Raw genomic sequence first — 57,671 nt, 5'->3', positions numbered from 1 at the left:
CCGAGGCGGCGGCTGCCTTGCGGAGCTTCATGGTGAACATCCTTTGAGTAAGGGCGGAGTACGGGCCTTCGACGGGCGGGTGACGTGTGTGGTCCCCCGCGCGCGGGGAGGTCAGGATCCCCGCGCGCGGGGACGTCAGTCGCGCGGGGACGTCAGTGGTGCAGGATCTTCGAGAGGAAGTCCTTGGCACGGTCGCTGCGCGGATTGCTGAAGAACTGGTCCGGCACAGCCTCTTCCACGATGCGGCCGTCGGCCATGAAGACGACCCGGTTGGCAGCCGAACGGGCGAAGCCCATCTCATGGGTGACGACGATCATCGTCATGCCGTCCCGGGCGAGTTGCTGCATGACTTCGAGGACCTCGTTGATCATCTCGGGGTCCAGTGCGGAGGTCGGCTCGTCGAAGAGCATGACCTTGGGGTCCATCGCCAGCGCCCGCGCGATGGCGACGCGCTGCTGCTGGCCGCCCGACAACTGTGCCGGGTACTTGTCCGCCTGTGAGCCGACGCCGACGCGGTCGAGCAGGCCGCGGGCCTTCTCCTCCGCCGCCTGCTTGCCGGTCCTACGGACCTTGATCTGCCCCAGCATCACGTTCTCGAGCACGGTCTTGTGCGCGAAGAGGTTGAAGGACTGGAAGACCATGCCCACATCGGCCCGGAGCCGGGCGAGCCCCTTGCCCTCCTGGGGCAGCGGCTTGCCGTCGATCGAGATGTCACCCGAATCGATGGTCTCCAGGCGGTTGATGGTGCGGCACAGGGTGGACTTCCCGGACCCGGAGGGCCCGATGACCACGACGACCTCGCCACGGGTGATCGTCAGGTCGATGTCCTGGAGCACGTGCAACGCGCCGAAGTGCTTGTTGACGCTCTTCAGGACGACCAGTTCGTCGGTCGTGGCCATGGCGTCCTTGGCCACCGGTACGTCGGTCATCGCTTTTGGGCTCCGTCCTCCTCGGTTTCGGTGGACAGTAGTAACCCCGCACGACCAGCGTCATTACATCTGAGGGGAACTTGAGCATCACGATCCGGTAGCAATCGGACACGTGTCGTAGCAGTCCGTACAGACGCGCGTACCGGCTGGGTAACGGAAGCCCCGAGCAACCCGAAGCCCCTTGACGCCGTCCTTGTCCATCGGCGTGACTTCCTTGGTGCATGCGTGTGTGCACCGCACTCCACAAAAGAGATCGTACGACCGATGAACCGGAGGGGGTCGGAATGAGACTGCTCCTCGTCGAGGACGACAATCACGTCGCCGCCGCCCTGTCCGCGGTGCTGGCACGGCACGGCTTCGACGTCACACACGCCCGCAGCGGCGAGGAGGCCCTGCAGGCGCTCGTCCCGGAGAGCGACGGCTTCGGTGTCGTCCTGCTCGACCTGGGACTGCCCGACCAGGACGGCTACGAGGTGTGCGGCAAGATCCGCAAGCGGACCGCCACACCGGTGATCATGGTCACCGCGCGCGCGGACGTACGCTCCCGCATCCACGGCCTCAACCTCGGCGCCGACGACTATGTGGTGAAGCCCTACGACACCGGGGAACTGCTGGCCCGGATCCACGCCGTCGCCCGGCGCACCGCCCACGACGACGCCTCGGCCCCCGGCGAGACCATGCTGCACCTCGGCCCGGTACGCATCGAACTCCCCAACCGCCAGGTCACCGTGGAGGGTTCGACGGTCCAGCTGACCCGCAAGGAGTTCGACCTGCTGGCGCTGCTCGCCCAGCGCCCCGGCGTGGTGTTCCGCCGGGAGCAGATCATCAGCGAGGTGTGGCGCACCAGTTGGGAAGGCACCGGGCGCACCCTGGAGGTGCATGTCGCCTCGCTGCGCTCCAAGCTGCGCATGCCGGCGCTGATCGAGACCGTACGCGGCGTCGGGTACCGGCTCGTCGCCCCGGCTGCGTAGCGGGCACGGGTGCGTACACGTCTTCTCCCGCTGCTCATCGTCCTGATGGCGGCCGTGCTGCTCGCGCTCGGCGTCCCGCTCGCGGTGAGCGTCGCGGCGGCGCAGCAGCAGCGCGTGGTCGTCGATCGCATCGACGACACCGCACGCTTCGCGGCCCTCGCCCAGTACGTGACCGAGCCCCCGAGCCGCTCCCAGGGGGGCTTCCCGGACGAACGCGGCGAGACCCTGCGCACCGAACTCGCCCGATACTACGAGGTGTACGGCATCCGGGCCGGCGTCTTCTACCGCAACGACAAGCCCATGGCCAACGCGCCGGAGACCTGGCTCCTGCCCAGGACCGGCGAGGCCCGCGACGCCTTCAGCGAGGCGCTCGTCAGCCGCCGCAGCCATGACCCCGAACAGGTCTGGCCCTGGCAGCAGCACCGACTCGTGGTCGCCTCCCCGGTGATCAGGGACGGCGACGTCATCGGCGTCGTCGTCACCGACTCGCCCACCGGGCAGATGCGTTCCAAGACCCTGCACGGCTGGCTGATCATCGGCGCCGGCGAGATCGCCGCGATGCTCCTCGCGCTCGGCGCCGCGCTGCGCCTCACCGGCTGGGTGCTCAAGCCCGTCCGTGTCCTCGACGCCACCACTCACGACATCGCGACCGGCCGTCTGAAGTCCCGGGTCGCGCCCTCCGGCGGACCGCCCGAACTCCAGCGCCTGGCGAGGTCGTTCAACGAGATGGCGGACAACGTCGAGGACGTGCTGGAACAACAGCGTGCCTTCGTCGCCGACGCCTCGCACCAACTGCGCAACCCGCTCTCGGCGTTGCTGCTGCGCATCGAGCTGCTCGCCCTCGAACTCCCCGAGGGCAACGAGGAGATCGCCTCGGTCCGCACCGAGGGCAAGCGCCTCACCCAGGTGCTCGACGACCTGCTCGACCTGGCGCTCGCCGAGCACGCCGAGGCCGATGTGCGTCTCACGGACATCGGTGCCCTGACCGCCGAGCGCGTGGCGTCCTGGCAGCCGGTCGCCGAGAGCAAGGGCGTACGGCTGGCGGGGAACTGTCCGCCCACCACCGCGTGGGCCGACCCCGTCACGCTCTCCAGCGCCCTGGACGCGGTGATCGACAACGCGGTCAAGTTCACGCCCGAGGGGGAGAGCGTCGAGGTGACGGTCGCTTCGAACGGCGAGTCCTCGACCGTCGTGGTCACCGACGGCGGCCCCGGCCTCGGCGACGAGGACCTGGCCCGCATCGGCGACCGCTTCTGGCGCAGCGCGGTCCACCAGAACGTCAAGGGCTCCGGCCTCGGCCTGTCCATCTCCCGGGCCCTGCTCGCCGCGGGCGGCGGCTCCATCGCGTACGACCACCACGAGCCGCACGGCCTGCGGGTGACGGTGACGGTACCCAGGTCGGGGCCGGCGACCTGAGGGATCGCGCGAGGGGCGCGCCGCACCGCGGGGCGGCCCGTGCGGGAACCGGGTGGGCCGCCGAGGTCTCGGCGGCCGGTGGAGCGGTGGCTTCGGCGGTCGGTGGCACCGAGGATTCAGCAGCGGGTGGCATCGAGGCCTCAGCAGCCGGTGGCAAGGCTTCGGCGGATGGTGGCGCCTTGGCCTCGGCGCCGCGGCGTACGGCTACGGCTTGATCGACCGGTAGTAGCGGCGCGCGCCCTCGTGCAGGGGCAGCGGGTCCGTATAGATGGCCGTACGCAGGTCCACCAGCTGGGCCGCGTGCACCACGGCGCCGATGTGGTCGCGGCTGGCGATCACCGTGCGGGTGAGCTCCTCGGTGAGCTTCGCGTCCGCGTCCTCCCGGGTGATCAGGAAGTTGGCCACGGCCAGCGTCTGCACGGAGGAGCCGCGCTGCGCCTCGGGATAGGCGTCGGCGGGCATCACGGCGGACCGGTAGTAGCGGGAGGCGCCGCCCTGCTCGTGCAGCTTCTCGACGAGGTCGCTGCCGATCGGCACCAGCCGGATGTCGTCGTCCTTGGAGAGCTCCTGAACGGCGTTCGTCGGCAGGCCGCCCGACCAGAAGAAGGCGTCGATCTTGTGGTGCTCGAGCAGGCTGGGCATGTCCGCGATGCCGTCGGCGAGGGGCTTGATGTCCGTGTCGGGATCGAGACCCGCTGCCTGGAGCACATGGTCCGCGATCAGCCGTACCCCGGAACCGCCCGGTCCGACGGCGACCCTTTTGCCCTTCAGGTCCGCCACGGACCGCACCGGCGAGGAGCGCAGGACCACCAGGTGCACATAGTCGTCGTAGAGCCGCGAGCAGCCGCGCAGCCGGCCCGCTCCCGGCTTGTTCTGCAGGATGTACGTCTCCACGGCGTCGGCCGCCGCGATGGTGAAGTCGGCCTCGCCCGTGGCCACGCGCCGGACGTTCTGCTGAGATCCGTCGCTGCTCACCAGCTTCACGTTCAGGTGGGGCATGTCCTTGGCGATGGCGCCCTGGAGGAGCTTGCCGTACATCTGGTAGACCCCGGTCCGGGTGCCCGTGCTGAAGGTGATCGTCCCGCTCGGGGACTCCTCGCCCAGCGGCAGCAGCCACCACAGCAGCAGACCGACGACCGCGAAGACGGCCGCCGAGCCGAACAGCGCGCGGCGCCGGCCGATACGGGGGAGTGCCTGGAACATGCGCGCGATCCTGCCAGCCCTGGGCGGTCCTGGCCAGGGCCGGTCCCACAAGGGGGTTCCGGCGGATCGGTAGGCTCGCCGAATGCCGTCGTCCTCCCCTTCACAGGTCCCGCCGCCCGCCTCTCCCGTATTTCCCGGCTCCCCGGTACCTTCCCCGGCACCGCTGGTCCGTGAGTTCCATCTCGCTTTCGGTCTCGATGTCCGTGGCACCCCGGCCGAGGTCTCCCCGGAGCTCGCCGCACACCGCGGTGAGCTGCTGGCCGAGGAGGCGGCCGAGGTCGCCGAGGTCTCGGTCGACGGCCCGCTCGACCGGCTGGCGCACGAGCTCGCCGACGTCGTGTACGTGGCGTACGGCACGGCCCTCGTCCACGGGATCGACCTCGACGCGGTGATCGCCGAGATCCACCGGGCCAACATGACGAAGCTGAGCCCCGACGGGCACGTGACCCGCAGGGCCGACGGGAAGGTACTCAAGGGCGAGCACTACCGGGCACCGGATGTGTCGGAGGTGCTGCGGCGGCAGGGGTGGAGCGCACCCGACGCGTAACACCGGACGCGTATCACCGGGGGCGCCCCGACGCGGGAGGCCGCACGGCCGCCGCCACCGCCGGGGAGCCCACCAGCGACGACCAGGAGAGCGCATGAACGAGCCGGCCGAACTCGATCTGCCCGTCGAGGGCGGAACCCTCCGTGTCCTGCGGTTCGGCAGGGGGCCGCGGGTCGCTCTCGCGGCGCACGGCATCACCGGGTCCGGGATGTCCTTTCGTGCCCTGGCCCGTCAACTACCCGAAGAGTGGAGCCTGTTCGCGCCCGACCTGAGAGGCCGCGGCGGCAGCGCGGGCACCCCGGGCCCGTACGGCCTCGACCGGCACGCCCTGGATCTCTGCCGCCTGGCGGAGGCCCTGGGCACGGGCGGGCCGGTCGCCCTGACCGGGCACTCGATGGGCGCGTACGTCGCGCTGCGTGCGGCCACGCGCCGGCCCGGGCTGTTCGACCGACTGCTGCTCGTCGACGGCGGACTGCCGCTGCCCGTGGCGCCCGGCGCCGACCTCGACGCCATCCTCGACGACACCCTCGGGCCCGCGCTGGCCCGCCTCAGCCGGACGTACGAGACCGACCGGGCCTACGTCGACTTCTTCCGCGCGCATCCGGCGCTCGGCCCCCACTGGAACGCGGACATCGAGACGTACGTGCGCTACGACGTCACAGGGGCCCGGGGTGCCCGGCGTTCGAAGGCGCGCGAGGAGGCCGTACGGCACGACGGGCGCGATCTGCTGACGTCCGCCGACCTGTTCGCCGCCGACCTCACAGGGCTCCGCGTCCCGGCGCTGCTGCTGCACGCGCCGCTCGGACTGCTCGGCCAGGAGCCGCCCATGCTGCCGGCAACCGTCGTCGAACGCTGGACCGGCCGGTCCGGGAGCCTCCCCGCCGAGCTGATCGACGGCTCCAACCACTACACGATCCTGCTCGGAACGGCGGCTGGGACGGTCGCGGAGCGGTTCGTCGGACTGGGCGAGTGATCAGCCACGGATCGCACGCCGGGTGCCGGAGGCCGCACGTCGTGTGACGGGCGGCGGGCCGCGTTCGGCGGCGGCGACGGGTGCACGGGCTCCGGCGTCCGGACGTACTCCAGGTACCGCCTACCCTTGTCACATGAGCAGCGGCGACCGGAGTCAGGCAGTGGACGTTCAGGAATCCAAGACGTACGAAGTGCGCACCTACGGGTGTCAGATGAACGTCCATGACTCCGAACGGCTCTCCGGGCTGCTCGAAGAGGCCGGTTACGTGCGGGCGTCCGAGGGCTCGGACGGCGACGCGGACGTCGTCGTCTTCAACACCTGCGCGGTGCGCGAGAACGCCGACAACAAGCTCTACGGCAACCTCGGCCGCCTCGCCCCGATGAAGACGAAGCGCCCCGGCATGCAGATCGCCGTCGGCGGCTGCCTCGCCCAGAAGGACCGCGACACGATCGTGAAGCGGGCGCCCTGGGTGGACGTCGTCTTCGGCACGCACAACATCGGCAAGCTGCCCGTCCTCCTGGAGCGCGCCCGTGTCCAGGAGGAGGCGCAGATCGAGATCGCCGAGTCCCTGGAGGCCTTCCCCTCCACGCTGCCGACCCGCCGCGAGAGCGCGTACGCCGCCTGGGTGTCGATCTCCGTCGGCTGCAACAACACCTGCACTTTCTGCATCGTCCCGGCGCTGCGCGGCAAGGAGAAGGACCGCAGGACCGGTGACATCCTGGCCGAGATCGAGGCCCTGGTCGGCGAGGGCGTCTCCGAGATCACCCTCCTCGGCCAGAACGTCAACGCGTACGGCAGCGACATCGGTGACCGTGAGGCCTTCAGCAAGCTGCTGCGGGCCTGCGGGCGGATCGAGGGCCTGGAGCGCGTCCGCTTCACCTCGCCGCACCCGCGCGACTTCACCGACGACGTGATCGCCGCCATGGCGGAGACACCGAACGTGATGCCGCAGCTGCACATGCCGATGCAGTCCGGATCGGACACCGTCCTGAAGGCGATGCGCCGCTCGTACCGTCAGGAGCGCTTCCTCGGGATCATCGAGAACGTCCGGGCCGCCATCCCGGACGCGGCGATCACCACCGACATCATCGTGGGCTTCCCCGGTGAGACGGAGGAGGACTTCGAGCAGACCCTGCACGCGGTCCGCGAGGCCCGCTTCTCGGCGGCCTTCACGTTCCAGTACTCCAAGCGCCCCGGCACGCCCGCGGCCACCATGGAGGGGCAGATCCCCAAGGAGGTCGTCCAGGCGCGCTACGAGCGTCTCGTCGCCCTCCAGGAGGAGATCTCCTGGGACGAGAACAAGAAGCAGGTCGGCCGCGTCCTGGAGCTGATGGTCGCCGAGGGCGAGGGCCGCAAGGACGGCGCCACCCACCGCCTCTCCGGCCGCGCCCCCGACAACCGGCTGGTCCACTTCACGAAGCCCGACGCGGAGGTCCGCCCCGGCGACGTGGTCACCGTCGAGATCACGTACGCCGCCCCGCACCACCTGCTCGCCGAGGGCGCCGTCCTGGACGTGCGCCGCACGCGCGCGGGGGACGCCTGGGAGAAGCGCAACGCCGCCGAGACCGCCAAGCCGGCGGGCGTCATGCTGGGCCTGCCGAAGATCGGCGCCCCGGAGCCGCTGCCGGTCGCCACGGGCAGCGGCTGCGGCTGCGACTGACGGGTCCGGGACGGCAGCGGGACGCCGGACGCCCGCAGAGCGGGCAGTGGCCTGTTCACGCCCGCGCGTCCACGGAGACGGAGTGGGACCAGGGCAGATCGTCGGTGTGCGGCGTTACGCTGCGGCTCATGCTTGTAGCCGCCGCAGTCTGCCCCTGCCCTCCGCTGCTCGTCCCCGACGTCGCCGTCGGCGCGGCACCCGAATTGGACGCCGCGCGGGCGGCCTGTACGGACGCGCTGGGCGTGCTCGCCGCCTCCCGTCCCGACCTGCTGGTGGTCGTCGGACCCGCAGAGGAGAGCGGTCGCGGACCGCATCCGGAGGGCACACGCGGCTCCTTCAGCGGCTTCGGGGTCGACCTCGACGTCTGCCTCGGTCGCCCGCACGCGGCGCGTGCGAACCCCGACGGGGTGGCGCGCGCCAACTCCGACGCTGCGAGCGTGGACCCCGACGCGGCCAGGTCCAGTCCCGATGCCTCGGAACGCGAACTGCCGCCCTCCCTCGCCGTCGCCGCGTGGCTGCTGGAGCGCACCGGCTGGTCCGACGCCCCGGTGGAGGGGCTCGGGGTCGGGGAGCCCCTGGAGACCGAGCGGTGCATCCGAGCCGGGGAGCACATCGGCGGGCGGGCCGGGCGGGTGGCCGTGCTGGTGATGGGTGACGCCAGCGCGTGCAGGACGCTCAAGGCGCCGGGCTATCTCGACGAGCGCGCGGCGGACTTCGACGCGGAGGTCGCGCGGGCGCTCGGGACGGCGGACGTCGCTGCCCTCAAGGCGCTGGACACCTCCCTGGCGTACGAGCTGAAGGCAGCGGGGCGGGCCCCCTGGCAGGTCCTCGCGGGCGCGGCCGAGGGCGCGGGGCTCGGCGGCGCCCTGCTCTACGACGACGCTCCGTACGGGGTGGGATACCTGGTGGCGGCCTGGTCGTAGGAGACGGAGACGGAGCCGGAGCCGGAGCCCGGGTCGGGTCGGGTCGGGGTCGCGACGAGAACGTCCCGACGCCTTGGGCCGTACGGGCGTGACGTGCGCCGACGCGCCCCACGGACTCTCCGCCGACTCCCGGGCACGGACGCGTCAACGCGCCGTCAGCCGTACCGGCCCCGGACACCGCGTCAGCCGTTGCGGCCCGGACGAGCCGTCAGCCCGTGTACATGCCCGGACGGAGCGGTCTGCGACGGGGGCCCGGACGAGCGGTCAGCCACGGGGGCCCGGACGCGGCGGACGGCCGGAAGCAGCCTGAGCGCTTCGCGGCCGTCCTCCGATGTGCGGGTTGTTCAGGACGGCTGAGGCGGGGTCGGCACGTCCGGCGGGCTCCCGGCTCCGCCTCCGTCCTTGTGCGCGAGGCGGTCCATGGCGTCCTTCGCCTTGCCCGTGCCCGTCCGGATCTTGTCGCTGTACTTGTGCTTGGTCTTCTCGTCGACCACCTTCGCGGCCTTGTCGAGGCCGTGAGTGACCTTGTGCCCGTGCTGCTGCGCGAGCCCGGAGACCTTGTCCTTGGCGGGTTCCAGCTTGGCTTTCAGATTGTCCATCAGACCCATGGTTCGCCTTCCCTCGCGGGACAGTTACGTGCGGGAGCCCTTGCCGGCCTCGTTGTCGGCGGCCTGTTCGGCGGTCTGCTGCTTGGGGATGTCCACGTCCTCCGCGGCGGCGGCCCCGGCGGTCCCCGCCGTCGCCTCGCCCTCGTTCTCGGACGAATCCTTCGCCTCGGAAGAACCCTTCGCCTCCACCGCCACCGCCGCCGCGGCGGCGGCCGGCTGCTCGGCGGCCCGCCCCTCGGCCGGCGCCTCCTCCGTAGCCTTTGACCTCCGGAGAAGCCGTTCAAAAACGCCCATATCCGCTCCATACGTTACTCGTGAGGGCGAAATTCCGCGTTGCCCGGTGAGTCTCATTGCGTCACCCGGGTCACCGGTTCTCGAAACCGGCGGCTGGAACCTCGCAAGGGGGAACGAACCCGGACCCCTGGCGTCACGTAGCTCGTTGGAGGAGAGGTCCCCGGGTTTGCGAGACTGGGACCGTGAGTAGCGCACCCCCCGCCCCCCGGGTCATCGCCGTCGTCGGACCGACCGCGGCAGGAAAGTCCGATCTGGGCGTCTTCCTCGCCAGACACCTCGGAGGCGAGGTGGTCAACGCCGACTCGATGCAGTTGTACCGAGGGATGGACCTCGGCACCGCCAAGCTGACGCCCGAGGAGCGCGGCGGCATCCCGCACCATCTCCTGGACGTCTGGGACGTGACGGTCACGGCCAGCGTCGCCGAGTACCAGCGGCTCGCCCGCGCCCGCATCGACGCACTGCTCGCCGAGGGGCGCTGGCCGGTCCTGGTGGGCGGCTCCGGACTTTACGTCCGCGGGGCCGTCGACAAGATGGAGTTCCCCGGCACCGACCCCGCGGTGCGCGCCCGCCTGGAGGAGGAACTGACCCTGCGCGGCTCCGGAGCGCTGCACGCGCGGCTCGCCATGGCCGACCCCGGCGCCGCCCAGGCGATCCTGCCCAGCAACGGCCGCCGTATCGTCCGCGCCCTCGAAGTCATCGAGATCACCGGCAAGCCCTTCACCGCCAATCTGCCCGGCCACGACTCCGTGTACGACACCCTCCAGATCGGTGTCGACGTGGCGCGCCCCGAGCTCGACGAGCGCATCGCGCGCCGGGTGGACCGGATGTGGGAGGCCGGGCTCGTGGACGAAGTACGCACTCTGGAGGCGCACGGCCTGCGCGCCGGGCGCACGGCGTCACGCGCGCTCGGGTATCAGCAGGTCCTCGCGGCGCTCGCCGGGGAGTGCACCGAGGAAGAGGCCCGCGCCGAGACCGTTCGCGCCACCAAGCGCTTCGCGCGCCGTCAGGATTCATGGTTCCGGCGCGACCCCAGGGTGCATTGGCTCAGTGGGGCTGCGGCGGACCTGATGGAACTCCCGGAACTCGCACTGGCGTTGGTCGAACGACCGGTCACAGCCTGATCACGTCATGGCATCGGGACGCTCCGGCCGTCATCCGGGCCTCCGGCGCCGTGCCATCATCAAGCTTCGATCGACCAGTGAAGTCCGAGTTGGGAGGGCGCGTGGCGATGGAGGCCGGCCCTCGCGACACTGCACGAGGCACCGAGTACGGTGCTGATCCGGACGGAGTTCGTCCGAGCATCGATCCGGACGCCGATCCCGGCGTCGAGCCGGAGCTGGGCGGAGAGCGACTGAGCTCCGACGGCCCCGAGGACACCCCCGGCGGGGTGATCGCCGACGGCCCCGAGCCCGGCGCGATGTCCCCGGAGCCGGAGGTCGAGGTCGAGCTGCGCCCGCAGCGTCTGCTGCGCATCTGGCAGCTCGCTCCCATCGTGGCGCTGGCCGCGACGGGCTCCCTGATGTTCGCCTTCCCGCTCGCCTTCGAGTTCGGTGACGGCGGTGCCGTGGTCGCCATGCTCGGGCTGCTGATCTGCCTGTGCGCCGCCGGCTGGGGCATGATGGCCGCCCGCCGGGTCGGCTACACCCTGCCCGGCTTCCCGCCGCGCGGCTCCGGCCGACGCGCCGACTGGCGGGTGGTGATCGCGTACATCGTGGTCGTCGCCGCGGTGGCCGTGCTCGCCGTGGGGCGAGTGGCCCGACTGCGCTGACCCCACGGGCCCGGTCCGACAGGACACGGGCCCGATCCGGGCCGGTCGTGTCGTTTCGTCGAGACCTCGTCCCGGCGCGGACGGAAGCGCCGTTCCGACACCGCCCCGCGCCGGCCGGACTGTCGTACGGACCCCGTACGATCGAGGAATGAGCACGCGGATCGCCTTCCTCAAGGGGCACGGGACCGAGAACGACTTCGTGATCATCCCGGACCCGGAGAACGTCATCGACCTGCCTCCCGCCGCTGTGGCCGCTCTGTGCGACCGCCGCGCGGGCATCGGCGGCGACGGTCTGCTGCACGTCGTGCGGTCCGCCGCGCATCCCGAGGCCAAGCGGATGGCGGCCGAGGCGGAGTGGTTCATGGACTACCGCAACGGCGACGGCTCGGTCGCCGAGATGTGCGGCAACGGAGTGCGTGTGTTCGCCCACTACCTCCACCGCGCCGGATATGTGGCCGAAGGCGACATCGCGGTCGCCACGCGCGGGGGAGTGAAGCCCGTGCACATCGCCAAGGACGGAGACATCACCGTCGGCATGGGCAAGGCGCTCCTCCCCGAAGGAGGGGTCACGGTGAGCGTCGGCGAGCGCAGCTGGCCCGCGCGCAACGTGAACATGGGCAACCCGCACGCCGTCGCCTTCGTGGACGACCTCGCGCATGCCGGCGATCTGTTCACGCCGCCGCCGTTCACCCCGGCGTCGGCCTACCCGGACGGGGTCAATGTCGAGTTCGTGGTCGACCGGGGGCCGCGCCATGTCGCCCTGCGGGTCCACGAGCGCGGCTCCGGCGAGACCCGCTCCTGCGGCACCGGCGCGTGTGCCGTGGCCGTCGCCGCGGCCCGTCGCGACAACGCCGACCCCGCCGTGACCGGCACCCCGGCGACGTACACCGTCGACGTGCCCGGCGGACGCCTGGTGATCACCGAGCGGGCGGACGGCCAGATCGAGATGACGGGCCCCGCGGTGATCGTCGCCGAGGGCGAGATCGACGCGGAGTGGCTGGACGGTGCCCTGCGCTGAGCCGCGCAGCGGGGGACCGGTGCGCTCGGCCTCCCACCGGCGGGCTCCCACCCCCGACACGCACACCGGGGCGACGCCGTACGCCAGCGCCGGTCCGGCGGTACGCGCATACGCGGCTGCACGGACGCGGGGCCGGCCGCACCGGTTCGATGTCGGCCGCACCGGTTCCATTCCGTCCCGCGCCACTGGTCGGACGTCGTACGTCCATGCCGTCCCTTCCAGGAGTTCGAAACCGTAAACCCCAAAACCTTCGCTCGAATGGGTGATCCGTTTCACGCTCGGCGAGAGGCGGTCAGCCGGGCGTGGTGGGGTCGGTAGCATCAAGCACCGGCCCGGACGGGGGAAAGACACCATCCCCTGAGCCGAGTACGCCATGGGGCACCCGTCCGCCGGTCTTACGCAGCCGGAGGTGCCCATGAGTGCGGAGGCGACGAATCCCGCGACGCCAGGCCCTGCAACGCCCGCCCCCCAGCGCTCGGCCTCGCTGGAGCCGGGGGTGCCCCCGGCGCACCGCAAGAAGGCGCGGCCCCGGATCGACCTGCGTCGGCTGGGGCGGGCCGCACTGCTCGGGCCCGCGACCCGCGACCGGCTGCCGGACGCGATCGGGCATGTGGCCGAGGCGCACCGCGCCCACCATCCCGACGCCAAGCTGGAGCCCCTGCGCCGGGCGTACGTGCTCGCGGAGTCCTCGCACCGCGGCCAGATGCGCAAGAGCGGCGAGCCGTACATCACGCACCCGCTCGCCGTGACCCTGATCCTCGCCGAACTCGGCGCCGAGACGACGACATTGACCGCCTCCCTGCTCCACGACACCGTCGAGGACACGGAAGTGACGCTGGATCAGGTGCGTGCGGAGTTCGGCGACGAGGTCTGCTATCTGGTGGACGGCGTCACCAAGCTGGAGAAGGTCGACTACGGCGCGGCCGCCGAACCGGAGACCTTCCGGAAGATGCTCGTCGCGACGGGCAACGACGTCCGGGTGATGTCGATCAAACTCGCGGACCGGCTGCACAACATGCGGACCCTCGGCGTCATGCGCCCCGAGAAACAGGCGCGGATCGCCAAAGTGACCCGGGACGTGCTGATCCCGCTCGCCGAGCGCCTCGGCGTGCAGGCACTCAAGACCGAACTGGAAGACCTCGTCTTCGCGATCCTGCATCCCGAGGAGTACGCGCACACCCAGGAGCTCATCTCCGAGAACGCGAGCCGCGACGGCAACCCGCTCGCGGAGATCGCGGAGGAGGTACGCGTGGTCCTGCGCGACGCCGGGATCCAGGCCGAAGTCCTCATAAGGCCACGGCACTTCGTCTCCGTTCACCGGGTGTCGCGCAAGCGCGGCCCCATGCGGGGCGCCGACTTCGGACGCCTCCTGGTGCTCGTGAACGAGGACGCCGACTGCTACGGCGTCCTCGGCGAACTCCACACCTGTCTCACCCCGGTGGTGTCGGAGTTCAAGGACTTCATCGCCGTCCCCAAGTTCAACCTGTACCAGTCGCTGCACACGGCCGTCACCCGTGGCGACGGCCAGGTCGCCGAAGTCCTCATCCGCACGCACCAGATGCACAAGGTCGCCGAGGCCGGAGTCATCGCGCTCGGGAATCCCTACGCTCCGCCGTCGGAGGACCAGCCGGACGGCGGCGGCGAACGCCCCTTCGACGGCGAGCGTGCCGACCCCACCCGCCCCGGCTGGCTCTCCCGGCTGCTCGACTGGCAGCAGGGCGCCCCGGACCCGGACACGTTCTGGTCGACGCTCCGCGAAGACCTCGCCCAGGACCGTGAGATCACCGTCTTCCGCGCCGACGGAGGCTCGTTGGGCCTTCCGGAGGGCGCCAGTTGCGTCGACGCGGCGTACGCCCAGTACGGCGAGGACGCGCACGCCTGCATCGGCGCCCGCGTCAACGGCCGCCTGGCGACGCTGAGTACGGTCCTGAAGGACGGCGACACCGTTCAGCTCCTCATGGGCCAGGACCCCGCCTCCGAGCCGTCCAGGGAGTGGCTGGAGCACGCGCACACGGCCGCCGCGCGGATCGCCATCCAGCGCTGGATGGCCACGCACCCCGCACCCGGCGCCGAGGAGGCGTCCAGAACCTCCGCCACGGGCCCCAGGCCGTCCGCCGAGGCCCCGGCCCGCCCCACCGAGGCGCAGGTCGCCCGCCCCGCGAGTGCCGTCGCCGACCCGCCCGGCGCGTCCGTACGCATGGCCGGCTGCTGTACGCCCGTACCGCCCGACGAGGTGACCGGCTTCGCCGTCCGCGGGGGAGTGGTCACCGTGCACCGCGTGGAGTGCGCCGGGGCGGCGCGCATGAAGAGCGCGGGGCGCCCGGAGGTCGGTGTGCGCTGGGGCGACACCACCGAGTGCCGTGTGACCCTGGTCGCCGAGTCCTTCGGACGCCCGCATCTGCTCGCCGACCTCACCGAAGCCATCGCGGCGGAGGGCGTCGCCATCGTCTCCGCGACCGTCGAACCCCCGAGCCAGCAGCGCGTGCGCCACACCTACACGCTCCAACTCCCGGACGCGGCCCGCCTCCAGGGCCTGATGCGCGCGATGCGCAATGTGCCCGGCGTGTACGACGTGAGCCGGGCCCAGCATCCGGCGACGGCAGCTCAGTAGACACCGGGCGACGGCCGGCCAGTGGGACCCGGTGTCGGCAGTCCCGTAGGCACTGGACGTCGGAGGCCCCGCACGCACCCGGCGACGGCCGTCCAGTGGGCACCGGGCGACTGCAATCCCGCAGGCACCGGATGACGTCCGCCCCGTGGGCACCGGATGACGTTCGCCCAGTGGCACCGGATGACGGAGGCCCTGTGGGCACCGGGCGACGGTCGGCCCGTAGGCACCGGACGACGGCCACCCCCGTAGACGCCGGACCACGGCCACCCCGTAGGCGCCGGATGACGGCAGTCCGCCAGTACCGAATGTCGGAGGCCCCATACGCACCCGGCGACGGCCGGACCAGTGGGCGTCGGGCGATCGTGGCCCAGTCGGACACCGGGCGTCGGGCGCCCGACGGCGGCTGGTGCGCGCCGGCCCCGTCGGATGCCGCGCGACGCTGGCCCCAACGAGTCTCCGGACCGACCCGTTCGGGTGGGCCGGACGCGAGTCGTCGGCGCGGAACCGGCCCGCGCTGGTAGCGGTGGTCCATGCCGCTCAACCCCACCCCCACGCCCGCACGCCCGAGGAGCCGCCGCGTCACGGCGGCCCTGCTCGCCTCGGCCGTCTCCGTCTGTCTGATCGCCGCGAGCGCCCCGGACCCGGCCGTGCCCCTGGGGGTCGGTGACCGCCTCTTCCCCACCCTCGGCAACCCCGGGTACGACGTCGAGTCGTACGACCTCGACTTCACCTACCCCGGCAGCAACGACAAGCCGCTCACGGCCGTCACCACGATCGATGCCCTGACCACCGCCCCGCTCGACCGCGTCAACCTCGACTTCGCGCACGGAACGGTGCGATCGGTCGAGGTCAACGGGGCCTCGGCCGATTTCGCGGAGACCGGCGACGACCTGGTGGTGACACCGTCCGAACCGCTGTCCGCCGGAAGCCCGCTGCGCATCACCGTGCGGCACACCAGCGACCCGGTCAGCGCGAAGGGCCAGGACGGCGGCTGGGTACGGACCAAGGACGGGCTCGCGATGGCCGACCAGGCCGACGCCGCGCACCTGGTCTTCCCCTGCAACGACCACCCCTCCGACAAGGCGATGTTCACCATCCACGTCACGGCCCCCGACGTGTACACGGTCGTCGCGAACGGTCTGCGCGAGGGCACCCGCCGGGCCCGCGGGGCCACGACCTGGACGTACCGGACCGCGCACCCCATGGCCACCGAGCTGACCCAGGTGTCCATCGGCCGCTCCGCCGTGCTGCGCCGGCAGGGGCCGCACGGGCTGCCCGTGCGGGACGTGATCCCCAGCGCCGACCGCGCGGCGCTCGAACCGTGGCTCCGCAAGACCCCCGGCCAGATCGCCTGGATGGAGAGCAAGGTCGGGCGGTACCCCTTCGAGACCTACGGGCTGCTGATGGCCCAGGCGCAGACGGGCTTCGAGCTGGAGACGCAGACGCTCTCCCTCTTCGAGAAGGAGCTCTTCACCGAACCCGCCTACCCGAAGTGGTACGTCGATTCGATCATGGTGCATGAGCTGTCGCACCAGTGGTTCGGCGACAGCGTCACCCCCCGCACCTGGTCCGACGTGTGGCTCAACGAAGGGCACGCCACCTGGTACGAAGCCCTGTACGCCGAGGAGAAGGCGAACAAGCCCATGGAGAAGCGGATGAAGGCGGCCTACCGGCTGTCCGACTCCTGGCGCGCCTCCGGCGGACCGCCCGCCAGGCCCAAGGGGCCCCAGCCCGGCCACAAGATCAGCATCTTCCGCCCGAACGTCTACGACGGTGCTGCCCTGGCCCTGTACGCGCTGCGCCAGAAGATCGGCCGCCCGGCCTTCGAGCGACTGGAGCGGACGTGGGTCGGCGTCAACCGCGACGGCGTGGCCTCGACGGCCGACTTCGTGGACCTCGCCGGCGCCGTCGCCGCACGCGATCTGACCGGGTTCTTCAAGGCGTGGCTGTACGACAAGAAGACACCGCCGATGCCGGGGCATCCGGACTGGAAGAGCGACGCCCCGAAGGCACACAAGAACGCGTGAGGAAGCGGCGCCCGCGGGTGCGTGCATCGACGGGACCGGGCGCACGGTGGGACCCCGCGGGATTGATGCCCGCGTGTGTCCGGCGGGTCCCGATAAGTCGCGTGACGACACGGGCCGTACCGTGCGACCATCTTCGAGCCGGCGACCCGGCCCCCTTCGGAGGGTTGGCCCGGCCGGAACCGGGAATCTCCTGGTGGCCTCGGGCGTTCTTCTTTGTGACGGACGGCATTCGTCGGCCCGCGGCTTTCCCCAGCTACGTAAGGATCCAATGACCTCCTCTTCTTCCCCTTCCCAGGACGCGCAGAGTTCCGCGCAGAACTACCCCGAAGGTCTTCGGGCCGATGCCCTGATGGAAGAGGACGTCGCCTGGAGCCACGAGATCGACGGAGACCGGGACGGCGAGCAGTTCGAACGCTCCGAGCGCGCGGCCCTGCGCCGTGTGGCGGGCCTCTCCACCGAGCTCGAGGACGTCACCGAGGTCGAGTACCGACAGCTCCGCCTGGAGCGCGTCGTCCTCGTCGGCGTCTGGACCACAGGGACCATCCGGGACGCGGACAACTCCCTGGCCGAGCTGGCCGCGCTCGCGGAGACCGCGGGAGCGCTCGTGCTGGACGGCGTCGTCCAGCGCCGTGACAAGCCCGACGCGGCCACGTACATCGGTTCCGGCAAGGCCAACGAGCTCCGGGACATCGTGATCGAGACCGGCGCCGACACCGTGATCTGTGACGGTGAGCTGAGCCCCGGCCAGCTGATCCACCTCGAGGACGTCGTCAAGGTCAAGGTCATCGACCGTACGGCCCTGATCCTCGACATCTTCGCCCAGCACGCCAAGTCCCGAGAGGGCAAGGCGCAGGTCGCGCTCGCGCAGATGCAGTACATGCTGCCGAGGCTGCGCGGCTGGGGTCAGTCGCTGTCCCGTCAGATGGGCGGCGGCAAGGGCGGCGGCCTCGCCACCCGTGGTCCCGGTGAGACCAAGATCGAGACGGACCGGCGCCGTATCCGCGAGAAGATGGCGAAGATGCGCCGGGAGATCGGGGAGATGAAGACCGGCCGCGAGATCAAGCGCCAGGAGCGCCGCCGCAACAAGGTGCCCTCGGTCGCCATCGCCGGTTACACCAACGCCGGCAAGTCGTCCCTGCTCAACCGCCTCACGGGCGCCGGCGTGCTCGTCGAGAACGCGCTGTTCGCGACCCTCGACCCGACCGTGCGCCGGGCCGAGACCCCGAGCGGGCGGCTGTACACGCTGGTCGACACGGTCGGGTTCGTGCGCCACCTGCCGCACCACCTGGTCGAGGCGTTCCGCTCCACCATGGAGGAGGTCGGCGACTCCGACCTGATCCTGCACGTCGTGGACGGTTCGCACCCCGCTCCGGAGGAGCAGCTGGCCGCGGTGCGCGAGGTCATCCGTGACGTCGGCGCGACCAAGGTGCCCGAGATCGTGGTGATCAACAAGGCGGACGCGGCGGACCCGCTGGTGCTCCAGCGGCTGATGCGGATCGAGACGCGTTCCATCGCGGTCTCGGCGCGTACGGGCCAGGGCATGGACGAGCTGCTCGCGCTGATCGACAACGAGCTGCCGCGTCCCTCGGTCGAGATCGAGGCGCTCGTGCCCTACACGCACGGCAAGCTGGTCGCCCGCGCCCACACGGAGGGCGAGGTGCTCTCCGAGGAGCACACCGGGGAGGGCACGCTGCTCAAGCTCCGGGTCCACGAGGAACTGGCGGCGGACCTGGCACCGTACGTCCCGGCGCCCGCGCTCCGGTAAGCACCCAGGCAAGCACTTCGGCAAGCAGTCGCTCCGGATGCACGAAGGCCCGCCCCCTGCCGAGGGGGCGGGCCTTCGCCATGGACGCGCGTCCGTCCGCGGGGCCGCGGCCGGCCGGCCGTACGGGCGCGGGCTGCCTACCGGCCGCCGTACTCCTTGCTCATCCGCTCGTAGAGCGCCTGGGCGCCCTTGCCCAGCTGCGGTCCCGCCAGCCAGGTGTGGCCGGCCGGGCCGATCGAGGTGTTCGAGACGAGCTCGGTCCTGCCGTCGACGACCCGGAACCAGCCGCCGCCGGACGAACCGCCGGTCATGGTGCAGCCGATGCGGTACATCGTGGGCAGGGCCGGGTTCAGCGAGAGGCGGCCCGGCTTGTCGACGCACTTGAACATGCTGAGGCCGTCGTACGGCGGCGCTGCCGGGTAACCCCACGCGCCCATCGTCCCGGCCTCCTGGGCGGACGGCGCGGAGAAGTCCACGTCCAGCGCGTTGCCGACGGTCTCCTCCAGGGACTTGGCGCCCTGCTCCGGCTTCACATGCAGCACGGCGTAGTCGTACGGGGCGCCCGCGCCGCCCGTCTCGTCGCCGCCGGAGATCCACTGCTCGGAGGTCGAGGCCCAGTCCGCCCACCACTGGCCGTACGGCGCGATCGCCGACGCCGTCGCGCCGGCGAGCTGCGCCTCCGACCTGCCCTGGTCGTTGTAGGACGGCACGAAGGCGATGTTGCGGTACCAGCCGCCCTTCCTGCCGGCGTGCACGCAGTGGCCCGCGGTCCACACGAGGTTGGACCTGCCGGGGTGGTTGACGTCCTTGACGACCGTGCCCGAGCAGACCATCGAGCCCTCGGGGGAGTCGAAGAAGACCTTGCCGACCGGCGCGGCGTGGTCGTGGTACGGGGTCTTCTCGGCCCGGGCGTCGACGGGGGCCGGCTCCGGGTCGCTGACGCCCTGGTCGGCCGCCGCGTCCTTGGTGGAGATCGTCTTGGCCGGGTCCTTGGCGGACTTCATCCGCTCGGGCTTCCACAGACCGTCGATCACCGGGTTGACGAAGTCCTTGGCCTCACTGAGCCACTTGTCCTTGTCCCAGTTGTTCCAGGCGCCGTTCTTCCACTGGTCGACGTCGATGCCGTGCTCTTTGAGCTTCTCCTTGATGTCGTCCGGGATCTTGATCTTGTCGTCGCCGCTCGTGGACCCCTGTGACGCGGAGGCGGTGGATCCGCCGCTCGCCCTGTCGCCACCGGAGTCGCAGGCGGTCGCGGTGAGCGCCAGGGCGGCCATGAGGCCGGTGGCGGCGAGGACCGTACGACGCCGTCCTGAAGAACGCATGGTGGTGTACCCCCCCGGTCGAAGCTCTGTCGCTGTGCTGGTCGGGTCTGTCGCCGTGATGGCCGGGCGCGGGACGGACCTCCAGGGAGCCCGCCCGAACGCGACATCCCACGGTGCCCGCCCGGTCGAGGACGGACTTCCCGCCCCGTCGGGAACGGAACGGCAGTGGGTCGGTGACCTTTTCCGAGCCCCGTCCCACCGCCGTCCGTCCGAACCCTGTTACGTCGTGCGCGTCACTGCCCGGCGAACTTCGCGCTCACCGAGTCGTACACGCCCTTGGCCACATCGCCCAGCCGCGGACCCGCCAGCCAGCCGAACTTGACCGGGCCGATGGAGGTGTTGGACACGAGCGCCGGCTTGCCGTCCGAACCCGTGGCCACCCAGCCGCCGCCCGAGGAGCCGCCGGTCATCGTGCAGCCGATGCGGTACATCGTCGGGTCGGCCTGCGCCACCGACAGCCGTCCCGGCTTGTCCGTGCACCGGTACAGCTTCTGGCCGTCGAACGGCGCCGCGGCCGGGTAGCCGGTCGCCGTGATGCTCGACACCTTGGGCACGGCCGGAGCGTTGAAGTTCACCGGCAGCGCCGAACCCACGGTCTCTTCGAGGGACTTGCCGCCGCTGCCCTTCTCCGGAGTCACATGCAGCACGGCGTAGTCGTACGAGGCTCCCTGGCCGCCCGTGGAACCGCCCTTCTCGATCCACTGGTCCGAGGTCTGCGCCCAGTCGCTCCACCAGACGCCGTACGGAGCGACCTCCTGGCGCGGGGCGCTCTCCAGCTGCGCCGCCGTCTTGCCGGAGTCGTTGTACGAGGGCACGAAGGCGATGTTGCGGTACCAGCCGCCCTTCTTGCCGGCGTGCACGCAGTGGCCCGCGGTCCACACCAGGTTGGACTTGCCCGGGTGCGCCGGGTCCTCGACCACCGTCGCCGAGCAGACCATCGTGCCCTCGGGGGAGTCGAAGAACACCTTGCCCGCCTCGGGCACATTGGCGTGGTAGGACGTCTTCACGGCCTGCGCCGTCACCGGGGCCGGTTCGGGGTCGGTGACGCCCTGGTCACCGGTGAGGTCGGCGTCGTCGACGCCCTTGTTCTTGTCCGGGTCGTCCGCACCGCGCATCCGGGCCGGGTCCCACAGGCCCTTGATGATCGGGTTGATGAAGTCGTCGGCCTGGCGCAGCCATTCGCGCTTGTCCCAGTTCTTCCAGGCGCCGCGCTTCCACTTGTCGACATCGATACCGTGCTCTTTGAGCTTGTTCTTGATGTCGTCCGGGATCTGGATCTTTCCGTCACCGCCCTGGGACACGGAGGCGGTCGGCCGGTCGCTCGCCGTGTCGCTGCCCGAGTCGCAGGCGGTGGCCGTCAGTGTGAGGGCCGCGGCGAGGCCGACGGCGGCCAGAACGGGGGACGTTCTGCGGCGCGCGCTCCTGCCTCGACGGGCGGCGAAGGGCGGGCGTATGGATCGCATGGTGTAACTCCCCCTGAGCGTATGGGAACTGTGCGGTGCTTCTGCGGGTGCCTGAGCGGTTCGTTCGGTACGACCGAACGGCATCAAAGACTATGCGGTCGCTGTGCGGGACGTCCGACGGAACGGCAACGGTTCAGCTACGGGGGTGCGTCCGCCGGACCGGCTGTTCTGACGGATCGTCAGCAGTGGTGCGCCGGGCGCCGTACTCCTGGTCGCGGTCCGATGCGGGGCATGCCGCCGTCCCGATCCGGGGGCCGCCGCCGGGGCGGTGCGGCCCCGGCCCGGCGGCAGGCCCCTGGTTCCGGCCCGGCAGGAAACCGGCAACGAACCTGCAAGGAACCTCGAATTCACCCGCTTCCCAACGCGAGCGGCGTCGTTGATACGTACGGGGGGCCTGCCGCCTGCCTTCGGACCCCCCAGCCAACTCGCCTCTGGACAGCGGGAGGACCTGAAGCCGTGGCCGTGACCGAGTCAGTGGTGGCGCCGGAGGGGGCGCCAGGGGAATCCAAGGGGGTGCGGGATCGTGGCGCCGGAGCGACCGAGCGGGCGCGCGCGGCGCACGAGGGGATTCTGCGGCGCCAGTCGGCGCGCGAATCGGCGGCACGAACCTACGCGCGCGCCCTTCCGATCGTTCCCGTTCGAGCCCGCGGGCTGACGATCGAGGGCGCCGACGGCCGCCGCTACCTCGACTGCCTCTCCGGAGCCGGGACCCTGGCCCTCGGGCACAACCACCCTGTCGTCCTGGAGGCGATCAGAAAGGTCCTCGACTCGGGGGCGCCCCTGCACGTCCTGGACCTCGCGACACCGGTCAAGGACGCCTTCACCACCGAACTGTTCCGCACGCTTCCCCCGCGATTCGCCGAGCGCGCGCGGGTCCAGTTCTGCGGACCGGCGGGGACGGACGCGGTGGAGGCCGCGTTCAAACTGGTGCGCGCGGCCACCGGCCGCACCGGCATGCTCGCGTTCACCGGCGCCTACCACGGGATGACCGCCGGCGCGCTCGAAGCCTCCGGCGGCGCGAACGATGTCCGCGTCGCGCGCCTGCCCTATCCACAGGACTACCGCTGCCCGTTCGGCATCGGAGGCGACGGCGGCGCCGAACTCGCCGCGCGCTGGACTGAGTCCCTCCTCGACGACACCAAGTCGGGCGTGCCGCTCCCCGCCGGGATGATCTTTGAACCCGTCCAGGGCGAGGGCGGCGTCATTCCCGCGCCGGACGCCTGGACACGCCGGATGCGCGAGATCACGGCGGCCCGGTCCGTCCCGCTGATCGTGGACGAGGTCCAGACAGGTGTGGGCCGGACGGGCGCCTTCTGGGCGGTGGAACACAGCGGGATCACCCCGGACGTGATGGTCCTGTCCAAGGCCATCGGCGGCAGCCTGCCGCTGGCCGTCGTCGTCTACCGCGACGACCTCGACGTCTGGCAGCCCGGTGCCCACGCCGGCACGTTCCGCGGCAACCAACTGGCCATGGCAGCCGGCACGGCCACCCTCGCGTACGTCCGCGAGCACGGCCTCGCCGAACGCGCGGCCACCGTCGGGGCCCGCATGCTGACCCAACTCGGCGGTCTCGCGGCGGAGTTCCCCTGCATCGGCGACGTACGCGGCCGCGGCCTGATGATCGGCCTCGAACTCGTCGACCCCGAAGGGCCGCCGCACCTCACCCCCGACGGCCCCCGCCCCGCCGCCCCCGAACTCGCCGCCGCCGTCCAGCGGGAGTGCCTGAGCCGAGGCCTGATCGTGGAACTGGGGGGCCGTCGTTCGAGCGTCGTACGGCTCCTTCCTCCCCTGACGATCAGCGACGAACAGACGTCCGCCGTGCTCGACCGGCTCGCGGACGCGGTGAGCGCGGTGGCCCGGGGGGACCACCGACTCGGGAGGGACGGGGCGCGGGGTGCCGACGGTCCGCGGTGACGGCCTGACCGCCTCGGCACGGGGCGTACGCCGTCGGGCGGGACTCGCCGGAGAACCTCGGCCGGCGGAGGCCACGGCCTGGGCGAGCGCTCCTCGCCGATGGACCTCCCCGGCCGACTGCCGCTCCACGGTTTCCGCCGGTGTCCCCTCGTGCTGCCTCCGCCGTCGCGGCCCGTGTCACCTCCGCAGTCCACACCGGCGACATCTCGGCCTTCCTCCCCACCGCCGATCCCTCCCCAGCAACCGACCAGGAACGCCAAGAACCCGACGCACCCCGGTGCCGCCCCGGTTTCGTCGCCGCACGAGCCCGAACGACCCGCAAGGAATCCTCGTGAACGCCACCCCCGCACCCGACAGCCCTCCCTCCCCGTACGAGCGAACGGCCTTCGGCACACCGGTCCCGCACCCGTCCGGATCGGAGTCCGTTCCCCGGCAGAAGGAGGCGGCCGGGGCGCCCGAACCACCTCGCGGGGCCACCGTCGACCTGCTCGACCTGCTCGACCTACTGGATCACCCCGACACCCGGACCGCGGCGCAGGCGGCGGCGGTCGAGAACCTGCTGCGTTGCTGGGTACGGGAGAACAACCTGCCCGCCCCCGAGGACGGCACCCTTCGCCTCGCCCTTCCGGCCAGCGGTGCGACCCTCCTCGTTCCCGTCCACCACTGGTCCCCCTCCGGCTGGCACCGCTTCGGCCTTCCCCTCCTCGCCGACGCTCCCCACCAGGCACCGGCCGTCGACGCGGTGACGGTGGCGGCCCTCTTCGCACGGCAGACGGCTGCCAGGACACCGGCCGCGGACACGACCCGCCCGGCACCCACCGACGAGAGGGCGAGGGCCGTAGCGAGCGACCCCGATCCCCGGCACTCGGACAGCCCGGCCGGTGAAGGCGCCGACCTCGTCGGCCGGGTCGCCGACTCGGTTCGGCGCACCGCGGTGTTCATCAGGGACCGCAGGGAGCACCCCGCAGACACCCCCGACCTCTTCCTCGCCGCGGAGCAGGCACTCCTCCTCGGCCACCCCCTGCACCCGACACCGAAGGGACGCGACGGCCTCTCCGATGCCGAAGGCGGGCTCTACTCACCGGAGTTGCGCGGCTCCTTCCCCCTGCACTGGATGGCGGTCGCGCCTTCGGTGCTGGCGTCCGACTCGGCATGGACGGAGCGCGGCCGCCCCGTACCGGCGGAGCAGCTGACCATGCGGCTGGCCGGGCCCGGCCTGGCGCTCCCCGACGGGTACGCCGCCGCACTGCCGCTGCATCCCTGGCAGATGCGCGAGATCCAGCACCGCAAGGAGACCGCGGCCCTGCTGGACGCCGGGCTGCTCCAGGACCTCGGACCGCAGGGCACCCCATGGCACCCCACCTCCTCCGTCCGAACCGTTTACCGCTCCGGCGCCTCCGCGATGCTGAAACTCTCACTCGGCCTGCGCATCACCAACTCCCGCCGGGAGAACCTCCGCAAGGAGCTCCACCGTGGCGTGGAGGTCCACCGTCTGTTGCGCGGCGGCCTGTTCGAGCAGTGGCAGGCCGTCCACCCCGGCTTCGACATCGTCCGAGACCCGTCCTGGCTCGCCGTCGACGGCCAGGACGGCAACCCCCTTCCCGGGCTCGACGTGATGATCCGCCACAACCCGTTCGGGCCGACCGACGACGTCGGCTGCGTCGCGGGACTGGTCTCACCCCGGCCGTACGCCCGGCTCGGCACGCACAACCCGGCAGAGCGCGGCCCCTTCATGCGGTCCCGGCTCACCGAGATCGTCACCGGGCTCGCCGGCCGCACCGGCCGCCCGCGCGGCGCCGTCGCCACCGAGTGGTTCCTGCGCTATCTCGAACAGGTCGTACGCCCCGTTCTCTGGCTGGACAGCGAGGCGGGCATCGCTCTGGAGGCGCACCAGCAGAACACCCTGCTCCTGCTGGACGCGGAAGGCTGGCCCACGGGCGGCCGCTACCGCGACAACCAGGGCTACTACTTCCGCGAGTCGCGGCGCGCGGAACTCGACGCCCGGCTGCCCGGCATCGGGGCGCACAGCGACACCTTCGTCTCCGACGAGGTCACCGACGAACGCTTCGCCTACTACCTCGCCATCAACAATGTGCTCGGTCTCGTCGGAGCGTTCGGCTCCCAACGGCTCGCCGACGAGAGGCTGTTGCTCGCCGCGTTCCGGCGCTTCCTCACCGGCGTCGCCACCGGCCCCGCCCGACTGCGGACACCCCTGCCCGCCCTCCTGCTCGACTCACCCGTCCTGCGCTGCAAGGCCAACCTGCTGACCCGGCTGCACGGCCTCGACGAACTCGTCGGTCCCGTCGACTCCCAGTCCGTCTACGTCACCATCTCCAACCCCCTCCATTTCTGAGGAACATGACCCACCCCGTCTCCTGAGAGGAGCGTCGTCGTGCCTCCCACCGATGCGAGCACCGACGCCGGCACTGCCCGCGCCACCCGACTCGGCCCCGGATCCGGCCCCGGATCCCGCGCGGGCACCGGCTCCGACCCCGGTGCCGGTACGGACTGCGAGGACACGCTCGACCTGCGCCTCCCCGACGAACTGATCGCCCTGTTCGCCGAGGGCACCGGAACCCGGGACGGGACTCCGGACGGGACCCCGGCCGGGACTCCGGACGGGGACGATCTGCTCGACCGTGTCGGCGGCTGGGGACCGGTCAGGACGCCCGCGGGCGTCCTCCACCTCGTCCCCGTGCGTGCCGAGCGCGATCTCCCGCTCATCCACCGCTGGATGAACGACCCAGCCGTCGCGGCGTTCTGGGAACTCGCGGGACCCGAGTCCGTGGTCGAGGACCATCTGCGCCGGCAGCTCGACGGCGACGGACGCAGTGTTCCGTGCGTCGGGGCGCTCGACGGCACCCCGATGAGCTACTGGGAGTTCTACCGCGCGGATCTCGACGCTCTGGCGCGCCACTACCCCGCCCGACCCCACGACACGGGAATCCACCTCCTCATCGGCGGTGTCGCCGACCGTGGGCGAGGGCTCGGCTCCACCCTGCTCAGAGCCGTCGCCGACCACGTCCTGGACAAGCGCCCCTCGTGCGCTCGTGTCGTCGCGGAACCCGATCTTCGCAACACTCCCTCCGTATCGGCATTTCTGAGTGCCGGCTTCCGGTTCTCCGCCGAGGCCGATCTGCCCGACAAGCGGGCAGCCCTCATGATCCGAGACCGGGCTCTGCGCGACCTGTTGTAGAGCCGTCACTCCTGGTTCACCGCTCGCCCTGGTCCGGTTCCCCGTCGAGGAGTGTCCGTGTCGAATCCATCCGCCACCCCGGCCGCCCGAGAGACGCCCTTGATCGCTCGGTTGTCAGTGGCGCCCCGTAGGCTGGCAGCGCTATGACAAAGCCCTCACTCCCCGAACTCCTGCATGCTGCCGTCACTGCCGTCGGCGGTACGGAGCGCCCCGGCCAGGTGACGATGGCCGAAGCCGTCGCCGGTGCCATCGACGACAGCTCCCACCTGCTGGTCCAGGCGGGCACCGGTACCGGAAAGTCACTCGGTTACCTGGTGCCCGCGCTCGCGCACGGGGAGCGAGTGGTCGTGGCGACCGCCACCCTGGCGCTCCAGCGCCAGCTCGTGGAGCGGGACCTGCCGCGCACCGTCGACGCGCTGCACCCGCTGCTGCGCCGCCGCCCCGAATTCGCGATGCTCAAGGGCCGGTCGAACTACCTGTGCCTGCACCGTCTGCACGAGGGTGTGCCGCAGGACGAGGAAGAGGGCCTCTTCGACCAGTTCGAGGCTGCCGCGCCGACCAGCAAGCTGGGCCAGGACCTGCTGCGGCTGCGCGACTGGTCGGACGAGACCGAGACCGGTGACCGCGACGACCTCACACCCGGTGTCTCCGACCGGGCCTGGGGTCAGATTTCGGTGTCGTCCCGGGAGTGTCTCGGCGCCACCAAATGTGCCTACGGAGCGGAGTGCTTCGCCGAGATGGCCCGCGAGCGGGCCAAGCTCGCGGAGGTAGTCGTCACCAATCACGCGCTGCTCGCGATCGACGCCATCGAGGGCGCGCCGGTCCTCCCGCAGCACGAGGTGCTGATCGTCGACGAGGCCCATGAGCTGGTCTCCAGGGTCACCGGCGTCGCTACGGGCGAGCTCACGCCCGGACAGGTCAACCGAGCGGTGCGCCGCGCCGCGAAGCTCGTCAACGAGAAGGCCGCCGACCAGCTCCAGAGCGCCGCCGAGGGTTTCGAGCGCCTGATGGAGCTGGCTCTGCCGGGGCGCCTGGAGGAGATCCCGGAGGACCTCGGGTACGCGCTGATGGCGCTGCGCGACGCCGCCCGCACGGTGATCTCCGCCATCGGGACCACCCGCGACAAGTCCGTCCAGGACGAGGACGCCGTACGGAAGCAGGCCCTGGCGTCCGTCGAAGCCGTGCACACCGTGGCGGAGCGCATCGCCAACGGCTCGGAATGGGATGTCGTCTGGTACGAGCGTCACGACCGCTTCGGAGCCTCGCTCCGGGTGGCTCCGATGAACGTGTCCGGGCTCCTCAGGGAGAAGCTCTTCGCCGACCGCTCCGTCGTCCTGACGTCCGCGACCCTCAAGCTCGGCGGCGATTTCAACGGCGTGGGAGCGTCGATGGGGCTCGCCCCGGAGGGTACGGAGGGCGAGGACCTTCCCCAGTGGAAGGGCGTCGACGTCGGCTCTCCCTTCGACTACCCCAGGCAGGGCATTCTCTACGTCGCCAAACACCTGTCGCGCCCCGCGCGGGACGCCGACCGCGGTGACATGCTCGACGAGCTCACCGAGCTGATCCAGGCCGCCGGCGGTCGTACGCTCGGCCTGTTCTCCTCGATGCGCGCGGCCCAGCTTGCGGCGGAGGAGCTGCGGACCCGCATCCCCGAGTACCCGATCCTGCTCCAGGGCGAGGAGACACTCGGTGAGCTGATCAAGAACTTCGCGGCCGACCCGAAGACCTGCCTCTTCGGCACGCTCTCGCTGTGGCAGGGCGTGGACGTGCCGGGCCCCAGCTGTCAGCTGGTCGTCATGGACAAGATCCCCTTCCCCCGCCCCGACGACCCGCTCATGAGCGCCCGCCAGAAGGCGGTCGAGGACAACGGCGGCAATGGCTTCATGGCCGTCGCCGCCACCCACGCCGCGCTTCTCATGGCGCAGGGCGCCGGCCGCCTCGTACGGGCTTCGGGGGACCGGGGTGTGGTCGCGGTACTGGACCAGCGTCTGGCCACGGCTCGCTACGGCAGCTATCTGAAGGCCTCGCTCCCCGACTTCTGGTACACCACGGACCCCAACCAGGTCCGCAGATCCCTCGCCGCGATCGACGAGAAGGCGAGGGCGATCGAGGAGACGGCAGGAGAGGCCGCCGAACCCGCGAGCGAGCCGGAGGACGCGTAGCGCCCAAGGGCCCGGCCCATGGCCCCCTGGACCTGGTACACGAGCCACACGGAGCCCCCAGCCCCGTACCCACGAGCCACGTGGAGCCCCGTACCCACGAGCCGCACGGAGCCCCAGCCCTGTGCCCACGAGCCACGTGGAGCCCCGTACCCACGAGCCGCACGGAGCCCCAGCCCCGTGCCCACGAGCCGCACGGAGCCTTGGACCATGTGTCCAGGAGCCGCTGGAGCCACTGGCCCGGGTCTATGAGGCGTCTGGAACCCAGGGACCCCACGGTCGAAGGACCAGTGGAGTCCGGTCAAGGCCCCCGGCCAGAAAACGCACAGGACCCCGGAACCGGCGCAGTTGGTTCCGGGGCCCGGTCAGGGGCGGGGGCGATGGACCGCCCGTCGCGGTGTCACACCCTGCGCAGTACGGCGACGACCTTCCCGAGGATGGTCGCCTCGTCGCCGGGGATCGGCTGGTACGCGGAGTTGTGCGGCAGCAGCCACACGTGCCCGTCCTCGCGCTTGAAGCGCTTCACCGTCGCTTCGCCTTCCAGCATCGCGGCGACGATGTCACCGTTCTCGGCGACCGGCTGGCGGCGGACCGTCACCCAGTCCCCGTCGCAGATGGCCGCCTCGATCATCGAGTCACCGACGACCTTCAGGACGAACAGCTCTCCGTCGCCGACCAACTGGCGGGGGAGAGGGAAAACGTCCTCGACCGATTCCTCGGCGAGGATCGGGCCACCGGCGGCGATACGGCCGACGAGCGGCACATAGGACGCGGCCGGCTTGCCCGCGGTGTCCGTCGGCTGCACCGACGACTGGTCGGAGCCCCGCACCTCGTACGCGCGCGGGCGGTGCGGGTCTCGCCGCAGGAAGCCCTTGCGCTCCAGTGCCATCAGCTGATGCGCGACCGAGGAGGTGCTGGAAAGGCCGACGGCCTGCCCGATCTCCCGCATCGACGGCGGGTAGCCGCGCCGCTGCACGGAGTCCCGGATCACCTCGATCACCCGGCGTTGCCGGTCCGTCAGTCCCGAGCTGTCGGCCCGGATGCCTGGAGGTCGGCCAGGCAGGGAGCGCTTGGGCCCCTCATGATTCGCGGCTTCGTTCATCACATGCACCGGCTCGAGTCGGCCCTGGGAGCGGTCCTGGGCGGTGATGGTGGCGCTGTCTGCGGTGGTGGTCACGTCGGCCCCTCTCGATGGTCTCCCTGCTGGACAACGGTAGTTGCTTTCGAAAGGTTGCGCCAAACACACGTTCGAGTGAAAAAACGCGAATTGCCTGACGTGAGCATGTGTCTGGGTGTATGGCTGGCGACGCGCCTGGCGGACAAAAGGGCTCATTGCTGTACCCTTCAGCGCCGGAGGCGGCAGCCGTGCCGGCTGACCTGGGCCGCCGCCCAGTCTGCCATCCGATGGCCGACCGGCCGGGAACCGGCCCCCTTCCGTGCGCCGACCACGCTATCCCCGCGTGTCCGGGATGGGTATGCCTGTGCGGCACGTGCCCTTACGTGTACGACACGCGCGTCGTGGGCGAATTCGCGAGCCAATCCCCACATCTAGTGGTTGGATTGCAGTGGCATCCCAGAAGTTGTGGTCCCCCGGGTCTTCGGACCCCCGGGCATCGCCTATGCTTGAGGCTGCTTCGAGGGGCCGGTGAGGTCCCGCGAGGTCCCTGAGTCGTGCTGTGAAGGAGGGTTGGAGCCATGCACTGCCCCTTCTGCAGGCACCCGGACAGCCGCGTCGTCGACAGTCGTACGACCGACGACGGCACGTCGATCCGCAGGCGCCGCCAGTGCCCCGACTGCTCCCGTCGTTTCACGACCGTGGAGACGTGCTCGCTGATGGTGGTGAAGCGCTCCGGTGTGACCGAGCCCTTCAGCCGGATCAAGGTCATCAACGGCGTGCGCAAGGCCTGCCAGGGGCGGCCTGTCACCGAGGACGCGCTCGCCCAGCTCGGCCAGCGGGTCGAAGAGGCCGTGCGAGCCACCGGAAGCGCCGAACTGACCACCCACGACGTGGGGCTGGCCATACTCGGACCCTTGCAGGAACTCGACCTCGTGGCCTACATGAGGTTCGCGTCCGTGTACCGGGCCTTCGACTCGCTCGACGACTTCGAAGCCGCCATCGCGGAACTCAGGCAGGTGAATCAGCGCCCCGCCGTGGACGACGACGACCCGGACGTGGTGCGCCAGGAGACAGATCGCGGGCGCGGAGGAACCGTGGAGGTTCCCGTGCCCGCCACCGCCGCCGACTGAACGAGGGCCGGACCCTTCGGGCCTCCGGCCCCGCCCACGGGCGGCGACCACAGACCTGCTGCGTCAGGCCGTATCCACGGCACCCGCAGCATCAGACACAGATCGTGCCACGGGAAGTTCGCGGCACTTCAGCGCGTTTTAGCTGTTACTGGGAGGCGGCATGACAGAGACGGCGAGCGGTCCGGCACGAGGTTCCCGCGCAAAGGGCGGAGCCAAGGCCAGCAAGGGACTGCGCATCGAGCGCATTCACACCACCCCGGGCGTGCACCCGTACGACGAGGTGGAGTGGGAGCGTCGTGACGTCGTCATGACCAACTGGCGCGACGGCTCGGTCAACTTCGAGCAGCGTGGCGTCGAGTTCCCCGGCTTCTGGTCGGTGAACGCGGTCAACATCGTCACCAGCAAGTACTTCCGCGGTGCTGTGGGCACCCCGCAGCGCGAGGTGAGCCTCAAGCAGCTCATCGACCGCATCGTGAAGACGTACCGGCAGGCCGGCGAGGACTTCAAGTACTTCGCCTCGCCCGCCGACGCCGAGATCTTCGAGCACGAGCTGGCCTACGCCCTCCTGCACCAGATCTTCAGCTTCAACAGCCCCGTCTGGTTCAACGTCGGGACGCCCCAGCCCCAGCAGGTCTCCGCCTGCTTCATCCTGGCCGTCGACGACTCCATGGAGTCGATCCTCGACTGGTACAAGGAAGAGGGCATGATCTTCAAGGGCGGCTCCGGCGCCGGCCTGAACCTCTCCCGCATCCGCTCCTCCAAGGAGCTCCTCTCCTCGGGCGGCAACGCCTCGGGTCCCGTCTCCTTCATGCGCGGTGCCGACGCCTCCGCGGGAACGATCAAGTCGGGCGGCGCCACCCGCCGCGCGGCCAAGATGGTCATCCTCGACGTCGACCACCCCGACATCGAGGACTTCATCGAGACCAAGGTCAAGGAGGAGGAGAAGATCCGCGCCCTCCGTGACGCGGGCTTCGACATGGACCTGGGTGGCGACGACATCACGTCCGTCCAGTACCAGAACGCCAACAACTCGGTCCGCGTGAACGACACGTTCATGAAGGCCGTCGAGTCGGGCGGAACGTTCGGTCTCACCTCGCGCATGACCGGCGAGGTCATCGAGGAGGTCGACGCCAAGTCGCTCTTCCGCAAGATGGCCGAGGCGGCCTGGGCCTGCGCCGACCCGGGCATCCAGTACGACGACACGATCAATCAGTGGCACACGTGCCCGGAGTCCGGCCGTATCAACGGCTCGAACCCGTGCAGCGAGTACATGCACCTGGACAACACGTCCTGCAACCTCGCCTCGCTGAACCTGATGAAGTTCCTCAAGGACGACGGCAAGGGCCGCCAGTCCTTCGAGATCGAGCGCTTCGCCAAGGTCGTCGAGCTGGTCATCACCGCGATGGACATCTCCATCTGCTTCGCGGACTTCCCGACCGAGAAGATCGGCGAGAACACCCGCGCCTTCCGTCAGCTGGGCATCGGCTACGCCAACCTCGGCGCCCTCCTGATGGCGACCGGCCACGCGTACGACTCCGACGGCGGCCGCGCGCTCGCCGGCGCCATCACCTCCCTGATGACGGGTACGTCGTACAAGCGTTCCGCCGAGCTCGCCGCGGTCGTCGGCCCGTACGACGGCTACGCCCGCAACGCGCAGCCCCACCAGCGCGTCATGCAGCAGCACGCCGACGCCAACACCGCGGCCGTCCGCGTGGACGACCTGGACACCCCGATCTGGGCCGCCGCCACGGAGGCCTGGCAGGACGTCGTCCGCCTCGGCGAGAAGAACGGCTTCCGCAACGCGCAGGCCTCCGTCATCGCCCCGACCGGCACCATCGGTCTCGCGATGTCCTGCGACACCACCGGTCTTGAGCCCGACCTCGCGCTGGTCAAGTTCAAGAAGCTGGTCGGCGGCGGCTCGATGCAGATCGTCAACGGCACCGTGCCGCAGGCCCTGCGCCGCCTGGGTTACCAGGAGGAGCAGATCGAGGCCGTCGTCGCCCACATCGCCGAGAACGGCAATGTCGTCGACGCCCCGGGCCTCAAGCACGAGCACTACGAGGTCTTCGACTGCGCCATGGGCGAGCGCTCCATCTCCGCGATGGGCCACGTCCGCATGATGGCCGCGATCCAGCCCTGGATCTCCGGAGCGCTCTCCAAGACGGTCAACCTGCCGGAGACGGCGACCGTCGAGGACGTCGAAGAGGTCTACTTCGAGGCGTGGAAGATGGGCGTCAAGGCGCTCGCGATCTACCGCGACAACTGCAAGGTCGGCCAGCCCCTCTCCGCCAAGACCAAGGACAAGGAGAAGGCCGAGGTCACGGCGAAGGCCGAGGAGACCATCCGTACCGCGGTCGAGAAGGTGGTCGAGTACCGCCCGGTCCGCAAGCGTCTCCCCAAGGGCCGTCCCGGCATCACCACCTCCTTCACGGTGGGCGGCGCCGAGGGCTACATGACCGCCAACTCCTACCCGGACGACGGTCTCGGCGAGGTCTTCCTGAAGATGTCGAAGCAGGGCTCCACCCTCGCGGGCATGATGGACGCCTTCTCGATCGCCGTCTCGGTCGGTCTGCAGTACGGCGTGCCCCTGGAGACGTACGTCTCGAAGTTCACCAACATGCGCTTCGAGCCGGCCGGCATGACGGACGACCCGGACGTGCGGATGGCGCAGTCGATCGTCGACTACATCTTCCGCCGCCTGGCGCTGGACTTCCTGCCCTTCGAGACGCGTTCCGCGCTCGGCATCCACTCCGCCGAGGAGCGCCAGCGTCACCTGGAGACGGGTTCCTACGAGCCCTCCGACGACGAGGTCGACGTCGAGGGTCTGGCTCAGTCCGCGCCCCGCGCGCAGGAGCTGAAGGCCGTCGCCGCCCCCAAGGTCGAGGCCGTCGAGCCCGCCCTGAGGCAGGTCCACACCAGCGCCGAGCTGGTGGAGATGCAGCTGGGCATCCAGGCCGACGCCCCGCTGTGCTTCTCCTGCGGCACGAAGATGCAGCGGGCCGGGTCCTGCTACATCTGCGAGGGTTGCGGTTCGACCAGCGGTTGCAGCTGACGCCGAGCGCCTGTCGGGCGTGAAGTAGCTGGTCAGGGCGGTGCAGTCGATTGTCGACTGCACCGCCCTTGGCGTTGGCCGACCGGGAGCTCCCGCGCCCGGAGGCGGGCCCGTCGCGCGAGCGGGGCCGGGCATCGGGCATGCCGCGGTGCGATGGCCGGGGCATCGGCCGAATTCGGGTTTCCCGCGAAACGATCAACGGCTAGTCTCCCTCCGCGCGCACGGAGCGCGATGGGGAGGGCGGGGGACATGGCCGACGAGATGGCCGGATCGAAGAAGGGCCTGGGCGCGGGGGCCCAGGCTGTCGCCGCGGTGGTGCTGGTCGCGGGCGTCGCGGGGGGCATATGGGGCGTGTCGCAGGTCTTTCCGCAGAACAACGTCGACGAACCGGCCGTCTGCTCCAAGGAGCACAGCACCCGGCCGGCGAAGCACGTCTCCGGAACACAGCTGTGCCAGGCGCTGAACCGCGCGGACCTGCCGGCCCTCCTCGGGACGCCCGACGAGCACGCGCAGACGGCCGACGGCAACGACAGCGTGATCACCCTCGACGGTGGCACCAAGATCGCCACCCCTGAAGCGAACGTCGGCCTGAAGACCTACTCCGTGAAGCTGTCGGCTTCCAACGACCGGATTTCCGTTGCTCGGAGTCTCCATCTGCTGCCTTCGGCCGAGCCGAGGCAGATCCTGGGCCACCCCGCGGTCCTCTACTCGGACCGGACGATCGCCCTCACCTTCGGCTCCGGCAAAGCCGAGAGCGGCCCCGGCGGTGTCGCGCGCGGTCTGCTGGTCGCCAGGGACGCGAAGGACGGCGGCGGTTCGTTCGAGGTCACCATCTGGCGCCAGGACGATGTCACGCCCGATGATGCGGCGCTGTTCCGTGTCGCCGAGATGGTGCTGCCGACCCTCCCGGGCTGGAAGAACGGCTGAGAGCCGCCGACGAGCCCGAAGTCGACGACGCCCGGAAGAGAAGGCCGGCACAGCGCGGGAACCAAGAAGCTCCGCTGTGCCTCACGCCTCCTGCGGGCTGCCCATGACCCTGGCGAAGGTCGCCGGGTCCGTGTCGTAGCCGTGGATGCCCGCATGGAACGTCCACTCGCCGGAGTGGTCGCGCACGAACTCCCCGATGGTCGCGGCCGTCGCGCCCAGGACGTCGCCGAAGTCGCCCTCCGTCAGGACGGTGTAGCCCTCACGCAGGCGGAAGCCCGGGTTGAGGACACCGACGAAGGTCCTCGCCTCGGTGCGCTGCTGGATGAGGACACCGACGACCACGCGCGCGTAACGGCTGTCCAGGCGGTCGAGCTCCAGGGTCATGACCTCGTCCCAGCCGAAGCCCTTGCCGTCCTTGCTGTCGCGGTTCAGATAGATGGTGCCGTCCGGCGAACGGCTGCCGAAGTACACCACATAGGCCGGATTTCCCTGCGGCGCGGACGCCAGATACGTCGCCGCGATGATGTCGAGATCGGTCGCGGGCTCACCTACGGGACTGGGATCCCACTTGATCGCCAACTCGACTTTGCGGATGCCCTTGTTGAGACCGTTCACCGGATGTCCCCTCCCCGTTCTCCGACAGCCACCGAACCAACTCCCCTGAGAGTAGGGCCGGTTGCCCATCGTGCCACGCGCGCCGGGGCGATCGCCCGGATCCACTGGGCCGGAGCGTGACCGGCGCCACGTTCCAGGGCCGTACGATGGCGCGGTGCTGGTCAAGTGGATTCGCTGCACCGTGGTCGATCGCCGCGGTTTCGAACGCGGGCAGCGGAAGTGGGCGGGGCTTCTGGGGGAGCCGGGTTTCCGGGGACAGGGCGGAGGATGGAGTGTGGGGCGGTCCGGCGTCGCGCACATCTTCTCCTTCTGGGAGAGCCGCGCCTTCTACGACTCCTTCATGGCCCGGTCCCATGACCGGCTCGCCGCCGCGCAGTCGGGCACTTTCAAGGACTCCCAGGCCAAACTGTTCGACTACCGCTTCGACGTGAAGACCGGCTTCGAGCCGCGCTTCACGGACTCCGACGTGGTCCGGGTCGCGCACTGCCGTGTCCACGAGGACCGCGCCGAGCACTTCGCGCTCATGCAGGAGAAGGTCTGGAACCCCGCGATGGCCGGTTCGCCCGGCATGATCCGGGGCATGTTCGGCGAGGCGCCCGGCAGTGAGTTCCTGGTCCTGTCCATGTGGCAGTCGGCCGCCGAACACGGCAAGTACCGCGCCGAGCGGGTCGAGAGGCTGGCGCTGCGTGCCCAGATCGAGGCCGACATAGCCGCCCTCGCGGGCGACATCGTGCAGTTGGAACCCGGCTGGATCGTCTGACGACACCCTCCCGCCGGGGTCCTGATGCGCGGGAACTGTGTGACCTGCGCCGTATGCGGCCCGTACGACTGCTCGAACAGTGCCGACACGATCTAGGGTCTTGGCATGGCACGACCACGGCGCATCGTCCTTGTCCGGCACGGCGAGTCGGTGGGCAATGCCGATGACACCGTGTACGAACGCGAGCCCGACCACGCTCTGGCTCTCACCGAGACGGGGTGGCAGCAGGCGGAGGACACCGGCAAACGGCTGCGCGAAATCTTCGGCAGGGAGCGCGTAAGCGTTTACGTCTCCCCGTACCGCCGTACGCACCAGACCTTCCGCGCCTTCCACCTCGACCCCGGGCTCGTCCGGGTGCGCGAGGAGCCCCGACTGCGGGAGCAGGACTGGGGCAACTGGCAGGACCGTGACGACGTACGTCTCCAGAAGGCCTATCGCGATGCGTACGGGCACTTCTTCTACCGGTTCGCGCAGGGCGAGTCCGGTGCCGATGTGTACGACCGGGTCGGCGGCTTCCTGGAAAGCCTGTACCGGAGCTTCGAGGCGCCCGACCACCCGCCGAACGTGCTCCTGGTGACCCATGGCCTGGCCATGCGGCTGTTCTGCATGCGCTGGTTCCACTGGACGGTCGCGGAGTTCGAATCGCTCTCCAACCCGGGGAACGGAGAGATGCGGATGCTCGTTCTGGGGGAGGACGGGAGATACACCCTCGACCGTCCCTTCGAGCAGTGGCGTGATCCGGAATCGTACGGAGCCACCGGATAGAGTGGCAGGGCGATGATCGCTGACTCCTCTCCCGACCGGCGCTTCGAGCGCGCCCTCGCCAGCCTGCGCGGACTCGCGGTGGGGGACGCGCTGGGCTCGCAGTTCTTCGTGCCCGCGAACTACCCGCTGCTGAAGCGCCGAGAGCTGCCGCCCCAACCCTGGCAGTGGACCGACGACACCGAAATGACCTGCTCCGTAGTCGCGGTCCTGGCCACACATCACCGCGTCGACCAGGACGAACTGGCCCGTTCCTTCGCGGAGCACCACGACTTCGACCGGGGCTACGGCCCGGCGGTCAATCGGCTGCTGCGGCTGATCCGGGAGGGTGGCGACTGGCGCGAGCTGGCGTCGGCCCTCTTCAAGGGACAGGGCTCCTGGGGCAACGGCGCCGCGATGCGGATCGCTCCCCTGGGCGCCTGGTACGCCGACGACCCGGAGCAGGCGACCCACCAGGCGGAGATCTCCGCCTATCCCACGCACCAGCACCGTGAGGCCGTGGTCGGTGCCATGGCCGTCGCCGCGGCCGCCGCGCTGGCCGCCGACCCGGCGGGCCCGCCGAGCGCCGAGGCCCTGCTCGACGGCGTCATCGCGCTCGTACCGCGCAGCGCCGTGGGCGCCGGGCTGCGGCGCGCCCGGGACATGCTCGACTACGGGGACGCGGCGACCGTGGCCGCGGTCCTGGGCTGCGGACGGCGTACGTCGGCTCACGACACCGTTCCCTTCGCCCTCTGGTCGGCCGCCCGCGCCCTGGGCGACTACGAAGAGGGCTTCTGGGTCACCGCCCAGGTCGGTGGCGACGTGGACACGACCTGCTCCATCGTGGGCGGTGTGGTCGCCTCCGGGAAGGCGGGGGCACCCCCCGGGGCGTGGCTGGAAGCCACGGAGACGCTGCCGGAATGGCTGCCGGGGCTCGCGTCCGGGCGTACGGCCGGCGGCGCGTAGGGCGTACGCCAGAGGGGTTCCCGGGCCGCTGAGCCGTGGGCGGCGCGGGGGCGTGGCGTCGGGCCGGCTCGAGAGGGGCCTGGGCAGGCCTCGGGAGGCCGTTGCGCGGTCGTTCCCGGGGGCAGTCGCGCGGTCGTCCCGGAGGTCGTCGCGCGGTCGTCGGGCGAGAGGCTCTGGGCTCTGTCACAGGCTTGCTACAGCCCCGCAGCCCCATCGTGAGCGGCTGTGCCCGTGGATACCCTGTGCGCCACGCCCGCCCGTTGATCATGGCGGGCGTGTGCCGACGAGACGCCGGTCGGCAGCCTCCCCGCCGCAGTGGCGCGTCGTGGGCTGCCCGGCGACCGGCTGGGAGGGGATCCCTTGTCCGACATACCGTCCACGCCCGAGCCCGGAGACGAGGCATCGGCGCAGCGGAAGAGCCCGGAGGCGAGCAAGGAGATTCCGGAGGCCGAGAAGCGGCTTCCGGAGGCACCGGAGCCGGAGGATTCCGCGGATCCGTCCGCACCGGGATCCACGGGGCGGCCAGGCCCCGAACCCGACGCCACCGCGAAGGCCGCCGCGTCGGGGGGCGAGGATGAGTCCGGGGGCACGAAGGTATCCGGGGCCGAAGAGCGCGAGGTAGGCGCCGCCCGAGCGGTCGGCGGAGGCGTGAAGCCCCGGGCCGGGGCAGCGGGACGGGGCGGCGGAGCCGTGAAGCCCCAGGTGCAGGCCGCTCGGTCGCTTCACGGAGGCACCGGCGGGGCGTACCCGTCGCCCACCCCGGCGCCATGGTCGGCCGATCTTCGGTTCACGTCACCCGCCCCGGTGCGCACCCCCACGCTGTGGGCCGTGCTCGCGACCGGAGTGCTGAGCATGCTGCTCCTCGACGGCGGTCTGGCGATCAACCTCCTGCTCGTCGCACTCCCCGCCTCGCTCGCCGCGTACTTCTCGGGGCGGGCCGCGGGACGCTCCACGCGCGTGTGGAGCCTGGTCTGGGGCATCGGCGACATCGGCCTGCTGACCGTGCCCGCTCTGCGGGACGCGGACTGGCCGTCGTTCCTCGCCGTCGTGACGGCGATCGCGCTCGGATCGCTCGCGCTGAACGGCGGACGCACGTGGCCCGCGGTTCTGCTGGGCCCCATCGGCGTGTTCAACTCCTTGGTCACTGGTCCCGTCTGGGGCTGGCGCGGGCTGCGGGAACGATTCGGCGGTGCCCGTCGCAGCCTGGGTGTCGGGCTGCGCGCGCTCGTGGTGAGCGCGGTCCTGCTGCTGGTCTTCGGCGCGCTGTTCGCCGGAGCCGACGCCGCATTCGCCGATCTGCTCGGCGACCTGGTGCCGGACACCTCCGTCTCCGGCGGACCCTGGCGTGTGGTGCTTCTGGTGTTCGGCCTGGTCGGAGCGCTGGCCGTGGCCCACACAGCAGCCGCGCCGGTGCGGTGGGACCGGGTCGTCGTGCCCGCCGGACGTCCTCGTAACCGCGTCGAGTGGGCCCTGCCGCTGATCGTTCTCACCGCACTCTTCGCGGCCTTCAACGCCGTTCAGCTCGCTGTCCTCTTCGGCGGTTACGACGCCGTACTGAAGAAGACCGGCCAGACGTACGCCGAGTACGCGCGTCAAGGCTTCTGGCAGTTGCTGGTCGTCACGCTGCTGACCCTGCTCGTCGTGGTGTTCGCGTTGCGCTGGGCGCCGCGGGACGACGCGAGCGACGGCAAGCTGGTGCGGGGTGTGCTGGGAACTCTGTGCGGCCTGGCGCTCGTTGTCGTGGCATCCGCTGTGCGACGTATGGACATGTATGTGGAGGCCTATGGGCTGACACGGCTGAGAGTGTCGGTGGTGGCCGGGGAGCTCTGGCTGGGCCTGGTCATCGTGCTCATCATGGCTGCCGGTGTGTGGGGCGCCCGCTGGCTGCCCCGCGCCGTCGCGGCCAGTGCTGCGGCCGGCGTGCTCGCGTTCGGGCTGATGTCGCCCGACAGTCTGGTTGCGGAGCGCAACGTCCAGCGGTACCAGGACACGGGCAAGTTCGACCTCCTGTACGCGCGTGACCTGTCTGCCGACGCCGTACCCGCCCTCGACAAGCTCAAGGAGCCGATGCGCTCCTGCGTGCTGAAATCGATCGCCGACGACCTGGGCAAGGACGACGCGCCCTGGTACGCGACCAGTTGGGGCGAGGTCCGAGCCCGGGACATCCTCCGCGACCGCCCGCCGGTCGCGTCCACCGACTGGAGTGTGTGCAGCCAGTTGGTGAACGCCCTCACGTATCGCTGAGCGGCTTCCCGCCGGCATGTTCCGCGGACGACGGTCTGGTTCGCGCGGCCTGTTCCTTGGGCGGCGGGTGTGGCTGGCGCGGGCTGTTCCTTGAGTGGCGGGTCCGGGTTCGTAGGGTGTTTTCTTGAGCGGTGGGCCGGGCTCGCGCCCGCGCCCGTCGCCCCAGGCCGGTGCGCCGTGACCCCGGTGCGCCATGTGCCTGTGTTCCGTTGCTTCGGCATGGGCACCCGCCTTCGGCTTCGTATCACGGACGGCCGGACCGTGGGCGCCGTCGGTCTCCCGGACCACGGCCGGGCCTTCCGCGGTTCCGTCCTCAGCCCGCGGCGGGTCCCGCCGTGCCGGCGAGAGCGTCCAGGTCGCTCCTGCGGACCCTGATCACCAGCGCCGCGGTGATCAGGGCGAGCAGGGCCATCGCCGCCGCCGGCACGAAGGCGGTCGAGATGCCGTGGGCGAGCACTTCATGGCCCCAAGGGGCGGGCAGCTGGTGGGTCTTGGCGAACTCCGCCTTCTGCTCGGCCGAGCCGTCCGCCAGGAACTTCGGCATCTGTGTCTTCGCCTCGTCGCGGCTGGCCGCACCGAAGACCGTGGTGAGGATGGACAGACCGAGCGAACCGCCCACCTGCTGCGTGACATTGAGCAGACCCGAGGCCGCGCCCGCCTCGTGCTGGGCGACACCGGAGACCGCGGTCACCGTCAGCGTCACGAAGTTCAGGCCCATGCCGAAGCCGAACAGCAGCATCGGGCCGAGGACTCCGCCCGCGTACGAGTCGTCGGGGCTGATGAAGGTCAGCCAGCCGAGCCCGAGTGCGACGAGGGTCGAGCCGGTGACCATGAACGGCTTGGGGCCGAGCACCGGCAGGAACCGCTGCGAAAGCCCCGCGCCGACCGCGATCGCGACCGTCACCGGAAGGAAGGCCACACCGGCCGAGATCGGGCTGTACCCCAGCACGTTCTGCACGAAGAGAACGATGTAGAAGAACATGCCGAACATCGCGGCGGCGAGGCTCAGCATGATCAGATACGTGCCCGAACGGTTGCGCTCGGCGAACATCTTCAGCGGGGTGATGGGTTCCTTCGCCCGCGTCTCGATGATCCCGAAAGCCAGCAGCAGGGCCACGGCCGCGCCGAACGACCCGATCGTGAGGCTGTCCCGCCAGCCCTCCTCCGCGGCGCGGATGAAGCCGTACACCAGGGACGCCATGCCGGCCGTCGAGGTGAGCGCGCCCGCGATGTCGAAACGTCCTGGGTGGCGCCGGGACTCGTTGATGTACATCGGCGTGAGGACGGCGATCAGGATGCCGATGGGTACGTTGACGAAGAGGACCCACCGCCAGTCGAGCCACTCCGTGAGCATGCCTCCGGCCAGCAGGCCGATCGCGCCGCCACCGGCCGAGACCGTCGCGAAGACGGCGAACGCCCGGTTCCGCTCCGGTCCTTCGGGGAACGTGGTGGTGATCAGGGCCAGCGACGTCGGCGAAGCGATCGCGCCACCGACCCCCTGCAGGGCGCGCGCTGCCAGCAACTGCCACGGTTCCTGGGCGAGTCCACCGAGCAGCGAGGCGAAGGTGAACAACAGGATGCCAGTCATGAAGACCCGGCGCCGGCCGAGGATGTCACCGGCCCGGGCGCCGAGAAGCAGCAGGCCACCGAAGGTGAGGGTGTACGAACTGACCACCCATGTCAGGTCGGTCGTACTGAAGTCGAGGGCGTCTTGAATGTGCGGGAGCGCGATGTTCACAATCGTCGCGTCGAGTACCACCATGAGTTGGCAGGCCGCGATGACGGCGAGCGCGATACCGGGATGCCCTTCCCGGCGGGCCGCACCTGGTTCGGTGTCCTTAATCAACTGAGAGGTTGTCACTATGCTTCCCCCACAAGTGCGTTAGTGAACGCCCGCGTTCACTGTCGCGTCAACGGTAGTGAGTCCCCGTCAGTGAACGCAAGCGTTCACTGAAGTCGCTGCCCGGCAACGTCGGTCCGATCGCCCGCTCCTCCCTGCGAAAGCCCGAACTCCCCGAATTCCGCTCCCCTGTACGACGGAGACACTCTGATGGTTACTTCGCGCTGGACGGCCGCCCCCGCTCAGGCGCCCCCCTCGCGCCGGCGCGGTGCCGTGCTCGAGCGCGCCATCCTGGAAGCCGCGCTGGAACAGCTCGGCGCGGTCGGCTGGAACGGCCTCACCATGGAGGGCGTGGCCGCGCGCGCCCAGACCGGCAAGGCCGCGGTCTACCGTCGCTGGCCGTCCAAGGAGGACCTGGTCGCTGACGCGCTTCAGGCCGGACTGCCGGACCTGACGGAGGCTCCCGACCTCGGCGGCGTCCGGGAGGACCTGCTGGAAGTGTGCCGACGCGTGCGCGAGGCGATGTTCTCGCCGCCGGGAATCGCCCTTCGCTCGGTGCTTCACGAATGCGATGTGACGCAGGCCGAGCGCTTCAGTCAAGTGATCGTCGGCGGGGTCGTCGAACCCACCCTGCGTCTGCTCCGCGAGGTCGTTCATCGAGGCATCGAGCGGGGCGAGGTGCGTTCCGATGCCGCGAACTCGTATGTCTTCGACGCCGTCCCGGCGATGATGATGTACCGCTCCAAGGTGTGCGCGAGTGAATGGAGTGATCTGGATCTCCAGGAGATGATCGACCAGATGATGGTTCCGCTGCTGGGGGTGCGGGTCGGCTGACCGGCGCGCGGGGGTCGCCTGGCCTGCCTGTGCGGGTCGGCTGACCGGCTCCGGGGCGGGCTGCCCGGCGGCTCGGGGAACCTGGGTGTCGCGAGGGGCTCCCGGCGGCGTAGTCTGAGGACGCCATGCCGTACGAACCCCCCACCCACACCGTCGAGCGCTCCCTCCGCGCCACGACCGGAGCGAAGGTCATTGCCGGTGTCGACGAGGTGGGGCGCGGTGCCTGGGCCGGCCCCGTCACCGTCTGTGCCGCCGTCACCGGACTGCGCCGCCCGCCCGAAGGTCTCACCGACTCCAAGCTCCTGACCGTCAAGCGCCGGACCGCGCTCGCCGTGGAGTTGGAGAAATGGGTGACGGCGTACGCCCTCGGGCACGCCTCCCCGGAGGAGATCGACCGGATGGGGATGACGGCCGCTCTGCGCCTCGCGGCCGGACGCGCCCTGGAGGCCTTGCCGGTCCGCCCCGACGCGGTCATTCTCGACGGGAAGCACGACTATCTCGGCGCTCCTTGGCGGGTCCGTACGGTGATCAAGGGCGACCAGTCCTGCATCGCCGTCGCGGCGGCCTCGGTGATCGCCAAGGTTCAGCGCGACAAAATGATGGCCGAACTGGGTGTCGGCCATGCAGACTTCGGCTTTGCGGCCAACGCCGGGTACCCGTCGCCGGTCCACAAAGCCGCGCTGGAGGAGCGGGGACCCACCCCGTACCACCGGTTGTCGTGGGCGTATCTTGATGCGCTGCCCCAGTGGCGGCACCTCAAGAAAGCCCGCAGCTGGGCGGACGGAAACGTTCCGGAGATCGAGGGCCAGCTCGGCTTCGACTTCTGACGATTCCGTTCGCACTCATGTGCCACCCGCCGGGGCGAGTCGCACCGGCGTTTGATAGATATCAGCTCATGCCTCTCATTCCCGAGGAGCCTCAGATTCACGAGAGTGCCCAGGGTCCCCGCGTCACTCCGGCCAGTGGCCGAACCGCGCCGACCCCTCGCCCCGTACCCGGTCCCCGTCCCGCGGCTCCGCCGCGTCCCGGCCGTCCGGGTCCTGTCCGGCCGATGCCGGCCCAACGCACCCCGCGCGAGCCGGTCGTGGCCACGCCGGGACCGTCCGTCAAGGCGGCCGCACCCGCTGTCGCCGCCCCGCAGATCCAGCTCGTCCCGGCCTCGGCCGAGGGTGCGCTGGACGCCGCCGAAGAAGCCGTCGACCTGCTGCTGGAGTCGGGCCGCGCTCCCGGTGAGGTGCTGGTGATCACCACCGGCGATCCGCACCCGTGGGCCGCGCACGAACTCTCCTTCGGCGAGGCCGCGTACTGGGCGCAGCACGACGCCGGCGACGACGTCTTCTACGCCGACGCCGCTGCCGCGCGCCGGGCCGCTTCCCGTCCCGTGGTCGTGGTCGCGGTCAACGGTGGTTCCGGCGAGACTGCCGCCGCCGCCCTGCCCCTGGCCCTCGGCCGGGCCGCTGCCCTGCTGATCGTCTGCGGCGACCCGCAGCAGATCAACTCGGTCCTGGCCGCAGGCGTCTGAGCGCGTTCCGGACCCGGTCCGGAACGCGCCCGGCGCGACGCCGAGGGTGCCGCCACGGCGGCACCTGCACGGTGGTCGCTTCGGCGTACCCGTAACGCGTCCACGACCGGCAGGCGCTCTGCCCGCCACCCGTTCGTGTGGTGCGAGGCGCCTTGATGCGCGCGCCCGCCCCTTGCCTGCGGAAACTCCCGCTTCGCCTGCGGAAACTCCCGCTCAAGGGTGGCGTCACGGTCGGAGACCGACCTCATTCCGTGTCCGCCTTCGGCGTCCGCCGCCTGGAGTGGCATGGGTGTATTGGCTGGCATGCCCGTAACCACCCGGCCGCAGCTCCTTGCCCATGGGCGCCCTCTGGTGACCGAGGGCCTGGGTGCGCCCACACGCCCGAGCCGTGCCGTGCGTGGCCTACCTGTGCATGAGTCGTACGGCCCTGGAGCGGGCCCGGTCACACGTGCGCGGCCCGCCTTCCCCGGGGCGGGCCGATGCCTCGCGACTCGTCCGCTTCTCAGCGTGCGGCTGCTCGGCTTCTCAGCGGGCGGCCGCCCGGCGCATGACCTCCGACGCGACGCCTCCCGTGCGGGGCAGGGGCGGCAGCACCTCGCCCACGAAGAACTCCGGCGGTGAGTCGGAGTTGGGGCGGCGTCCGCCGCGGCCCTCGCCGAGAACCTGCCAGCCGTCACGCGTCAGGGTGATGTACGCCCCGCACCGCAGTCCGTGGAGCGTGCAGGCATCCCGCAGTCCCCACATCCAGGCCCCGTCCTCCTCCGTCCAGCGCGCGTCACCGTCCCGGCAGTACAGCAGCACGGCCGTGCGCGCGGGAGTGCGGCGCCGCAGGTCGTGCGGGATGACCCGGCGCAGCTGTGCGAGCAGCGCGTTGCGGAACATCCAGCCGTCGGCCGGTGCCGGACGCCGCGTGAAGGAGGCGCTCGCCATCAGTCGCTCGTCGTGGTCGAGCACCGCGACGACCGCCGTCGACGGTCTGGGCCGGTGCCGAGCGTGGAGGCCGCTCACGACCTCACGGGGATCGCGCAGAAGCGGAATTCCGGCCGAGGCCCATTCGGCGGGTTCCAGCATGCGGGTCAGTGGATTGGTGGAAGCGGCGGACAGGTCGGGAGACGTCGACATGGATGCCGCCGAGGACGGAGCGAATCCGAAGGTCACGGTCCTCCCTTCGGCTACGTGCCCATACAGCGGGCGGGGTCGGACTTGGGGGAATGGCACGCCGCAGCAGAGCCCTACCGGACCACGGGCAAACCGTGCGGGGAGCGGACCTCAATTCTTCCTGGCGAACTGGGTTGCGGCAACGAGCAATTGGGACCACAGACCGTTTTCAGGCGATTAGCGTCCTATATACCTGCCGGTGTTTCGAATCGCGACACGCGTGTCACGCCTGCACGGCGAGGACCAGCGGCAACACTGCCTGGGCACCCGCTCTGCGAAGCATCCGCGATGCGACCGCCAGCGTCCAGCCCGTCTCCGTGGCATCGTCCACCAGCAGCACCGGACCAGCCGCTTCCTTCAAGGCTTCGGCCAGCCGCGGCGGCACGGTCAGGGCCCCGTCCAGCGCCTTCAGCCGCTGAGCGCTGTTGCTCCGGGCGATCTGCGCCGCCTCGCCGACGTACTCCACCGAACCCAGCAGCGGCAGCCGGCCGATTTCCGCGATCCGCGCACCGAGCGACTGGATCAACTGCGGCCGCGACCGCGAGGCGATGGTCACCACGCCGACCGGGCGTGGCTGCGCGTCGGGCTGCCCGGAGGCCCAGCCGCCGGGGCCTTTCGCCCAGTCGGTCAGGACGCCGACCACGGCCTTGGCGACATCGTCCGGAACGGGTCCGTCCGGGGCCTGCGGGGCGAGCATCGGCCGCAGCCTGTTGCCCCAGCCGATGTCCGAGAGCCGTCCCAGGGCGCGCCCCGGAGCGGCCTGTTCGCCGGCCGGGATACGTCCCTTCAGCTCGACGCCGACCGACGCCAGCCCGGTCGGCCACATCTTGCGGGGCTCGACGTCGACTCCCGCGCGGCCGAGCTCGCCGTTCGCCGCGTCCAGCGCGGCGGGGGACACGGTCGTCCGGAACCGGCCGCCGGCGCAGTTGTCGCAGCGCCCGCACGGCGCGGCTCCCTCGTCGTCCAACTGGCGGCGGAGGAACTCCATTCGGCAGCCGGTCGTCGATACGTAGTCCCGCATCGCCTGCTGCTCCGTCGCCCGCTGCTTGGCGACCCAGGCGTAGCGCTCGGTGTCGTACGTCCAGGGCGAGCCCGTGGAGATCCAGCCGCCCTTGACCCGGTGCACGGCTCCGTCCACGTCGAGCACCTTGAGCATGGTCTCCAGGCGGGACCTGCGCAGGTCCACCAGCGGTTCCAGCGCGGGCAGGGAGAGCGGGCGCTCGGCGCGCGCCAGCACGTCCAGGGTGCGCCGCACCTGCTCCTCCGGGGGGAAGGCGATCGAGGCGAAGTACTCCCAGATCGCCTGGTCCTCCTTGCCCGGCAGGAGCAGCACCTCGGCATGCTCCACACCGCGTCCCGCGCGTCCCACCTGCTGGTAGTAGGCGATCGGGGAGGAGGGGGAGCCCAGGTGCACCACGAATCCCAGGTCCGGCTTGTCGAAGCCCATGCCCAGCGCCGACGTGGCGATCAGGGCCTTGACGCGATTGGCGAGCAGGTCCTCCTCGGCCTGCTGGCGGTCGGCGTTCTCCGTCTTCCCGGTGTACGACGACACGGTGTACCCGCTCTGGCGCAGGAACGCGGTGACCTCCTCGGCCGCGGCCACGGTGAGCGTGTAGATGATGCCGGAGCCCGGCAGGTCGTTCAGATGCTCGGCCAGCCAGGCCATCCGGTGCGCGGCGTCCGGCAGCCGCAGCACGCCGAGGCTCAGGCTCTCCCGGTCGAGGGCACCGCGCAGGACCAGCGCGTCGGTGCTCACTCCGGTGCCCAACTGCTCGGCGACATCTGCCGTCACGCGCGCGTTGGCCGTCGCGGTGGTGGCCAGCACCGGGGTGTCGGGCGGGAGGTCGGCGAGCATGGTGCGCAGGCGGCGGTAGTCCGGCCGGAAATCGTGGCCCCAGTCGGAGATGCAGTGCGCCTCGTCCACCACCAGGAGGCCGGTGGCCGCGGCCAGCTTGGGCAGCACCTGGTCGCGGAAGTCGGGATTGTTCAGTCGCTCCGGACTCACCAGGAGGACGTCGACCTCGCTCGCCGCCACCTCGGCCTGGATGCTCTCCCACTCCTCCGTGTTGGAAGAGTTGATCGTCCGCGCGCGGATTCCGGCTCGGGCCGCCGCCTCCACCTGGTTGCGCATCAGCGCGAGCAGCGGCGAGACGATCACCGTGGGCCCGGCGCCCAGCTCGCGCAGCAGCGCGGTCGCGACGAAGTACACCGCGGACTTGCCCCAGCCGGTGCGCTGCACGACCAGCGCTCTGCGCTTGTCGGCCACCAGCGCCTCGATGGCGAGCCACTGGTCCTCGCGCAGCCGCGCCTCGCCCGCCCGGGCGCCGACCAGGCGTGCCAGGACGGCATCGGCAGCGGTCCGGAGGTCTCCGCGGGCGGCGTCGGGTGCGTTGTCAGTGACTGCGGGTCGCGGGTCTTCGTTGGTCATGGCTCCATGCAACCCGATGGGTCTGACAAAGCGCGAACGATCCGTCGAGCTGTGGACAACTTCTGGCGTGATCATGGTGACGGTTATCCACAGGCCCAACCGGAATCTCGCGATCCGCGGGATGGTCACCGCATGACGAATCACGACGAAGCGACCGGCACGTCCGGCGACGAGAACATCAGCGCGGTCGGTGGATGCGGCTGGAACCCCGGGCGCGATCGATCCGGCGGCGAAGGCGATCACAGTGGCCGGAGCCGGCCCGGCGCCCGTGCCGGCGACAGGTGGGAGGGTCCGGGCGGCGGGTCCGGCGAGGGATGGGACGGTCCGGGCAGCCGGTCCGGAGGCGAGGGCCGGGACCGGACGGACCGGCAGGCCGACCCGGAGGTCCCCGGCGGCACGGCCATTCCCGGCGGGCTGCACCACGGGACGGGTCTAGGCCGCGCCGGCGACGACCAGCTTGCGGGCGTCGCGGGCCTCCCGGGCGGGGAGCATCAGGTGACCCTCCGTACCCCGGCAGAACTGGCCGACGCGCTGCCCTATCTCCTCGGATACCGCCCCGAGGACAGCATCGTGCTGGTCGCCCTGCACGACCGGGAGCGGCGGGGCCGGTTCGGCGGCCGGGCCCGCCTCGGCATCCCCGCCCACGCGGAGGACTGGCCGTCCGTCTCCGACCAGCTGGCACAAGGGCTGGTGAAAGGGAGCGAGCGCCGAGGCGCCCGCCCCGAGAGCATGGTCGCGTACCTCTGTCAGGAACCGGGGAACGGCGAATCGGGGCTGGAGGTCATGGAACGCCTGCGCCCGCTCGCGCAACTGCTGCGGACGGCCTGCGGACGCCTCGACGTACCGGTGATCGAGGCTCTCTGCATCTCCGACGGCCGCTTCTGGTCGTACACCTGCCCGGGACAGGGGTGCTGCCCGGCCGACGGCACGTCGATGGGGCTGCCGGGGACGTCCGTCCTCGCCGCCGCCGCGACGTACGCGGGCCTCCAGGTGCGCGGGTCCCTGAAGGACCTGACGGCCAGGCTGCTTCCCTGGGAGTCCACCGCCGCGCTGGGTCAGGAGGTGGCGCTCGACACGGCCAGCATGGCCCTCGTGCCGAGGATCCTGGACGACGGCAGCCGCGCGGAGGTGGCCGAGGAGGCCCTCGCGCTGGCCCGGCGGATCAGGGACCGGCTCGCAGCCGCTCCCCCCGTGTCCGGCACACGTCCGTCGGACCTGCGCGACGACGGACTCCTGGAGGACGACGAGGCCGCCACACTGATCCTCGGCCTCCAGGACCGCACGACCCGTGACCGTGCCGCCCAGTGGATGGAGGGCGACGAGGCCGCCCCGGCGCTGCGCCTGTGGCGAGCACTGGCCCGTCGCTGTGTCGGTCCCTACCGAGAGCACGCCGCGGCACCCCTCACCCTCGCGGGATGGGTCGCCTGGTCCATGGGCGACGAACTGGAGGCGCGAGAGGCGCTCGCCATGGCTCTCGGCGCCGATCCCGACTATCTGTTCGCCCGCCTTCTCCACCAGGCATGCAATGAGGGCTTGGATCCGGAATCCGTCCGACGCTGCCTGCGCGCGGAGCGTACGGGCCATGGCTCGACGGCCGGGGAGCAGCCGACCGATTCCGCCGCGTCGCTCAGGGCGGCCGACCCGACCCGTTCTGCCCATGCAACGGACAGCCCACCCCCGACGCCTGCCACTCGGCGCCGCCGCAGGCCCGCCCGACCGCGAACGGCGGAAACCGACCGGGCCGGCGCGGCCCCGGGACCGCGAGTGCCCAAGGGCGTCGCCCGGCGGACGATGCCTCGACGGCCGGTGACCGACCGGGGCGAGGGGCGGACAGGGCGGACGATCGGCTGAGCGCGCGGGGCGACAGCGGTCGGCGGGGTGCAGGGGAGGACAGGTGAGTGGCTGTTACACAGCACGGCGGGACGGGTCCGGGATGAAGACCGGCCGGCCCACTCGGCCGAGGCCGGCCGGGATTCCCGACCCCCCGAAGGCGGACCGCGTCCCGGTCCTTCCGCTGCCGACCGGCGGGATTCCCGGCGGCCACGTCATCTTCTGTGCGTTCGGCCTCCGCTCGGCGGGTGCTCGTGAGACCGGCGGGCGGTCCCACCGCCATTCGGTCGTCTTCCCGGGGCAAAGGCGTGACCCAGGACAGGGCTGCCCCGTTCACCTGAGTGGCGGAATTCGTGGCCGGATTGCGCCGCCGCAACGCCCGCGACCCTGCGGAGCCCCCACCAGGAGCCGAGCGCGCTCCAGGCGCACCGAGCGCGGAGGAAGCCACCCCATGCCCTTGCCCCATCCGTCCTCGGCCCCCGACGACGGCCGTCCGTCCGGGCGCGAGTCCGCCCAGTCCGTCAGACGCGGGGGCGCCCCGGCGGCCCCGCGAGCGGGCCGCGACGCCGGTGCGCCCTCCATCCCGGGAGGGCGCGGCCCCAGCGTTCCCAGGACGTCCCTTCCCGTGCCGGGCCGACCGGCGGACCTGCCGCCCGCCCACACCACCCTGATCTGTGTCGCTCTTCCAGGACTGGTGATCTCCGCGGAGGAGGGACAGCTGACCGGCCGTGGTCTGGAGGGCTTCTACATGGCGGGTCGGCGGATACTGTCCCGCTGCCAGGTCCGGGTCGCGGGTCGGGAACCGCTCGCGGTGCAGGCTCGGATGCTCGCGGCGGACCGGGCCCGCTTCGTGGGCACGCTGCGTGCTTCCCCCGACGCAGGCCCGGACCCGGACGTGGTCGTCGAAAGGACACGCCATGCGGACGGCACCGAGCTGATCACCCTGCGCAGCTCGGCTTCTCGGGCATTGCGCCTGCCCGTCGAGGTCGCCCTCGGGACGGATCTCGCGGAACTGGGCGACGTCGCCTCGGGCCGGGCGGGCACCGAACTGCAGGCCAGCGTCCACGCCGCCGGCCTGCGCTGGTCCTGCCCGACGGGATACGTGACCGTCACCGCCGACCCGCCGCCAACAGACGCCCTGGCATCGGCGGGACTGCTGCGCTGGGAACTCGAACTGCCGCCGGGCGGCACCCTCACCGTGGAACTGCGCGTCCGGCCGGACGGTCAGGGACCGATCAGAGCGGTGGGCCGCGGCTCGGCGAGCCCGTTCGCCGAGGCCCGGGTGCTGAGTGACGAGCCCGGGGTCGAAGCGCTCCTGCGCACCTGCGTCGATGACCTTCGGGCCCTGCTGCTGCGCGACCCCGGGCATCCGGCCGACACCCACCTCGCGGCGGGAGCGCCCTGGCGTTGCGGGCTGGCGCCGGCCGAGGCACTGGCCGCGGCCCGGATGACCTTGCCGCTCGGTACGCGTCTCGCCGCGGGCACGCTGCGCACCCTCGCCCGCACCCAGCTCGCCGGTCCGGGACCGCGCTCCGGACTGATTCCGGGACCGCTCCGGGACAGCGGGCCACACCTGCCGCCCGGATGCACAGCGACCGAGGCGACGCTGCTCTTCCCCGTGCTTCTCGCGGAGGCCCGGCGCTGGGGACTGGCCGAGCGGGAGGTCGAGGAGCTGCTGCCCGCGGCCGAGCGGTGTCTGGACTGGCTGCGGACCACGCTCGGAGCCAACACGTATCTGCCCGACCCGCAGCCGGGCGGACCGCTCCGCTGCGAGACGCAGGCGCACGCGCACCGTGCGGCGCTGCTCGGCGCCGATCTGCTCGACGCGCACGGCCGGACGGGCGGCACGGGGCTGCGCCAGTGGGCCCAGGCGCTGCGGACGGCGTTCCGTGACGACTTCTGGATCGAGGACCGGGCCGGTGGCCGCCCGGCCGGGGCCCGCACCCCGGACGGGCGCCTCGTGCCCCAGCTCGGTTCGAGCACCGCCCATCTCCTCGACACCGGTCTGCTGGGCTCCGGAGAGCTGGCCCCCGGTCTGCTCGACAAGGCGCGGACCGAACAGCTCGCGCGGCTGCTCGGCGGCCCGGCCATGGACTCGGGCTGGGGGTTGCGCAGCCTCGGGGCGAAGGAGGTGGCGTACAACCCGTTCGGCCATCGCAGCGGGGCCGTGCGCGTCCAGGAGACGGCCGTCGCCGTCACCGGGCTCGCCGCCGCGGGCCATGAGACGGAGGCCGCGGCACTGCTGCGCGGCGTTCTGGCGGCGGCCGAGTCCTTCGGCAACCGGCTGCCCGAGATATACGCGGGGGAGCAGCGCACGCGGGGGAGCGCCCCGCTTCCCCATCCGGCCGCCTCCCGGCCCGCGGCCACCTCCGCCGCCGCCGGGGTGCTGCTGCTCAGCTCCCTGGCCGGGATCCGCCCCGATGTGCCCGAGGGAACCGTGACGCTGCGCCCGTTCCGGGCTGCGCCCCTGGGCGAGATCGCGCTGACGGGCCTGCGGATCTCGGGCGCCCCCTTCTCCGTACGCGTCAGCCGACTCGGTCTCGCCATGGTCGAGGAGGCCGACGACGGACTGCAGTTGGGGATGTGACGTCGTGGGAAGCGTCTCGGGTCGAGGGCCCTCGGTGGCGGAGTGCCGTGCCGGAGGGGAGTCGATCAACCATGGACAGGGCTCCCGAAGGAGGTGTTTATCGTCAGGCAGACGACTATGATCGCGGCATGCCCTACGACCCGTCAGCCTTTCCGCCCTTCGCCGTGACCGTGGACCTGGTCGTGCTGACCGTGCGCCGCCATGCCCTGTGCGCGCTGGCGGTACGGCGGGGCGAGCAGCCGTTCCAGGGGCGATGGGCGCTGCCCGGCGGCTTCGTAAGGACCGACGAGGACCTCGCCCAGGCCGCGGCACGCGAGCTCGCCGAGGAGACGGGCCTGTGCGCCCACGACCCCTCCGTGCCCGCGCAGGACAACGGTGCGCACCTCGAGCAGCTCGCGACCTACGGCGATCCCAAGCGTGACCCCCGGATGCGAGTGGTCAGCGTCGCGCATCTCGCCCTCGCCCCCGACCTGCCCGCGCCCCGGGCGGGCGGCGACGCGAACAGCGCACGCTGGGCACCGGTCGAGGAACTGCTGCAGCAGGGAGGGTACGGACGCGATGGGGAACAGGCGGCGCCGCTCGCCTTCGATCACGCGCAGATCCTCTCGGACGGAGTGGAGCGCGCCCGGTCCAAGATCGAGTACTCGTCGCTGGCGACCGCCTTCTGCCCGACCGAGTTCACGGTGGGTGAGCTGCGCCGCGTCTACGAGGCCGTGTGGGGTGTGGTGCTCGACCCGCGCAACTTCCACCGCAAGGTGACCGGCACGCCGGGCTTCCTGGTGCCCACCGGGGGCACGACCACACGCCAGGGCGGGCGCCCCGCCCAGTTGTTCCGCGCCGGCGGCGCCACTCTGCTCAACCCGCCGATGCTGCGCCCCGAGGTCTGAGGAGGGCGGCGGACACGGTTGCGGGCCCCAGAGCCTCGGCGTGTTCGCGAGAGCCGCGAGGCCCGTCGGAGACGAGCCGCATGGTGCCCGAAAAATCCGAAATGTCGCGCTATCTTGCTTTGGGTGATCCAGGCCATCGGACTGACCAGCAACACCCGCAAGGCGCGTCCGCCCGCCGTTGACGACGTGTCCTTCGAGGCGCCCGCGGGCCACGTCACAGCGCTCCTCGGAGCCCCGGGCGCAGGCAAGACGACGGCGCTGAAGCTCATGCTCGAACTTCAACACGGCCGTGGAATCACCTACTTCCGAGGCAGGCCGCTGCATCGGATCGCCCATCCCTCGCGCGAAGTCGGCGTGCTCATGGGCGAGGTGCCGGGACATCCCGCGCGCGCGGTTCGCGGCCAGCTCCGCATGCTGTGCGCCGCCGCGGGCGTACCCGTGCGCCGCGCGGACGAAGTCCTCGAAGTCGTGGGGCTCGTCAGTCTCCGCGACGAGCGGCTGGGCACGCTCTCCCGCGGTATGGACCGCCGGCTGGGCCTGGCCTGCGCGCTCCTGTCCGACCCGCACACCCTCGTGCTCGACGACCCCGCGGACGGACTGTCCGTCAGAGAGGGCCGCTGGCTGCACGGGATTCTGCGCGCACACGCGACACAGGGCGGCACGGTGCTGTTCACCACGGACGACCCCAAGGAGGCCGCGCGAACCGCCGACCGGGTCGTCACACTGGACCAGGGCCGCCTCGTAGCCGACCAGGAGGCCGCGGAATTCGCCCGCACCCGGCTCCGGCCCCGGGTCGCCGTCCGCAGCCCGCACGCCGCCCGGCTCGGCTCCCTCCTGACCAAGGAGGCACGCACGGCGCAGCGCTCCGTCGAAGTCGTGCGCGAGGAGGGCAACCGGCTCTCGGTGTACGGCAGCACCTGTGCCGACGTCGGCGAGACGGCCTTCCGGCACGGCATCCTCGTACACCAACTCGCCGACGAGACAGGCGACATGGGGCCCGCAACGACCCCCTCCGCCGAGGAGGGCGAGCACCCTGCCGACGAGCCGTGCCCCTCCGAGACACCGGCCGCGGACGACCTTTCCGCCCTCCCGCCGCCCATCGCCGTACGCCAGGCCCGGAGCCCGCTGCGCCCGCTGCGCTACGAACTGCGCAGAGCCGCCGGCGTCGGCACCGGCTACCTCACCGCGGCCGCTGTTCTCATCACCTCGGTCCTCCTGTCCGTCCTCCTGGCCAGAATCGGTCACACGCCTCAGCCGCGCCTGCTGGCCGCGTGGCCCCGGGAACTTCCGCTCCCGCCCGCCGCGCTCGGCGCCGGGCTGCTGGGCGCCGTCGCCTTCGGCGAGGAGTTCCGTCACCCCGCCCTGGCCGCGGACCGCGGCACCGTCCCGCGTCGGCTGGGGCTGCTGACCGCCAAGCTCCTCGTCGCGTCGGCCACCGCGCTGATGCTGGCGTTCCTCACGGTGGGATGCGACCTCGAAATGCTCTATCTCGTCTACGGACGGGAGCTCACCGGAGTTCCATCGGACTGGCTTTCGCTGAGCGCGAGTTGGTTCGGGCTCGTGGTGGGCTGCGCCTGGTCGGGCGTGCTGGCGGCCGGCATCTTCCGGTCCACCGCCGCCGGGCTCGCGGCGGTGCTCGCCGTGCCGGTCGTCGTCGTACCACTCGTACAAAAGGTCTCGCAGGGGCCGTCTGTGCGGTCGGCGGCCGGGTTCCCGGAGCGGCTTCGGGAACTGGTTCTCATGCAGTGGCCGTTCGGTGGGGAGCGCTACCTGGCGGCCGGCGTGCGGGTACTCGCCCAACCGGTGGGCGGAGCGCTGATGTTGTCGCTGACCGCTCTGCTCTGCGCATATCTGCTCACGACCCTGCGGAGCCGGGTCCGATGACGACAGTCCGCACCCTTCCGTTCCCCCTGTGCGCACAACTCCCCGAAGAACGCTCATTTCTTTCCGATAAGGCGTCAATTGCGACGGGGTGAGCGATCACCCTTTCGTGTGCTTTTCACCAAAGACCTCAAGGGAGTTGGAGTCGGCGCCGACAAAAGACCCGTGAGTACCCTTGCGCAGACCATGATGACCGCCGCCCGTTCCTCAGACTCCGGCCTGGCCGGACCGGGCGAACTCGACCGTTACCCCTATACCGACGCTTCCGGTGTCGACCGCGTGGGCCCCCCTGTGTGGGAGAGCGCCGAGCCGGAGCTCGGCCGTGTCGGCCGACGCGCCGCCGGCAGCCGCGGACGCGGACTGCACGGCCAACTCGTCCAGCAACTGGGCCAGATGATCGTCTCCGGAGACCTCGGCGCGGACCGTCCGCTCGTGCCCGAGGAGATCGGCCAGCGGTTCGAGGTCTCCCGGACCGTCGTCCGTGAGTCGCTCCGCGTCCTGGAGGCCAAGGGGCTGGTCAGCGCCCGCCCGAATGTCGGCACGCGGGTGCGTCCCGTCAGCGACTGGAACCTTCTCGACCCGGACATCATCGAATGGCGGGCCTTCGGACCGCAGCGGGACGACCAGCGGCGCGAGCTGAGCGAGCTCCGCTGGACCATCGAGCCGCTCGCCGCGCGCCTGGCGGCCGGACACGGACGCGAGGAGATCCAGCAGCGGCTCGGCGACATGGTCGAGATCATGGGCCACGCCATGTCGCAGGGTGACTCCCTCACCTTCTCGCGGGCCGATGCCGAGTTCCATTCGCTGCTCATCCAGCTCGCGGGCAACCGGATGCTGGAGCACCTCTCCGGGATCGTGTCGGCGGCGCTCCAGGTCTCCGGAGGTCCGGTCACCGGCTGTGACCGGCCGAACGAAGCCTCGCTGGGTCACCACGCCCGCATCGCCGACGCCCTCGCGGCTGCCGACGGCGCGGCGGCCGAGACGGCCATGCGGCAGCTCCTCGCCGTCCACCCCGAGGTGGAGCGTGTCGTGCCCGCGCCGCGCGAGCACTGATCGCGCACCGAGGGTGACGCGGTCCGGAGTGCGTGCGCGCCCGTGGCGTCGCCAGGCCGGCGAACCATCGCTCGTCGGGACCCCATCGAATCCTTCGCGGATTCGATGGGGTCCCGACGGCGCGACCGGGCGGCGGATCATGACCTGACCTGGTCTGACAGGGTCTGCCATCTTTTGAGCGCTTACGGGGTGTGACTCGGGCCACGCAGATTGGGCGTAACGCTCTTCGGGGCAGCGCGATGACCTAAGAGGTGATAGCCGAGGAGGGAATACAGACGCCGTGTGTGGCGCTGTGCATCTTCCCGGCCCCCGCCCGCGCCGTCGGCCCATCCCCAGTCGGCGGTCGTCGGTTCCTGTCCACAATGGACGGGGCCGGAAGCCGTTTTCCAACGTTCCGAGAGGTTGTTCGTGTCGGCCAGCACATCCCGTACGCTCCCGCCGGAGATCGCCGAGTCCGTCTCTGTCATGGCGCTCATCGAGCGGGGAAAGGCTGAGGGGCAGATCGCCGGCGATGACGTGCGTCGGGCCTTCGAAGCTGACCAGATTCCGGCCACTCAGTGGAAGAACGTACTGCGCAGCCTCAACCAGATCCTCGAGGAAGAGGGTGTGACGCTGATGGTCAGTGCCGCGGAGCCCAAGCGCACCCGAAAGAGCGTCGCAGCGAAGAGTCCGGCCAAGCGCACCGCCACCAAGACGGTGGCGGCCAAGACGGTGACTGCAAAGAAGGCCACCGCCACCGCCCCTGCGGCTCCGGCTGCCCTCGCCGACGATTCGGCCGAGGACGCGTCCGCAGGCAAGGCCGCTGTAGCCAAGAAGACGACGGCGAAGAAGGCCGTCGCCAAGAAGACGGTCGCCAAGAAGACGGCGGCCAAGAAGACGAGCGCCAAGAAGGACGACGCCGAGCTCGTCGACGACGAGGCGGTCGAGGAGACCCCGGGCAAGCCCGGAGCCGAGGAGCCCGCCGAGGACGGCGCCCAGGGCTTCGTCCTGTCCGACGAGGACGAGGACGACGCGCCCGCGCAGCAGGTCGCCGCCGCCGGTGCCACAGCCGACCCGGTCAAGGACTACCTCAAGCAGATCGGCAAGGTCCCGCTGCTCAACGCCGAGCAGGAGGTCGAGCTCGCCAAGCGCATCGAGGCCGGTCTGTTCGCCGAGGACAAGCTGGCCAACGCCGACAAGCTCGCTCCCAAGCTCAAGCGCGAGCTGGAGATCATCGCCGAGGACGGCCGCCGCGCCAAGAACCACCTCCTGGAGGCCAACCTCCGTCTGGTGGTCTCCCTGGCCAAGCGCTACACCGGTCGCGGCATGCTCTTCCTGGACCTCATCCAGGAG

The 57,671-nt window shown here is 71.1% G+C and carries 44 protein-coding genes (2 of these 44 only partly in view); 32 read left to right on the top strand and 12 right to left on the bottom strand.

Features of this window, described 5'->3' with window-relative positions; all coding sequences use genetic code 11:
- Together ACZ4N5_RS14380 and ACZ4N5_RS14375 are read right to left on the bottom strand one after the other, a co-directional pair.
- Positions 1–31, bottom strand: partial view of a glutamate ABC transporter substrate-binding protein gene (locus tag ACZ4N5_RS14380; RefSeq protein WP_467757395.1) — the beginning only. The gene continues 812 nt to the left of window position 1, outside the view; the window shows 31 of its 843 coding nt (coding positions 1–31); it begins with the start codon at positions 29–31; its stop codon lies beyond the left edge, outside the window.
- A 121-nt stretch (positions 32–152) separates the two neighbouring features.
- Positions 153–929 carry an amino acid ABC transporter ATP-binding protein gene (locus ACZ4N5_RS14375; RefSeq protein ID WP_467757394.1) on the bottom strand — a complete coding sequence of 259 codons (777 nt, stop codon included), beginning with the start codon at positions 927–929 and terminating at the stop codon, positions 153–155.
- Between the two features lie 284 nt (positions 930–1,213).
- Between ACZ4N5_RS14375 and ACZ4N5_RS14370 the strand changes: the two genes are divergently transcribed.
- Together ACZ4N5_RS14370 and ACZ4N5_RS14365 are read left to right on the top strand one after the other, a co-directional pair.
- The gene (locus ACZ4N5_RS14370; protein ID WP_467757393.1) at positions 1,214–1,900 is read left to right on the top strand and encodes a response regulator transcription factor; all 687 of its coding nucleotides are present in this window, start codon (positions 1,214–1,216) and stop codon (positions 1,898–1,900) included.
- Positions 1,901–1,909: 9 nt separating this feature from the next.
- A complete protein-coding gene (locus ACZ4N5_RS14365) occupies positions 1,910–3,316 on the top strand; it encodes a HAMP domain-containing sensor histidine kinase (protein WP_467757392.1) in 1,407 nt (468 codons plus the stop codon).
- A gap of 204 nt (positions 3,317–3,520) precedes the next feature.
- Here ACZ4N5_RS14365 and ACZ4N5_RS14360 read toward each other — a convergent pair whose 3' ends face one another.
- Positions 3,521–4,519, bottom strand: coding sequence for a TAXI family TRAP transporter solute-binding subunit (locus tag ACZ4N5_RS14360; protein WP_467757391.1), 999 nt, complete (start codon positions 4,517–4,519; stop codon positions 3,521–3,523).
- An 82-nt stretch (positions 4,520–4,601) separates the two neighbouring features.
- Here ACZ4N5_RS14360 and ACZ4N5_RS14355 point away from each other — a divergent pair, with 82 nt between their 5' ends.
- The 4 genes from ACZ4N5_RS14355 to ACZ4N5_RS14340 all read left to right on the top strand — a co-directional run bounded on the left by ACZ4N5_RS14355 (position 4,602) and on the right by ACZ4N5_RS14340 (position 8,622).
- Positions 4,602–5,066 carry a pyrophosphohydrolase domain-containing protein gene (locus ACZ4N5_RS14355; protein WP_467757390.1) on the top strand — a complete coding sequence of 155 codons (465 nt, stop codon included), beginning with the start codon at positions 4,602–4,604 and terminating at the stop codon, positions 5,064–5,066.
- Between the two features lie 94 nt (positions 5,067–5,160).
- Complete coding sequence (locus tag ACZ4N5_RS14350) at positions 5,161–6,039, top strand: alpha/beta fold hydrolase (protein ID WP_467757389.1); 879 nt, start codon at positions 5,161–5,163, stop codon at positions 6,037–6,039.
- Between the two features lie 133 nt (positions 6,040–6,172).
- Complete coding sequence (gene miaB / locus ACZ4N5_RS14345) at positions 6,173–7,699, top strand: tRNA (N6-isopentenyl adenosine(37)-C2)-methylthiotransferase MiaB (protein ID WP_467757388.1); 1,527 nt, start codon at positions 6,173–6,175, stop codon at positions 7,697–7,699.
- Positions 7,700–7,827: 128 nt separating this feature from the next.
- Positions 7,828–8,622 carry a class III extradiol dioxygenase subunit B-like domain-containing protein gene (locus ACZ4N5_RS14340; protein ID WP_467757387.1) on the top strand — a complete coding sequence of 265 codons (795 nt, stop codon included), beginning with the start codon at positions 7,828–7,830 and terminating at the stop codon, positions 8,620–8,622.
- 344 nt (positions 8,623–8,966) lie between these two features.
- On the opposite strand, the gene ACZ4N5_RS14335 is transcribed toward ACZ4N5_RS14340, so the two are convergent.
- Both ACZ4N5_RS14335 and ACZ4N5_RS14330 read right to left on the bottom strand, forming a co-directional pair.
- Positions 8,967–9,230 carry an antitoxin gene (locus ACZ4N5_RS14335; protein WP_467757386.1) on the bottom strand — a complete coding sequence of 88 codons (264 nt, stop codon included), beginning with the start codon at positions 9,228–9,230 and terminating at the stop codon, positions 8,967–8,969.
- Positions 9,231–9,254: 24 nt separating this feature from the next.
- Positions 9,255–9,524 (bottom strand): hypothetical protein, encoded by a 270-nt coding sequence (locus ACZ4N5_RS14330; protein WP_467757385.1) that lies wholly within the window; start codon positions 9,522–9,524, stop codon positions 9,255–9,257.
- Positions 9,525–9,706: 182 nt separating this feature from the next.
- Here ACZ4N5_RS14330 and miaA point away from each other — a divergent pair, with 182 nt between their 5' ends.
- The 6 genes from miaA (at position 9,707) to hflX (ending at position 18,713) form a co-directional block, all read left to right on the top strand.
- On the top strand, positions 9,707–10,645 hold the full coding sequence (gene miaA / locus ACZ4N5_RS14325) for a tRNA (adenosine(37)-N6)-dimethylallyltransferase MiaA (protein WP_467757384.1): 939 nt from the start codon (positions 9,707–9,709) through the stop codon (positions 10,643–10,645).
- 107 nt (positions 10,646–10,752) lie between these two features.
- Positions 10,753–11,292, top strand: a complete 540-nt coding sequence (locus ACZ4N5_RS14320) for a hypothetical protein (protein WP_467757429.1) — start codon at positions 10,753–10,755, stop codon at positions 11,290–11,292.
- Between the two features lie 148 nt (positions 11,293–11,440).
- Positions 11,441–12,310 (top strand): diaminopimelate epimerase, encoded by an 870-nt coding sequence (dapF, locus tag ACZ4N5_RS14315; protein ID WP_467757383.1) that lies wholly within the window; start codon positions 11,441–11,443, stop codon positions 12,308–12,310.
- A gap of 415 nt (positions 12,311–12,725) precedes the next feature.
- Positions 12,726–14,921: a RelA/SpoT family protein gene (locus ACZ4N5_RS14310; protein WP_467757382.1), complete on the top strand. Its 2,196-nt coding sequence runs from the start codon at positions 12,726–12,728 to the stop codon at positions 14,919–14,921.
- Positions 14,922–15,451: 530 nt separating this feature from the next.
- Positions 15,452–16,948, top strand: a complete 1,497-nt coding sequence (locus tag ACZ4N5_RS14305) for a M1 family metallopeptidase (protein ID WP_467757381.1) — start codon at positions 15,452–15,454, stop codon at positions 16,946–16,948.
- A 268-nt stretch (positions 16,949–17,216) separates the two neighbouring features.
- Positions 17,217–18,713 (top strand): GTPase HflX, encoded by a 1,497-nt coding sequence (gene hflX / locus ACZ4N5_RS14300; RefSeq protein ID WP_467757380.1) that lies wholly within the window; start codon positions 17,217–17,219, stop codon positions 18,711–18,713.
- A 137-nt stretch (positions 18,714–18,850) separates the two neighbouring features.
- On the opposite strand, the gene ACZ4N5_RS14295 is transcribed toward hflX, so the two are convergent.
- A complete protein-coding gene (locus ACZ4N5_RS14295; RefSeq protein WP_467757379.1) occupies positions 18,851–20,035 on the bottom strand; it encodes a trypsin-like serine peptidase in 1,185 nt (394 codons plus the stop codon).
- A 233-nt stretch (positions 20,036–20,268) separates the two neighbouring features.
- Positions 20,269–21,498: a trypsin-like serine peptidase gene (locus tag ACZ4N5_RS14290; RefSeq protein WP_467757378.1), complete on the bottom strand. Its 1,230-nt coding sequence runs from the start codon at positions 21,496–21,498 to the stop codon at positions 20,269–20,271.
- Positions 21,499–22,011: 513 nt separating this feature from the next.
- On the opposite strand from ACZ4N5_RS14290, the gene ACZ4N5_RS14285 reads away from it, so the two are divergent.
- The 4 genes from ACZ4N5_RS14285 (at position 22,012) to ACZ4N5_RS14270 (ending at position 28,770) form a co-directional block, all read left to right on the top strand.
- Positions 22,012–23,412: a diaminobutyrate--2-oxoglutarate transaminase family protein gene (locus tag ACZ4N5_RS14285; protein ID WP_467757428.1), complete on the top strand. Its 1,401-nt coding sequence runs from the start codon at positions 22,012–22,014 to the stop codon at positions 23,410–23,412.
- A 331-nt stretch (positions 23,413–23,743) separates the two neighbouring features.
- Positions 23,744–25,765 (top strand): IucA/IucC family protein, encoded by a 2,022-nt coding sequence (locus ACZ4N5_RS14280; protein WP_467757377.1) that lies wholly within the window; start codon positions 23,744–23,746, stop codon positions 25,763–25,765.
- A 39-nt stretch (positions 25,766–25,804) separates the two neighbouring features.
- On the top strand, positions 25,805–26,608 hold the full coding sequence (locus ACZ4N5_RS14275; RefSeq protein ID WP_467757376.1) for a GNAT family N-acetyltransferase: 804 nt from the start codon (positions 25,805–25,807) through the stop codon (positions 26,606–26,608).
- Positions 26,609–26,751: 143 nt separating this feature from the next.
- Positions 26,752–28,770, top strand: a complete 2,019-nt coding sequence (locus ACZ4N5_RS14270; RefSeq protein WP_467757375.1) for an ATP-dependent DNA helicase — start codon at positions 26,752–26,754, stop codon at positions 28,768–28,770.
- Between the two features lie 397 nt (positions 28,771–29,167).
- On the opposite strand, the gene lexA is transcribed toward ACZ4N5_RS14270, so the two are convergent.
- On the bottom strand, positions 29,168–29,944 hold the full coding sequence (gene lexA, locus ACZ4N5_RS14265) for a transcriptional repressor LexA (RefSeq protein ID WP_355763205.1): 777 nt from the start codon (positions 29,942–29,944) through the stop codon (positions 29,168–29,170).
- Positions 29,945–30,462: 518 nt separating this feature from the next.
- On the opposite strand from lexA, the gene nrdR reads away from it, so the two are divergent.
- From nrdR to ACZ4N5_RS14250, 3 genes are all read left to right on the top strand, one after another.
- A complete protein-coding gene (gene nrdR / locus ACZ4N5_RS14260) occupies positions 30,463–31,014 on the top strand; it encodes a transcriptional regulator NrdR (RefSeq protein ID WP_467757374.1) in 552 nt (183 codons plus the stop codon).
- A 160-nt stretch (positions 31,015–31,174) separates the two neighbouring features.
- A complete protein-coding gene (locus tag ACZ4N5_RS14255) occupies positions 31,175–34,066 on the top strand; it encodes a vitamin B12-dependent ribonucleotide reductase (RefSeq protein ID WP_467757373.1) in 2,892 nt (963 codons plus the stop codon).
- Between the two features lie 249 nt (positions 34,067–34,315).
- Complete coding sequence (locus ACZ4N5_RS14250) at positions 34,316–34,993, top strand: DUF6215 domain-containing protein (RefSeq protein ID WP_467757372.1); 678 nt, start codon at positions 34,316–34,318, stop codon at positions 34,991–34,993.
- An 81-nt stretch (positions 34,994–35,074) separates the two neighbouring features.
- Here the strand turns inward: ACZ4N5_RS14250 and ACZ4N5_RS14245 are convergent, their stop codons facing one another.
- A complete protein-coding gene (locus tag ACZ4N5_RS14245; RefSeq protein WP_467757371.1) occupies positions 35,075–35,608 on the bottom strand; it encodes a TerD family protein in 534 nt (177 codons plus the stop codon).
- A gap of 154 nt (positions 35,609–35,762) precedes the next feature.
- Between ACZ4N5_RS14245 and ACZ4N5_RS14240 the strand changes: the two genes are divergently transcribed.
- From ACZ4N5_RS14240 to ACZ4N5_RS14225, 4 genes are all read left to right on the top strand, one after another.
- Positions 35,763–36,368 carry a YdbC family protein gene (locus ACZ4N5_RS14240; RefSeq protein WP_356784454.1) on the top strand — a complete coding sequence of 202 codons (606 nt, stop codon included), beginning with the start codon at positions 35,763–35,765 and terminating at the stop codon, positions 36,366–36,368.
- Positions 36,369–36,473: 105 nt separating this feature from the next.
- On the top strand, positions 36,474–37,133 hold the full coding sequence (locus ACZ4N5_RS14235; RefSeq protein ID WP_467757370.1) for a histidine phosphatase family protein: 660 nt from the start codon (positions 36,474–36,476) through the stop codon (positions 37,131–37,133).
- Positions 37,134–37,145: 12 nt separating this feature from the next.
- Entirely contained in the window at positions 37,146–38,075 is a 930-nt protein-coding gene (locus ACZ4N5_RS14230; RefSeq protein ID WP_467757369.1) for an ADP-ribosylglycohydrolase family protein, read from the top strand.
- Between the two features lie 804 nt (positions 38,076–38,879).
- The gene (locus ACZ4N5_RS14225) at positions 38,880–40,319 is read left to right on the top strand and encodes a DUF4153 domain-containing protein (protein WP_467757368.1); all 1,440 of its coding nucleotides are present in this window, start codon (positions 38,880–38,882) and stop codon (positions 40,317–40,319) included.
- 313 nt (positions 40,320–40,632) lie between these two features.
- Here the strand turns inward: ACZ4N5_RS14225 and ACZ4N5_RS14220 are convergent, their stop codons facing one another.
- Complete coding sequence (locus tag ACZ4N5_RS14220; protein ID WP_467757367.1) at positions 40,633–42,180, bottom strand: MFS transporter; 1,548 nt, start codon at positions 42,178–42,180, stop codon at positions 40,633–40,635.
- A 189-nt stretch (positions 42,181–42,369) separates the two neighbouring features.
- On the opposite strand from ACZ4N5_RS14220, the gene ACZ4N5_RS14215 reads away from it, so the two are divergent.
- From ACZ4N5_RS14215 to ACZ4N5_RS14205, 3 genes are all read left to right on the top strand, one after another.
- On the top strand, positions 42,370–42,993 hold the full coding sequence (locus tag ACZ4N5_RS14215; protein WP_467757366.1) for a TetR/AcrR family transcriptional regulator: 624 nt from the start codon (positions 42,370–42,372) through the stop codon (positions 42,991–42,993).
- Positions 42,994–43,118: 125 nt separating this feature from the next.
- A complete protein-coding gene (locus ACZ4N5_RS14210) occupies positions 43,119–43,820 on the top strand; it encodes a ribonuclease HII (RefSeq protein ID WP_467757365.1) in 702 nt (233 codons plus the stop codon).
- A 68-nt stretch (positions 43,821–43,888) separates the two neighbouring features.
- Positions 43,889–44,515, top strand: a complete 627-nt coding sequence (locus tag ACZ4N5_RS14205; RefSeq protein ID WP_467757364.1) for a hypothetical protein — start codon at positions 43,889–43,891, stop codon at positions 44,513–44,515.
- 525 nt (positions 44,516–45,040) lie between these two features.
- Here the strand turns inward: ACZ4N5_RS14205 and ACZ4N5_RS14200 are convergent.
- Both ACZ4N5_RS14200 and ACZ4N5_RS14195 read right to left on the bottom strand, forming a co-directional pair.
- Positions 45,041–45,673: a hypothetical protein gene (locus ACZ4N5_RS14200; protein ID WP_467757363.1), complete on the bottom strand. Its 633-nt coding sequence runs from the start codon at positions 45,671–45,673 to the stop codon at positions 45,041–45,043.
- 223 nt (positions 45,674–45,896) lie between these two features.
- Complete coding sequence (locus ACZ4N5_RS14195) at positions 45,897–48,101, bottom strand: RecQ family ATP-dependent DNA helicase (protein ID WP_467757362.1); 2,205 nt, start codon at positions 48,099–48,101, stop codon at positions 45,897–45,899.
- Between the two features lie 132 nt (positions 48,102–48,233).
- On the opposite strand from ACZ4N5_RS14195, the gene ACZ4N5_RS14190 reads away from it, so the two are divergent.
- From ACZ4N5_RS14190 to ACZ4N5_RS14165, 6 genes are all read left to right on the top strand, one after another.
- Positions 48,234–49,952 (top strand): DUF4192 domain-containing protein, encoded by a 1,719-nt coding sequence (locus ACZ4N5_RS14190; protein ID WP_467757361.1) that lies wholly within the window; start codon positions 48,234–48,236, stop codon positions 49,950–49,952.
- 604 nt (positions 49,953–50,556) lie between these two features.
- Positions 50,557–52,518 carry a glycogen debranching N-terminal domain-containing protein gene (locus ACZ4N5_RS14185; RefSeq protein ID WP_467757360.1) on the top strand — a complete coding sequence of 654 codons (1,962 nt, stop codon included), beginning with the start codon at positions 50,557–50,559 and terminating at the stop codon, positions 52,516–52,518.
- A gap of 128 nt (positions 52,519–52,646) precedes the next feature.
- A complete protein-coding gene (locus ACZ4N5_RS14180) occupies positions 52,647–53,405 on the top strand; it encodes an NUDIX hydrolase (protein ID WP_261707644.1) in 759 nt (252 codons plus the stop codon).
- 123 nt (positions 53,406–53,528) lie between these two features.
- Positions 53,529–55,289, top strand: a complete 1,761-nt coding sequence (locus ACZ4N5_RS14175; RefSeq protein ID WP_467757359.1) for an ABC transporter ATP-binding protein — start codon at positions 53,529–53,531, stop codon at positions 55,287–55,289.
- A gap of 162 nt (positions 55,290–55,451) precedes the next feature.
- Positions 55,452–56,339, top strand: a complete 888-nt coding sequence (locus ACZ4N5_RS14170) for a FadR/GntR family transcriptional regulator (protein ID WP_467757358.1) — start codon at positions 55,452–55,454, stop codon at positions 56,337–56,339.
- 408 nt (positions 56,340–56,747) lie between these two features.
- Positions 56,748–57,671: the 5' portion of an RNA polymerase sigma factor gene (locus ACZ4N5_RS14165; RefSeq protein ID WP_467757357.1), read on the top strand. Its footprint extends 618 nt past the window's final position; 924 of the gene's 1,542 nt are visible here — the first part of the coding sequence; it begins with the start codon at positions 56,748–56,750; the stop codon falls past the right edge of the window.

The organism is Streptomyces sp. NPDC026500 (assembly GCF_055567635.1).
This window is presented reverse-complemented; position numbering and strand designations above follow the sequence as displayed.

Bases quoted from the DNA above. Each gene is read 5' to 3' on its own strand.
- ACZ4N5_RS14375 (WP_467757394.1), bottom strand. From the start codon at position 929: ATGACCGACGTACCGGTGGCCAAGGACGCCATGGCCACGACCGACGAA.
- ACZ4N5_RS14370 (WP_467757393.1), top strand. From the start codon at position 1,214: ATGAGACTGCTCCTCGTCGAGGACGACAATCACGTCGCCGCCGCCCTG.
- ACZ4N5_RS14360 (WP_467757391.1), bottom strand. From the start codon at position 4,519: ATGTTCCAGGCACTCCCCCGTATCGGCCGGCGCCGCGCGCTGTTCGGC.
- ACZ4N5_RS14355 (WP_467757390.1), top strand. From the start codon at position 4,602: ATGCCGTCGTCCTCCCCTTCACAGGTCCCGCCGCCCGCCTCTCCCGTA.
- ACZ4N5_RS14350 (WP_467757389.1), top strand. From the start codon at position 5,161: ATGAACGAGCCGGCCGAACTCGATCTGCCCGTCGAGGGCGGAACCCTC.
- miaB (WP_467757388.1), top strand. From the start codon at position 6,173: ATGAGCAGCGGCGACCGGAGTCAGGCAGTGGACGTTCAGGAATCCAAG.
- ACZ4N5_RS14340 (WP_467757387.1), top strand. From the start codon at position 7,828: ATGCTTGTAGCCGCCGCAGTCTGCCCCTGCCCTCCGCTGCTCGTCCCC.
- ACZ4N5_RS14335 (WP_467757386.1), bottom strand. From the start codon at position 9,230: ATGGGTCTGATGGACAATCTGAAAGCCAAGCTGGAACCCGCCAAGGAC.
- ACZ4N5_RS14330 (WP_467757385.1), bottom strand. From the start codon at position 9,524: ATGGGCGTTTTTGAACGGCTTCTCCGGAGGTCAAAGGCTACGGAGGAG.
- ACZ4N5_RS14320 (WP_467757429.1), top strand. From the start codon at position 10,753: ATGGAGGCCGGCCCTCGCGACACTGCACGAGGCACCGAGTACGGTGCT.
- dapF (WP_467757383.1), top strand. From the start codon at position 11,441: ATGAGCACGCGGATCGCCTTCCTCAAGGGGCACGGGACCGAGAACGAC.
- ACZ4N5_RS14310 (WP_467757382.1), top strand. From the start codon at position 12,726: ATGAGTGCGGAGGCGACGAATCCCGCGACGCCAGGCCCTGCAACGCCC.
- ACZ4N5_RS14305 (WP_467757381.1), top strand. From the start codon at position 15,452: ATGCCGCTCAACCCCACCCCCACGCCCGCACGCCCGAGGAGCCGCCGC.
- hflX (WP_467757380.1), top strand. From the start codon at position 17,217: ATGACCTCCTCTTCTTCCCCTTCCCAGGACGCGCAGAGTTCCGCGCAG.
- ACZ4N5_RS14295 (WP_467757379.1), bottom strand. From the start codon at position 20,035: ATGCGTTCTTCAGGACGGCGTCGTACGGTCCTCGCCGCCACCGGCCTC.
- ACZ4N5_RS14290 (WP_467757378.1), bottom strand. From the start codon at position 21,498: ATGCGATCCATACGCCCGCCCTTCGCCGCCCGTCGAGGCAGGAGCGCG.
- ACZ4N5_RS14270 (WP_467757375.1), top strand. From the start codon at position 26,752: ATGACAAAGCCCTCACTCCCCGAACTCCTGCATGCTGCCGTCACTGCC.
- nrdR (WP_467757374.1), top strand. From the start codon at position 30,463: ATGCACTGCCCCTTCTGCAGGCACCCGGACAGCCGCGTCGTCGACAGT.
- ACZ4N5_RS14255 (WP_467757373.1), top strand. From the start codon at position 31,175: ATGACAGAGACGGCGAGCGGTCCGGCACGAGGTTCCCGCGCAAAGGGC.
- ACZ4N5_RS14250 (WP_467757372.1), top strand. From the start codon at position 34,316: ATGGCCGACGAGATGGCCGGATCGAAGAAGGGCCTGGGCGCGGGGGCC.
- ACZ4N5_RS14235 (WP_467757370.1), top strand. From the start codon at position 36,474: ATGGCACGACCACGGCGCATCGTCCTTGTCCGGCACGGCGAGTCGGTG.
- ACZ4N5_RS14230 (WP_467757369.1), top strand. From the start codon at position 37,146: ATGATCGCTGACTCCTCTCCCGACCGGCGCTTCGAGCGCGCCCTCGCC.
- ACZ4N5_RS14215 (WP_467757366.1), top strand. From the start codon at position 42,370: ATGGTTACTTCGCGCTGGACGGCCGCCCCCGCTCAGGCGCCCCCCTCG.
- ACZ4N5_RS14210 (WP_467757365.1), top strand. From the start codon at position 43,119: ATGCCGTACGAACCCCCCACCCACACCGTCGAGCGCTCCCTCCGCGCC.
- ACZ4N5_RS14205 (WP_467757364.1), top strand. From the start codon at position 43,889: ATGCCTCTCATTCCCGAGGAGCCTCAGATTCACGAGAGTGCCCAGGGT.
- ACZ4N5_RS14195 (WP_467757362.1), bottom strand. From the start codon at position 48,101: ATGACCAACGAAGACCCGCGACCCGCAGTCACTGACAACGCACCCGAC.
- ACZ4N5_RS14190 (WP_467757361.1), top strand. From the start codon at position 48,234: ATGACGAATCACGACGAAGCGACCGGCACGTCCGGCGACGAGAACATC.
- ACZ4N5_RS14180 (WP_261707644.1), top strand. From the start codon at position 52,647: ATGCCCTACGACCCGTCAGCCTTTCCGCCCTTCGCCGTGACCGTGGAC.